This is a genomic window from Nonomuraea salmonea (assembly GCF_042428605.1).
Lineage (GTDB): Bacteria > Actinomycetota > Actinomycetes > Streptosporangiales > Streptosporangiaceae > Nonomuraea > Nonomuraea salmonea.
Genome location: NZ_JBHMCF010000046.1, coordinates 54,785 through 111,133, shown reverse-complemented (window position 1 = coordinate 111,133; position 56,349 = coordinate 54,785). Strand labels below are relative to the sequence as shown.

General features: G+C 72.4%; 50 protein-coding genes (1 of these 50 running past the window's edge). 19 read left to right on the top strand and 31 right to left on the bottom strand.

From position 1 onward, the window contains the following. On the top strand, positions 1-458 hold the final stretch of the coding sequence (locus tag ACFFR3_RS40865; RefSeq protein ID WP_379484876.1) for a DsbA family protein. 541 nt of this gene lie to the left of the window's left edge; only the last 458 of its 999 coding nucleotides appear in the window; the start codon falls outside the window, past its left edge; the stop codon is at positions 456-458. A 269-nt stretch (positions 459-727) separates the two neighbouring features. On the opposite strand, the gene ACFFR3_RS40860 is transcribed toward ACFFR3_RS40865, so the two are convergent. After that, positions 728-1,195 carry a hypothetical protein gene (locus tag ACFFR3_RS40860; protein ID WP_345404009.1) on the bottom strand — a complete coding sequence of 156 codons (468 nt, stop codon included), beginning with the start codon at positions 1,193-1,195 and terminating at the stop codon, positions 728-730. Positions 1,196-1,269: 74 nt separating this feature from the next. Then, complete coding sequence (locus ACFFR3_RS40855) at positions 1,270-1,830, bottom strand: GNAT family N-acetyltransferase (RefSeq protein WP_379484875.1); 561 nt, start codon at positions 1,828-1,830, stop codon at positions 1,270-1,272. Positions 1,831-2,234: 404 nt separating this feature from the next. On the opposite strand from ACFFR3_RS40855, the gene ACFFR3_RS40850 reads away from it, so the two are divergent. Both ACFFR3_RS40850 and ACFFR3_RS40845 read left to right on the top strand, forming a co-directional pair. Then, positions 2,235-2,504: a hypothetical protein gene (locus ACFFR3_RS40850; RefSeq protein WP_345404004.1), complete on the top strand. Its 270-nt coding sequence runs from the start codon at positions 2,235-2,237 to the stop codon at positions 2,502-2,504. Between the two features lie 87 nt (positions 2,505-2,591). Then, a complete protein-coding gene (locus ACFFR3_RS40845) occupies positions 2,592-3,431 on the top strand; it encodes an LLM class flavin-dependent oxidoreductase (RefSeq protein ID WP_364376302.1) in 840 nt (279 codons plus the stop codon). A gap of 58 nt (positions 3,432-3,489) precedes the next feature. Here ACFFR3_RS40845 and ACFFR3_RS40840 read toward each other — a convergent pair whose 3' ends face one another. Continuing rightward, a complete protein-coding gene (locus ACFFR3_RS40840; protein WP_345404001.1) occupies positions 3,490-3,921 on the bottom strand; it encodes a MarR family winged helix-turn-helix transcriptional regulator in 432 nt (143 codons plus the stop codon). Between the two features lie 99 nt (positions 3,922-4,020). Between ACFFR3_RS40840 and ACFFR3_RS40835 the strand changes: the two genes are divergently transcribed. Genes ACFFR3_RS40835 through ACFFR3_RS40825 form a run of 3 tightly spaced genes read left to right on the top strand, consistent with a single transcriptional unit; the run spans position 4,021 to position 5,561 of the window. Further along, positions 4,021-4,350, top strand: coding sequence for a DMT family transporter (locus ACFFR3_RS40835; RefSeq protein ID WP_345403998.1), 330 nt, complete (start codon positions 4,021-4,023; stop codon positions 4,348-4,350). Between the two features lie 35 nt (positions 4,351-4,385). Then, positions 4,386-4,706: a DMT family transporter gene (locus ACFFR3_RS40830; protein ID WP_345403995.1), complete on the top strand. Its 321-nt coding sequence runs from the start codon at positions 4,386-4,388 to the stop codon at positions 4,704-4,706. Between the two features lie 60 nt (positions 4,707-4,766). Then, positions 4,767-5,561 carry a TetR/AcrR family transcriptional regulator gene (locus ACFFR3_RS40825; RefSeq protein ID WP_345403992.1) on the top strand — a complete coding sequence of 265 codons (795 nt, stop codon included), beginning with the start codon at positions 4,767-4,769 and terminating at the stop codon, positions 5,559-5,561. 62 nt (positions 5,562-5,623) lie between these two features. On the opposite strand, the gene ACFFR3_RS40820 is transcribed toward ACFFR3_RS40825, so the two are convergent. The 5 genes from ACFFR3_RS40820 to ACFFR3_RS40800 all read right to left on the bottom strand — a co-directional run bounded on the left by ACFFR3_RS40820 (position 5,624) and on the right by ACFFR3_RS40800 (position 9,419). Then, entirely contained in the window at positions 5,624-5,983 is a 360-nt protein-coding gene (locus ACFFR3_RS40820; protein ID WP_345403989.1) for a DUF4180 domain-containing protein, read from the bottom strand. Further along, complete coding sequence (locus ACFFR3_RS40815; protein WP_345403986.1) at positions 5,980-6,381, bottom strand: helix-turn-helix domain-containing protein; 402 nt, start codon at positions 6,379-6,381, stop codon at positions 5,980-5,982. Before ACFFR3_RS40815 ends, ACFFR3_RS40820 begins: the two co-directional genes overlap by 4 nt. Before the next feature lie 44 nt (positions 6,382-6,425). After that, the gene (locus tag ACFFR3_RS40810) at positions 6,426-7,544 is read right to left on the bottom strand and encodes a winged helix DNA-binding domain-containing protein (RefSeq protein WP_364376291.1); all 1,119 of its coding nucleotides are present in this window, start codon (positions 7,542-7,544) and stop codon (positions 6,426-6,428) included. 73 nt (positions 7,545-7,617) lie between these two features. After that, positions 7,618-8,469, bottom strand: coding sequence for an ABC transporter ATP-binding protein (locus tag ACFFR3_RS40805; protein WP_364376288.1), 852 nt, complete (start codon positions 8,467-8,469; stop codon positions 7,618-7,620). A gap of 98 nt (positions 8,470-8,567) precedes the next feature. After that, positions 8,568-9,419 (bottom strand): nucleotidyltransferase domain-containing protein, encoded by an 852-nt coding sequence (locus tag ACFFR3_RS40800; protein ID WP_345403975.1) that lies wholly within the window; start codon positions 9,417-9,419, stop codon positions 8,568-8,570. Positions 9,420-9,464: 45 nt separating this feature from the next. On the opposite strand from ACFFR3_RS40800, the gene ACFFR3_RS40795 reads away from it, so the two are divergent. From ACFFR3_RS40795 to ACFFR3_RS40785, 3 genes are all read left to right on the top strand, one after another. Beyond that, entirely contained in the window at positions 9,465-10,697 is a 1,233-nt protein-coding gene (locus ACFFR3_RS40795; RefSeq protein WP_379485011.1) for an RNA polymerase sigma factor, read from the top strand. A 31-nt stretch (positions 10,698-10,728) separates the two neighbouring features. Further along, positions 10,729-11,211 (top strand): metallophosphoesterase family protein, encoded by a 483-nt coding sequence (locus ACFFR3_RS40790; RefSeq protein WP_364376285.1) that lies wholly within the window; start codon positions 10,729-10,731, stop codon positions 11,209-11,211. Positions 11,212-11,572: 361 nt separating this feature from the next. Further along, positions 11,573-12,877, top strand: a complete 1,305-nt coding sequence (locus ACFFR3_RS40785; protein ID WP_364376282.1) for an FAD-binding oxidoreductase — start codon at positions 11,573-11,575, stop codon at positions 12,875-12,877. A gap of 104 nt (positions 12,878-12,981) precedes the next feature. Here ACFFR3_RS40785 and ACFFR3_RS40780 read toward each other — a convergent pair whose 3' ends face one another. Next, positions 12,982-13,248: a WGxxGxxG family protein gene (locus tag ACFFR3_RS40780; RefSeq protein ID WP_345403963.1), complete on the bottom strand. Its 267-nt coding sequence runs from the start codon at positions 13,246-13,248 to the stop codon at positions 12,982-12,984. Positions 13,249-13,721: 473 nt separating this feature from the next. Between ACFFR3_RS40780 and fusA the strand changes: the two genes are divergently transcribed. Beyond that, complete coding sequence (fusA, locus tag ACFFR3_RS40775; protein ID WP_364376279.1) at positions 13,722-15,710, top strand: elongation factor G; 1,989 nt, start codon at positions 13,722-13,724, stop codon at positions 15,708-15,710. Between the two features lie 40 nt (positions 15,711-15,750). Here fusA and ACFFR3_RS40770 read toward each other — a convergent pair whose 3' ends face one another. From ACFFR3_RS40770 to ACFFR3_RS40745, 6 genes are all read right to left on the bottom strand, one after another. Next, entirely contained in the window at positions 15,751-16,251 is a 501-nt protein-coding gene (locus ACFFR3_RS40770) for a GNAT family N-acetyltransferase (protein ID WP_345403960.1), read from the bottom strand. Positions 16,252-16,316: 65 nt separating this feature from the next. Beyond that, positions 16,317-18,875, bottom strand: a complete 2,559-nt coding sequence (locus tag ACFFR3_RS40765; protein ID WP_379484874.1) for a M14 family zinc carboxypeptidase — start codon at positions 18,873-18,875, stop codon at positions 16,317-16,319. A 79-nt stretch (positions 18,876-18,954) separates the two neighbouring features. Then, positions 18,955-20,994, bottom strand: coding sequence for a M14 family zinc carboxypeptidase (locus ACFFR3_RS40760; RefSeq protein ID WP_379484873.1), 2,040 nt, complete (start codon positions 20,992-20,994; stop codon positions 18,955-18,957). 165 nt (positions 20,995-21,159) lie between these two features. Beyond that, positions 21,160-21,828 carry an aspartate/glutamate racemase family protein gene (locus tag ACFFR3_RS40755; RefSeq protein ID WP_379484872.1) on the bottom strand — a complete coding sequence of 223 codons (669 nt, stop codon included), beginning with the start codon at positions 21,826-21,828 and terminating at the stop codon, positions 21,160-21,162. Positions 21,829-21,896: 68 nt separating this feature from the next. After that, on the bottom strand, positions 21,897-22,781 hold the full coding sequence (locus ACFFR3_RS40750) for a hypothetical protein (RefSeq protein WP_345403945.1): 885 nt from the start codon (positions 22,779-22,781) through the stop codon (positions 21,897-21,899). Then, complete coding sequence (locus tag ACFFR3_RS40745) at positions 22,778-24,214, bottom strand: FGGY-family carbohydrate kinase (RefSeq protein ID WP_345403943.1); 1,437 nt, start codon at positions 24,212-24,214, stop codon at positions 22,778-22,780. The genes ACFFR3_RS40750 and ACFFR3_RS40745 overlap by 4 nt, the downstream gene beginning before the upstream one ends. Positions 24,215-24,351: 137 nt before the next feature. On the opposite strand from ACFFR3_RS40745, the gene ACFFR3_RS40740 reads away from it, so the two are divergent. Further along, a complete protein-coding gene (locus ACFFR3_RS40740; RefSeq protein WP_364376264.1) occupies positions 24,352-25,179 on the top strand; it encodes a DeoR/GlpR family DNA-binding transcription regulator in 828 nt (275 codons plus the stop codon). 169 nt (positions 25,180-25,348) lie between these two features. Here the strand turns inward: ACFFR3_RS40740 and ACFFR3_RS40735 are convergent, their stop codons facing one another. Then, entirely contained in the window at positions 25,349-26,512 is a 1,164-nt protein-coding gene (locus ACFFR3_RS40735) for a hypothetical protein (protein WP_379484871.1), read from the bottom strand. Positions 26,513-26,852: 340 nt separating this feature from the next. Between ACFFR3_RS40735 and ACFFR3_RS40730 the strand changes: the two genes are divergently transcribed. Next, complete coding sequence (locus ACFFR3_RS40730; RefSeq protein ID WP_379484870.1) at positions 26,853-29,171, top strand: rhamnogalacturonan lyase; 2,319 nt, start codon at positions 26,853-26,855, stop codon at positions 29,169-29,171. Between the two features lie 483 nt (positions 29,172-29,654). Here the strand turns inward: ACFFR3_RS40730 and ACFFR3_RS40725 are convergent, their stop codons facing one another. The 3 genes from ACFFR3_RS40725 to ACFFR3_RS40715 all read right to left on the bottom strand — a co-directional run bounded on the left by ACFFR3_RS40725 (position 29,655) and on the right by ACFFR3_RS40715 (position 32,738). Further along, entirely contained in the window at positions 29,655-30,221 is a 567-nt protein-coding gene (locus ACFFR3_RS40725) for a hypothetical protein (protein WP_364376257.1), read from the bottom strand. A gap of 260 nt (positions 30,222-30,481) precedes the next feature. Further along, positions 30,482-31,243, bottom strand: coding sequence for an ABC-2 transporter permease (locus ACFFR3_RS40720; protein WP_379484869.1), 762 nt, complete (start codon positions 31,241-31,243; stop codon positions 30,482-30,484). Between the two features lie 781 nt (positions 31,244-32,024). Continuing rightward, the gene (locus ACFFR3_RS40715) at positions 32,025-32,738 is read right to left on the bottom strand and encodes an ABC transporter ATP-binding protein (RefSeq protein ID WP_379484868.1); all 714 of its coding nucleotides are present in this window, start codon (positions 32,736-32,738) and stop codon (positions 32,025-32,027) included. Positions 32,739-33,373: 635 nt separating this feature from the next. Here ACFFR3_RS40715 and ACFFR3_RS40710 point away from each other — a divergent pair. Together ACFFR3_RS40710 and ACFFR3_RS40705 are read left to right on the top strand one after the other, a co-directional pair. Beyond that, positions 33,374-34,549, top strand: coding sequence for a sensor histidine kinase (locus ACFFR3_RS40710; protein ID WP_379484867.1), 1,176 nt, complete (start codon positions 33,374-33,376; stop codon positions 34,547-34,549). Between the two features lie 21 nt (positions 34,550-34,570). Then, positions 34,571-35,200 (top strand): response regulator, encoded by a 630-nt coding sequence (locus ACFFR3_RS40705; protein WP_379484866.1) that lies wholly within the window; start codon positions 34,571-34,573, stop codon positions 35,198-35,200. A 109-nt stretch (positions 35,201-35,309) separates the two neighbouring features. Here ACFFR3_RS40705 and ACFFR3_RS40700 read toward each other — a convergent pair whose 3' ends face one another. Together ACFFR3_RS40700 and ACFFR3_RS40695 are read right to left on the bottom strand one after the other, a co-directional pair. Further along, positions 35,310-36,656 carry a PP2C family protein-serine/threonine phosphatase gene (locus ACFFR3_RS40700; RefSeq protein WP_364376243.1) on the bottom strand — a complete coding sequence of 449 codons (1,347 nt, stop codon included), beginning with the start codon at positions 36,654-36,656 and terminating at the stop codon, positions 35,310-35,312. Between the two features lie 173 nt (positions 36,657-36,829). Then, positions 36,830-37,840, bottom strand: a complete 1,011-nt coding sequence (locus ACFFR3_RS40695) for a LacI family DNA-binding transcriptional regulator (protein WP_364376240.1) — start codon at positions 37,838-37,840, stop codon at positions 36,830-36,832. A 231-nt stretch (positions 37,841-38,071) separates the two neighbouring features. Between ACFFR3_RS40695 and ACFFR3_RS40690 the strand changes: the two genes are divergently transcribed. Then, complete coding sequence (locus tag ACFFR3_RS40690) at positions 38,072-40,393, top strand: beta-xylosidase/alpha-l-arabinosidase (protein ID WP_379484865.1); 2,322 nt, start codon at positions 38,072-38,074, stop codon at positions 40,391-40,393. A gap of 11 nt (positions 40,394-40,404) precedes the next feature. Continuing rightward, the gene (locus tag ACFFR3_RS40685) at positions 40,405-42,417 is read left to right on the top strand and encodes a beta-galactosidase (protein WP_379485010.1); all 2,013 of its coding nucleotides are present in this window, start codon (positions 40,405-40,407) and stop codon (positions 42,415-42,417) included. Here the strand turns inward: ACFFR3_RS40685 and ACFFR3_RS40680 are convergent. From ACFFR3_RS40680 to ACFFR3_RS40665, 4 genes are all read right to left on the bottom strand, one after another. Continuing rightward, on the bottom strand, positions 42,414-43,277 hold the full coding sequence (locus tag ACFFR3_RS40680; protein WP_379484864.1) for a TIGR02569 family protein: 864 nt from the start codon (positions 43,275-43,277) through the stop codon (positions 42,414-42,416). The two genes, ACFFR3_RS40685 and ACFFR3_RS40680, sit on opposite strands and share 4 nt — an antisense overlap. Next, positions 43,274-44,224, bottom strand: a complete 951-nt coding sequence (add, locus tag ACFFR3_RS40675; RefSeq protein ID WP_379484863.1) for an adenosine deaminase — start codon at positions 44,222-44,224, stop codon at positions 43,274-43,276. Before add ends, ACFFR3_RS40680 begins: the two co-directional genes overlap by 4 nt. A 53-nt stretch (positions 44,225-44,277) precedes the next feature. Next, a complete protein-coding gene (locus tag ACFFR3_RS40670; RefSeq protein WP_364376229.1) occupies positions 44,278-45,045 on the bottom strand; it encodes a class I SAM-dependent DNA methyltransferase in 768 nt (255 codons plus the stop codon). A 120-nt stretch (positions 45,046-45,165) separates the two neighbouring features. Further along, complete coding sequence (locus ACFFR3_RS40665) at positions 45,166-46,134, bottom strand: RNA polymerase sigma factor (protein WP_364376226.1); 969 nt, start codon at positions 46,132-46,134, stop codon at positions 45,166-45,168. A gap of 130 nt (positions 46,135-46,264) precedes the next feature. On the opposite strand from ACFFR3_RS40665, the gene ACFFR3_RS40660 reads away from it, so the two are divergent. Next, positions 46,265-46,903 (top strand): TetR/AcrR family transcriptional regulator, encoded by a 639-nt coding sequence (locus ACFFR3_RS40660; protein WP_364376223.1) that lies wholly within the window; start codon positions 46,265-46,267, stop codon positions 46,901-46,903. Positions 46,904-46,965: 62 nt separating this feature from the next. Here ACFFR3_RS40660 and ACFFR3_RS40655 read toward each other — a convergent pair whose 3' ends face one another. The 3 genes from ACFFR3_RS40655 to ACFFR3_RS40645 form a co-directional block, all read right to left on the bottom strand. Beyond that, positions 46,966-47,289 (bottom strand): hypothetical protein, encoded by a 324-nt coding sequence (locus ACFFR3_RS40655; protein WP_345403895.1) that lies wholly within the window; start codon positions 47,287-47,289, stop codon positions 46,966-46,968. Positions 47,290-47,392: 103 nt separating this feature from the next. After that, entirely contained in the window at positions 47,393-48,874 is a 1,482-nt protein-coding gene (locus tag ACFFR3_RS40650; protein WP_379484862.1) for a WS/DGAT/MGAT family O-acyltransferase, read from the bottom strand. Positions 48,875-48,899: 25 nt separating this feature from the next. Beyond that, complete coding sequence (locus ACFFR3_RS40645) at positions 48,900-49,949, bottom strand: winged helix DNA-binding domain-containing protein (protein WP_364376217.1); 1,050 nt, start codon at positions 49,947-49,949, stop codon at positions 48,900-48,902. 9 nt (positions 49,950-49,958) lie between these two features. On the opposite strand from ACFFR3_RS40645, the gene ACFFR3_RS40640 reads away from it, so the two are divergent. Next, the gene (locus tag ACFFR3_RS40640) at positions 49,959-51,137 is read left to right on the top strand and encodes a cysteine desulfurase-like protein (protein WP_364376214.1); all 1,179 of its coding nucleotides are present in this window, start codon (positions 49,959-49,961) and stop codon (positions 51,135-51,137) included. A 7-nt stretch (positions 51,138-51,144) separates the two neighbouring features. Here the strand turns inward: ACFFR3_RS40640 and ACFFR3_RS40635 are convergent, their stop codons facing one another. After that, a complete protein-coding gene (locus ACFFR3_RS40635; protein ID WP_364376211.1) occupies positions 51,145-51,693 on the bottom strand; it encodes an alpha/beta hydrolase in 549 nt (182 codons plus the stop codon). A gap of 319 nt (positions 51,694-52,012) precedes the next feature. Here ACFFR3_RS40635 and ACFFR3_RS40630 point away from each other — a divergent pair, with 319 nt between their 5' ends. Further along, the gene (locus tag ACFFR3_RS40630) at positions 52,013-52,582 is read left to right on the top strand and encodes a PadR family transcriptional regulator (protein ID WP_345403880.1); all 570 of its coding nucleotides are present in this window, start codon (positions 52,013-52,015) and stop codon (positions 52,580-52,582) included. Between the two features lie 6 nt (positions 52,583-52,588). Here the strand turns inward: ACFFR3_RS40630 and ACFFR3_RS40625 are convergent, their stop codons facing one another. Together ACFFR3_RS40625 and ACFFR3_RS40620 are read right to left on the bottom strand one after the other, a co-directional pair. Then, a complete protein-coding gene (locus ACFFR3_RS40625) occupies positions 52,589-53,992 on the bottom strand; it encodes a sensor histidine kinase (RefSeq protein WP_345403877.1) in 1,404 nt (467 codons plus the stop codon). Positions 53,993-54,063: 71 nt separating this feature from the next. Beyond that, positions 54,064-56,232 carry a SpoIIE family protein phosphatase gene (locus ACFFR3_RS40620; protein WP_379484861.1) on the bottom strand — a complete coding sequence of 723 codons (2,169 nt, stop codon included), beginning with the start codon at positions 56,230-56,232 and terminating at the stop codon, positions 54,064-54,066. Positions 56,233-56,349: the final 117 nt, after the last annotated feature.

Here is a 56,349-nt window from a genome sequence, read left to right as displayed (position 1 = left end):
TGCTCACCGGCAAGGCCAAGGGCGTGCGTACGTCGCCGACCATCGTCGCCAACGGGCTCGCCCTGGAGGGTGCGCAGCCGCCCGAGACGATCGCCGCGTTCCTGCGCGACGCCGCCGGGCACGCGCCGCGCCGCCTGCCCGCCGAGGTCGAGCGGCTGCGGCACGCCGAGTCGCTGCTCGACCAGCGCGACCCGTTCGGGGCGCTGACGCTGCTGCGCCCCCTCATGGACGCACACGGCGACGACCGTGGCGTCCGCCTGCTGGCCGCGCGAGCCTACTTCGGGTCGGCGCAGCTCAACAGGGCGCGTACGGCACTGGAGTCGCTGGTCGCCGAATCCCCCGACGACTCCTACGCCCGCCACCTGCTGGGCCGCACCCTGCAACGCCAGGGCCGCCACGAGGAGGCCACCACCCACCTCACCCTGGCCGCCACCATGACCCCGGACTACGCCGCCTAGCCCGCCCCGCCCTGGGCCGGAGACCCACCGCCTCCGGCCCAGGCCCCATCCGGCCCCGTCCGGCCCCGGACGAACCCGGACGAACCCGGCGCCGCAGCCGAGACGCCCCGCCTCGGGCATATGCCGTGTCACCCGGGCGGGCCCGGCTCCGTGACCGAGATGGCCAGGCGACTCCCCTGGCCCGCCTCTGTCCTGAAATTCGTCCGCCTCGGGCGGTTTCGCTCCGCGAGCGAGGCGGCCGTGCGGCCCCGCCTGACCCGCACCTTGGGTCAGGCGTCCTGGTTGGCGCGGCCTGCCGCGGTCGCGGCGGTGGTCTGCTCGGGCCGTCGCCGTAGGTCGCGGGCCGACAGGGCGATCAGGGCGGCCCACACTCCGCAGTAGAGCCCGAAGACCGCTCCCCCGCGGCCGGTGAAGAGCGCGCCGCCCACCATGCCGACGGCTCCGGCGGCGGCCATGAGGCCGCACAGCCAGTGACCGGTCACCACAGTCACGTGCGCCCACCTGGCCTTCGCCTGACCGAGGCGGAGTCGGCCGGCCAGCAGGATCGCCATGACGACGACGCCGAATGCGGCGTTCGCCCACTGGGCCGAAGCGACCTCGCCGGGGCCGTAGGAGAGGTTGCTCTCCGGCCGCACCACCGGGCCGCCGGTGACTCCCAGGCGGCCCTCGAGAGCGTAGGTGATCTTGGAGGCGACGTAGAGGGCGGTCCAGGCGATTCCCACATCAGCGACCTTCATGGGCATCACCCTCCCGATCGCCGCACTCCTCGCGGCTCCCCCGTGCGGGGGATTCCGCTCCCCCGCACGGACGCTCAGAGCTCAGGGGACAGCAGCACCTCGGCGCCGACGGGGAAGTATCCGGCGGCCAGGAAGGCCCGTACGCTCGCCGCATTCCCCGGCGCGACCTGGGCCCACACCGGACCAGGCGCCAGGTGCCGGGCGGCGGCGGCCAGCGACCGGCCCAGCCCCCGACCCCGATGGCCGGGCTTGACCTCGACCGCCACCTCCCACCGCCCGCCCACGCCCCGCCCGACGGTCAGCAGCCCTCCGGGGGCGGTCCACACGCGTACGTCGTCGCGGTAGCGGCGGGCCCGCTCCACCCTCGGATGCCCGCTGTCGCGCAGCTCTTCCAGCGGGAGCGGCGCGGGCCCCGGCAGCGGAGTGGCGGCGGCGAGCAGGTCGTGGCTACCGGCGGCCCGGCCGGTCAGGGCGGCCAGCTCCTGCAGGAACGGCGGCCCGAGCGGCGCGGACAGGTCACCAGGGCGCAGCCGCTCCCGGATCCAGGCATGATCGACGTCGGCGAAGACCACGGCGTGCGCCGTGAAGGAGATCACTCCGAGGTCGCGCGCCGACGGCTGCGCCACAATGGTCACGCCGCCGTCCGCAGCGGGAAAACGGCCACCCTCAGCATCGCGAAGCACCTCTACCAGCGTCATCATGAGCCGCCATGATGACACGCACCCCCGCCCACCCCACCGCCGCCCCTCAACCCACCCTCTCAACCCGGCCCTCACCGGCGGAGCCGACCACGGCCGGGCTGGGCAGCTGCGAGATCGGCCGGACGGCGGGGCGTGAAGGCGCGCTCGGTTCCGGCGCCCCGCCCGGGGCCGGCGGTTTCGCTGGGGTTCGGACGTGGGGCGGGGTTTGGATCCAGGGCGGGGGTTTTGCCGGGGGGCGGGGTCCTGTTGATCAATTACGGGGTGTGGCGGGCCCTCCTACCACAAGATCGCTACGTATAGTGATGGCCGATGTCACTTCGTGATTAGAGGGGGAGATCATGAGAAGTAGCCTCGTGGCCGCCGGCGGCGCGCTGCTCATCACGGCAGCGGTGTTCGGAACGGCCGGCTCTGCGGCCGCCGACATCTGGTCCGACCACAGCTGGAACGAGCACCCGAGGGCGTGCGGGCTCGTCCTGAACGACGACAGCACCTACCACCACATCACCAAGCACGGCGTCTTCGCCGGTACGCGCGACGCCGACGCCTGCAAGAACAGCCACAAGCACCACTGGGGCTGGGACGACGACGACGCGGACGACGACGACTGAGTCCACCTGATGGCCGCCGCCGCCCGGGACGCCCCGAGCGGCGGCGCGCCGTTTCCCGCCCCCGCGGAACGCCGATAGCCTGTGCCGATGCGACTGGGTGTGAACGTCCCGAACTTCGGCCCCGGCACCGACCCCGAGGTCCTGCGCCGCTGGGCGCTGACCGTCGAAGGGCTCGGCTACGACCTGCTCATGGTCTCCGACCACGTGGTGATCACCCCTGACGTGGCCGAGCAATACCCGGCGCCGTTCTACGACCCGTTCACCACCCTGGCCTGGCTGGCGGGCAGCACGACCCGGCTCACGTTCGGCACCACGGTCCTGATCGTCCCCTACCGCCACCCACTGCTGATCGCCCGCATGGCGGCCAACCTCAACGACCTGAGCGGCGGCCGGTTCGTGCTGGGCGTGGGCGCCGGGTGGGCGCGGCAGGAGTTCGAGGCGCTCGGGGTGGCGTACGAGCGGCGCGGCCGGCTGACCGACGAGCACCTGGGGGCGATCAGGGCGGCCTGGGCCGACGAGGCCGACTACCGGTCCGGCGGGGTGCCGATCTGGGTGGGCGGCGGCAGCGGGGCGGCCCTGCGAAGGACGGTGCGGTTCGGCCAGGCGTGGCATCCGCTGCGGATGACGCTGCCGTGGCTGCGCGAGCGGTGGGCCACCCTCCAGGAGGTCGCCGCCGCCGAGGAGTTGCCGGTGCCGGCCCTGGCGCCGCGCATCCTGCTGCGCGTGACGGGCACGCCGGTCACGGGCGACGAGCGGCTCCTGGGCGAGGGCACGATCGAGCAGGTCACCGAGGACCTCGAGCAGCTCAGGGAGATGGGCGCGGAGACGGTGGTGTTCGACCCGTTCTTCGAGGACCCGGCCGAGACCTCGCGCCCCGAGGCGGCCTGGGAGATGCTGGCCGCCGTCGCCGCCAGGATCCAGAAGTAGGGGCCGTCAGCGGCAGGCGAGCGCCTGGGTGCGATCGCCGGCGACCCCGACTTCAAGGTCAGATATTCGCGGCGAGAGTCGTGAGCGCGGTGGCCAGTTGGGGGTCCGCCTCCGCCAGGGCGGCTCGCAGGGTCTGCTCGTACGTGCGGCTCGCCTCGGCGTGGCGGGTCTTGCCGGCCTCGGTGACGACGGCGTAGACGCCGCGCTTGTCGTCGGGGCAGAGGTCGCGGTAGGCGAGGTCGGCCGCGTTCAGCCGGGCCACCAGGCGGGTCACCGAGCTCTGGTTGAGCCCCAGCTTGTCGGCGAGCTCCTGCATGCGCAGCTCACTGCTCGGCGAGGCGGCGAGATGACCGAGCGCGCGGAACTCGGACAGGCCGACCCCGTGCCTGCGCTGCAGCGCGGTGGCGAGCCTGCTTTCGATGTGGGAGTGCAGCAGGAGGACCTGCTGCCAGGTGTCGGTGATGGACGGCTCGGTCGCCGTGTCGGTCATGCGGGAGCCCCTTCGTCCGGGACATCGGCTTGACATGAGAATACATGTACATGCAACATACTACTCGTTATTTGCACGTACATACATGTAGGAGGAGCCGTGGCGTGGGTCTATCTGCTCATCGCGTCCATCTTCGAAATCGTCTTCGCCCTGGCCACCAACGCCACCGAGGGGTTCACCCAGCTGTGGCCATCGCTGCTCACGGCCGGCGCGGCGGCCGGCGGGATCTTCTTCCTGAGCCTGGCGCTGAAGACCCTGGACGTCGGCGTCGGCTACACCGTCTGGACCGGCATCGGCTCGGTCGGCACCGTCGTGCTCGGCACCCTGATCTTCGGTGAGGAGATGAGCGCCTGGAAGGCCCTCGCCTTCGTCCTGATCATCGGCGGCGTGCTCGGGCTCAAGCTGTCCGACCGCCTGACCACCGCCTGACCACCCGCCTGATCTCATCCCTCAGGAGCTGCACCATGGCCTGGATCTATCTGTCCATCGCGATCGTCTTCGAGATCGCCTTCGCCCTCGGCACCAACGCCACCAAGGGCTTCACCCGGCTCTGGCCGTCGGTCTTCACGCTGCTGGCCGCGGCCGGCGGCATCTTCACGCTCAGCCTGGCGCTCAAGACGCTGGACGTCGGCGTCGGCTACACGATCTGGACCGGCCTCGGCTCGGTCGGCACGGTGATCCTCGGCGCCCTCATCTACAAGGAGAAGATCACTCCTGCCAAGCTGGGCTCGTTCGTCGCCATCATCGGCGGCGTCGCGCTGCTCAAGCTCACCTCGGGGATCTGAACGGTTGCGGCCGCTGTTAGCCTTATGCCGTAAAGAATTGTCCGTACGGGGAGTTCCGCGTTGGTCGTCTACGCAGGCCAGGGTGACGCGCGACGGTCGATGGCGCTGCTGTGGCGCAGCGGCGAACCCGGCGAGGCGCGGCCGGGCCCCAAACCGGGGCTGAGCGTCGACGCGATCGTGGACGCCGCGATCGAGGTGGCCGACGGCGAGGGCATGGCGGCGCTGTCGATGCGCAAGGTGGGCGAGCGGCTGGGCCGCACGGGCATGGCGCTCTACACGTACGTGCCGAGCAAGGGCGAGCTGGTCGACCTCATGTACGACCGCGCCCTGGCCGAGTTGCCCGCGTCCTACGACCTCGACGCCGGCTGGCGCGCGGCCCTGACGGCGTGGGCCGAGCAGACGCTCGCCTTCTACCTGCGTCACCCCTGGATGTTGCAGGTGTCGCAGGCGCGTCCTGTGCTGGGGCCGAACGAGTTCGCACTGCTGGAGAGCCTGGTGTCGATCCTGCGCGGCACCGGCCTCGGGCCGCGCAGGGTGCGCGGGATGGTGGCGCTGCTGTTCGACTTCGTCAGGGGCGCCGCCGCGACGGTCGCCGAGTCGCGCCAGGCGGCGACGGCGACCGGGGTGTCCGACGAGGAGTGGTGGCAGGCGCGCGCGTCGCTGCTCGAGGAGGTCGCGCCGGGGTTCGCGGGCCGGTTCCCGCAGGTGCGCTGGGTCGAGTCCGACGACTCCGAGCCCGTCGGGGACGAGCCTTACCTGGAGCATCGGGTGAGCGAGACGTTCTCGATCGGGCTGACGGTCCTGCTCGACGGCATCGAGACGGCGGCGAAGGCCGCGAGCCGTCAGCCACTGTGAAGCAGCCCGGCGGCGAATGGGCGACGGGCCCGGACCCATCGTCAACGCGGGCTGCCGGTTCGTCAGCGTGGAGTCAGGCGGGAGGGGAGTTCGGTGGTGTCGGGGACGAACCAGATGTGGTGGCCGCTGTTGCACTCCTCGACCCAGGCGCGCAGCGCGGAGCTGGTCTCCAGGTGGCGGGAGATGTCGCCGACGATCGACAGGCCAATGCGGTAGTTGACGAACTTCTGCGCGATCTCCCCCGCAACGCCGGTGCTGAGCGTGAAGAAGGCGGCGGGCAGCCGGTCGGCGGGGACGGCGACCCAGCTGGCGCCGCTCGACCACGCCTCGCCGATGAGGTCGAGCACGTCGCGGACCTCGGCCAGGGGCGGGCCGTCGTAGGAGTGGACGTCGGGCATGGGGATCCTTTCGCGGGTGGTCATGGGCGGACGAGGGCGTCGACGATCCGCAGCACCTGGGCGGTCTCCTCCAGCCCGCCGAGTACGACGACCTTGAGCTGCCGCCGCCGCTCGTCGTAGGCGAACTCGACGCGCAGCCCGCTCCGCTCGGCCGACAGGGCGCCGAGGACCATGGTGCTGACGCGGTCCATCGCGGCCCGGTCGATGCCGTCGATCTGGACGATGCTGGTCGCCTCCGCGTGGCGAGGGCTCGCGGGTGGTTCGGCGGGGAGCCCGGTGAAGGCCGCCAGGTCGTCTTTGGCGATGCGGTATTGCTTGCCGATGCGTACGGCGGGCAGGCGGCCGTCGCGGATGTAGCCGCGCACGGTCTTGACGTGCAGACCGAGGAGGTCGGCCACCTGGTCCACGGTGTAGTGCTCCATATCGTTCCCTATTATGCAGGATGATAGGGAGTGATAGGGGATTGTCAGGCGTGTGCGCCGACCGTGACGGTGCCGATGGTCAGGCGGGGCGCGGCCTCCATGACGACCCCCAGGCGCTGCACCTGCTCGTCCAGCTCGCGGGCCTGGGCCGGGGTGAGGTCGCGCAGCGGCTCGACCGTGACGTCCATCGTGCGGCCCTTGCGCCGCTGGTGCCAGACGCCGCTCACCTGCCCGTCCACCAGCAGCACGGGGAAGTTGCCGGCCTGCCCGCCGGCCAGCGCCCGCTCCGCCGCGGCCCCGGCGTAGAGCAGCTCGCGGGGGCGGCCGGCGACCACGTACGCGTCGAAGTACGGCAGCAGCCGCACCCCGCGCGGCGGCTCGTCGGGCAGCTCGGTGTCGCCCGCGAGCAGCCAGGCCCGCTGCCCCTCCAGCCGCACCTCGGCCGGCTCGACCCTTCTGAACGCCTCCGCCGCCCACGTCACGGGACCGCCCGCCCACTGGGCGAACTGCGCGGGCGTGGCCGGCCCGTACGCCCTCAAATAGGCCCTGACCAGCCAGGCGGCCCCGTCAGCCGCAGGGCCGGTGGCGAGTGGGGCGGCGGTGTAGGTGACCTTGCGGCCACGGCCCGCGCCGAAGACGAACGCGCCCCGGTGCGCCGCCGGCCCCATCACCTGCCGCCAGCGCGGCCACCACCCCTGGAACGCCGGCATGACCAGCTCGCCCGCCCACGGCCCTGTCGCGGCGACGACGGCCTCGCTCAGCTCGTCGATGGTCAGCTCGGCCCCGGCCACCGCGTCGCGGATGGCGGCGATGACCTGCTCGATCTGCTCGGGCGTCATCCTGATGGAGGCGGGCGCCCGGTCCGCGTACGGGATCGACGACATGGCCGCGACCCAGAGCGGCAGGTCGCGGGCAGGCAGCAGGTGCACGGTGCCGCGCGGCCCGTGCGTCTTGACGAGGCCCTCCCCCACCGCCGCCCGCACGCCGGTCCGTGTGACGCCGTCGAGCCGCAGCCCGATCGAGGCCTCGGCGGCGGACATCACCTGGGCGTGCGCCCCGCACATGGCGGCCACCGCCTCGGCGGGCTCCGCCCGCATGGGAGCGGTGAGCCCGGCGCGGGCCAGGCGGCGGGCGCTCACCTGCGGCCAGGTCAGTTCGATCATGCGCTCCTCCTCGGTCAGGCGACCACCATAGGAGGAATTGCGGAAGGGATCGTGCCGCGTTACAAGCGTTCGGTCAGGCGGCGGGGACGGGCTCGCCGGGCATGGCGACCGGGACCCGGGCGGCGCGCGCGGCCCAGCGGCCGTCGTCGCTGCGCACGAGGCGTACCGGATGGTCGAAGCAGGCGCTCACCAGCTCACTGGTGAGGACGTCGGCGACCGGGCCGCTCGCCAGGCAGCGGCCGTCGCGCAGCAGCATGGCGTGCGTGGTGGTGGCGGGCAGCTCCTCGAGGTGGTGCGTCACCAGGACGGTGGCCAGCGAGGCGTGCCGGGCGCGCAGGGCGTCGATGCTGGCGAGGAGTTGTTCGCGGGCGGCCAGGTCGAGGCCGGTGGCGGGCTCGTCGAGGAGCAGCAGGCGCGGCCGCGGCATGAGGGCGCGGGCGATCAGCGTGCGGCCGCGCTCGCCCTGCGACAGCGTGGGCCACCTGGACTCCGCCTTGTCGCCCATCCCGAGCATGGCGAGGAGCTGGTCGGCGCGGGCCGCCTCCTCCCGCGCAGGCTGCCAGCGGGGCACGAGCGCGGCGGTGTTGGTCAGGCCGGTGAGCACGACGTCGCGCACCCGCATCGGCCCGTCGGGGGCGTGGCGCGGGTTGACGTGCCCCAGGTACGAGCGCAGCTCCCGGACGTCCACCCGCCCGAGCGTGCGCCCGAGCACCTCGACCACGCCGCGGCTCGGATGGTTGACGGCCCCCAGCAGGGCGAGCAGCGTGCTCTTGCCGGCGCCGTTGGCTCCGAGCAGCGCCCAGTGCTCGCCGGGGTGCACGGTGAGCGAGATGTCGCTCAGCAGGTGGCGCCCGTCACGGATGAACGCGACCTCGCCGGCCCGCAGCACGGGACCGCTGTCGGCGGGGCGGGAGAGCACGGTCATCGGGCCCCCTCGTCGCCGCTCGCCGCCCCGGACCTGGACGCTTCCGCCACCACATGTCTCCCTTCGTCCGGTCGTACCCGAGTCAAGCTATCAGGTTCTCAGACATCTGACCTTTGGGCGTCCTCGCAGGCGGCGCGGACCTCGGCGACGAGATCGGCCGCGGCGTCCAGGGTGCGGCCGATCTCCTCAGGGGTGCCGCCCACGTGGGCCAGCAGCGCTTGGGCCCGCTCGCCGAAGCGCTCGGGCGCCGACGGCAGCCGGGCGGCGGAGGTGATCATGCCCTTCTCGTTGATCAGCCAGGCGCCGTCGGCGGCGTGCAGCGCGTGGCAGGCCACGCCGATCGCGCGGAACAGGGCGCCCGCCGCGTACGCGGGGTCGCGGCCGACGGCGCCGTACCGGGCGATGGTCAGGGCGAAGTCGCACTCCCACAGGCCGCTGATCAGCGCCTCCCGCAGCGCGGGCGGGTAGTGGACGGTCTCGCGCAGCTTGGTCAGCTCCCCACCGGGGTCGGCGAGCACCCGGCACAGGGCGACCTCCCCCGCGTACGCGTGCGAGAAGAAGCCGAGCGGATGCCCCGTCTGGAAGCCCACTTCGTAGCGGCCGGCCTGGCAGTCGCGCCAGACCTGCTGGACGCGGTCGAGGTCGCGGTAGATCCAGTCCACCTGCCGCCCGTCCACGATCAGCCAGCCGCCGCCGTCGACCCACGGGCCCCAGCCGCCCGGCTCGGTCACGTCGGTGTCATCGCCGGTGACCTCGCGGGCCAGCGCGCGCAGATCGTGGACGGCGAGCGAGCCACGGTAGTAGAGCCCGAGGTCGATGTCGGAGTCGGGACGGTGGGTGCCGCGGGCGCGGCTGCCGCCCAGCGTCACCGCCACCACCCCGGGCACCGCCACCAGCCGCCGGGCGATGCCCTCCAGATCCAGTCCCGCGTACGGGTCGATGTCGTGCATCCGACCGAGCATAGTCAGCCCCCGCCCTAGGATGGCGGGGTGGAAGTGCGTGAGGTCGAGACGTTGCTGCGCGAGCTGGCCCCGCAGGTCCTCGGCGCCCTCGTACGCCGCTACGAGCAGTTCGACACCTGCGAGGACGCCGTGCAGGAGGCACTGCTCGACGCCTCCGTGCAATGGCCGGAGCAGGGGCTGCCGGACAACCCGCGGGCCTGGCTGACGACCGTGGCGGCGCGCCGGGTCATCGACCACATCCGCAGCGAGCACGCCCGCCGCCGCAGGGAGGAGAGCGTGGCGGTCAGCGTCCCCGCCGACGCGTTCCTGATCGCGCCGCCCGGCGAGGAGCGGGCCGCCGACTCCGACGACACGCTGACGCTGCTGTTCCTGTGCTGCCATCCGTCGCTGTCGGCGCCGTCGCAGCTCGCGCTGACGCTGCGGGCGGTGGGCGGGCTGACGACGGCGCAGATCGCGAGCGCGTTCCTGGTGCCCGAGGCGACGATGGCGCAGCGCATCAGCCGGGCCAAGCAGCGCATCAAGGCGAGCGGCCTGGAGTTCCGGATGCCGCCGCAGGACGAGCGGGCCGAGCGGCTGCGGGTCGTGCTGCACGTCCTCTACCTGATCTTCAACGAGGGCTACGCCGCCACCTCGGGCCCCGCGCTGCTCAGGGCCGACCTGACGGCCGAGGCGATCCGGCTGGCCAGGGCGGTGCGCCGGCTGCTGCCCGATGACGGCGAGGTGGCCGGGCTGCTGGCGCTGATGCTGCTCACCGAGGCGCGCAGGCCGGCGCGCACGGACCGCGACGGGCGGCTGATCCCGCTTGCCGAGCAGGACCGGAGCCTGTGGAGCCGGCCGCTCATCGAGGAGGGCGTGGAGCTGGTCAGCAAGGCGCTGGCGACCTCGCCGGTGGGCCCCTACCAGCTGCAGGCGGCCATCGCGGCGGTGCACGACGAGGCGCCGGCCGCCGACGAGACGGACTGGCCGCAGATCCTGGCCCTGTACGACGTGCTGCTCGGCATCGAGGACAACCCCATGGCCAGGCTCAACCACGCGGTGGCCGTGGCCATGGTGCGCGGGCCGCGGGCCGGGCTGGCGCTGCTCGACGAGCTGGCCGCCGACGAGCGCGTGGCGGGGCACCATCGGCCGGTCGCCGTCCGCGCCCACCTGCTGGAGCTGGCGGGCGACGCGGCGGGGGCGGTGGCGGCGTACCGGGAGGCGGCGCGGCTGACCACGAGCCTGCCCGAGCGGCGTTACCTGGAGGAGCGGGCGGCGGCGCTGGCGTGAGGCGCTCGTCGCGGTGGGCAGGGGTGACGGGGTGAAGGTGGTCGCGCTGTCCGACACGCACGCGCCGAGGCGCTGGCGCTCGTGCCCGCCTCGCGTGGCCGAGCACCTGCGCGGCGCGGACGCCATCCTGCACGCGGGCGACGTGTGCGTGCCGTCGGTGCTGGCCGAGCTGGCGGCGTACGCGCCCGTCCACGTCGTGCAGGGCAACAACGACGGCCCCGACGTGGACGCGCCGGAGACCCTCGATCTCACCCTGGACGGGCTGCGGATCGGCATGATCCACGACAGCGGCCCGGCCAAGGGGCGCCTGGCCCGGATGCGGCGCCGCTTCCCCGAGGCCGATCTGGTGGTCTTCGGTCACTCGCACATCCCGCTCGACGAGTCGGGCGACGGCCTGCGGATCTTCAACCCGGGCTCCCCCACCGACCGCCGCCGCCAGCCGCACGGCACGGTGGGGCTGCTCACCATCGAGGACGGCGCCCTGGTGCGAGCGGAGATCGTCCCCGTCACCTGAGGCGAGCGGGGCGTCAGGCGACCACGTCGTCGCGGGCTCTCCAGCTCGGTCACCAGCTCCTCCATGACCTTGGCCGCAGCCGAGGTGGCTGTGGCGTTCGGCGGCGTGCCAGGGGTGGAGCTGGCCGGCCTTGACGGCGGGCAGCTTGGCCCTTGCCCGTCCTGATGTACGCCCCGCCCCCCGCGCTACACCTCCTGGCGTAGCCCCGGCGGCGACGCGGGGCCGATTCGCGGGCCGCCCGCGCGGCCGATTCTGGAGCTCTCGAAGGGCTTAAGGGCGGCGGTAAGAAGAGCGGAACGCCGCCGTAAGCGCCCTCCAGCACAGTGATCCCAGATCGCGAAAAAGAGAAGGGCCGACGACGATGAGCCAGCCGTACCGCATCCAGGACGACATCCGCCTCCCCGGCTTCACCGGGCCCGTGCACCGGCCGGGCGAGCCGGGCTACGACACCGGGCGCCGCGCGCTGAACCCGGCGCTCGACCCGCGCCCCGCCGTGGTGGCCGAGGCGTACGGCGTCTCCGACCTCCGCTCGGCCCTGCTGGCCGCGCGGGCCCACGGGGTGCCGTTCGCGGTGCAGGCCACCGGGCACGGCACGCACGTCGCCTGCGACGGCGGCGTCCTGGTGAAGACCGCGCCCATGGCGTCGGTGCTGGTGGATCCCGTCCGCCGGATCGCGAAGGTCGGGCCCGGCGCGCGGTGGTCCGAGGTGCTGGCCGCCGCCGCGCCGTTCGGGCTGGCGCCGCTGTGCGGCTCGTCGCCCTCGGTCGGCGTCGTCGGCTACACGCTCGGCGGCGGGCTGGGCTGGCTGGGCCGCAGGCACGGGTTCGCGGCCGACGGCGTACTGCGGGCCGAGGTGCTGCTGGCCGACGGGCGGCACGTGACGGCGAGCCGGGACAGCCACCCCGAGCTGTTCTGGGCGCTGCGGGGCGGCGGTGGCGGGTTCGGCGTGGTGACCTCGCTGGAGTTCCGGCTGTACCCGGTGGCGGAGGTGTGCTCGGGGTTCGCGTACTTCCCGATCGAGGCGGCGGCGGACACGCTGACGGCCTACCGGACCTGGATCGAGGACGCGCCCGACGCGATCAGCACGGCGGTCGTGCTCAGGCGCATGCCGGACGACGAGGGCACGCCCGCCGCGGTGCGCGGCCGGCACGTCGTGATGATCAAAGTGCTGCACGCGGGCCCCGCCGGCGAGGCCAGGCGGCTGCTCGCGCCGCTGTGGCGGGCCGCGAGCGCGCACGGCGGGCCGCTGCTGGACGAGCTGCGCGCCACCACGTTCGCGGCCAGCTCGATGGGCGGTACGCCGGCCCGTCACCTGGACCTGTTCGACAGCGTCGGCGACGAGGTGATCGGCGCCCTGCTGCGGGCCGCCGAGCAGGCGCAGACCGTGGAGGTGCGGCATTGGGGCGGCGCGCTGGGGCGGCCCGGCCCTGACGCGGGGCCGGTCAGCCGGCGCTCCACGCGGCTGTCGGTGATCGTCGACACCGTGGTGCCGGGGCTGGCCGGGGAGTTGCGGCCGTACGCCAACGGCGGGTCGTTCCTGAACTTCATGGCGGACACGTCGCGGACGGCGGCGGCGTACGCGGAGGCCGACTACGAGCGCCTGCGCCGCGTCAAGCGCGCCTACGACCAGGACGGCTTCTTCCGCATCGGGCACGTGACCCGATGATCCGGGTGATGATGACGGCGCACCCGCGTGACACGGCTGACATGGGACGGCAGCCGTGTCACCGTCGGGACGTCACCCCGGCCGGCGGCCGGGGCAGGGCCTGTTTACGGCCTGTTGCCGCGGTGGGTGACGTGCTCCGCGCTGCCGACGTGATTGCGCTGCTTGCGCATGCCGGCGAAGCCCAGCAGTCCCAGGAGGCCGAGCAGGCCCCAAAGGCCGGCGTTGCCGCCTCCCTCGTCCCTGTTCTGCTGCGGTGCGGGTGTCACCTGACTCTGTGCCACCGGCGCGGCCGGTGCCTCAGCCGTGGCTGCGGTGGCCGGTGCCAGCGTGAGAAAGAACGCCAGGCCCAGCCCGGTGAGGGTCTTGCGCATTGGGTTCCCCCGATCCGGCGGTCTCAACAACCGCGGAGACCGCCTATCACGCCTTCTCTCTTGAAGGCTCCCGATAGCGGGGCGATCTCCTAATCCCCTGCTACCTGTGCCTCTACCATCGACGCCACCCCATCAAACGCCTTCTCATCCCGCCTGACCGGCGGCGACGGCCCCGCTTCCCCTGCCACGCACGGAATTCCGTTGCCCCCGGACTTCCTGGATCACTACACTCGCCACCGACATCACCACGCGACGAAGGAAGGGAGCCGGCCGTGCGCCACAGCACCGCTGCCGTCGTCCCCCCGTCGCGTCACGAGGTGATCCTGGTGTCTTCGCCGCCCCGGCGCCCGCTGCGCGGCCGGCGCCGGCCGCTGCCCTGACGAAGACCCCGTTCGCCGGGCTCAATCGCGCAGTCCTGTTCGGAAACATCCCCGAAAGGCTGTAGAGCCGTGCGTGCTCACCTTTCCTCTCCTTTGACCACCGTCCGCAACCTCGGCATCCTCGCGCACGTCGACGCCGGCAAGACCACCGTCACCGAACGCATGCTGTACGTCACCGGCGCCACCTACAAGCGCGGCGAGGTGCACGACGGCACCACCGTCACCGACTTCGACCCGCAGGAGCGCGACCGCGGCATCACGATCTTCGCCGCCGCGGTGAGCTGCGTGTGGGACGGCCACCGGATCAACCTCATCGACACGCCTGGCCACGTGGACTTCTCCGACGAGGTCGAGCGCTCGCTGCGGGTGCTGGACGGCGCGATCGCCGTGTTCGACGGCGTGGCCGGGGTCGAGCCGCAGAGCGAGTCGGTGTGGCGGCGGGCCGACCGGTACGGCGTGCCGCGCGTCGCGTTCGTCAACAAGCTGGACCGGCCAGGCGCCGACCTGGACGCGGCCGTCGCCTCGATCCGGGCGCGGCTGCACCCCGCGCCGCTGGTCGTGCAGCTGCCGATCGGGCGCGAGGACGGCTTCACCGGCGTGGTCGACCTGGTCGGCATGCGGGCGCTGGTCTGGCCGGGCGACGGCTGCGAGGCGCAGCCGGTGCCGGACGAGCTGCTGGCCGAGGCGCGGCGGCGGCGCAGGCTGCTGGAGGAGGCGGTGGCCGAGCTGCACGCCGGGGCGCTGGAGGAGTTCTGCGCCGAGCCGTCGCTGTCCGAGGCGACGCTGGCCGGCGCGCTGCGCGACCTGACCCGTACGGGTGCGGGCGTGGTCGTGCTGTGCGGCTCGGCGTACCGGAACCGGGGTATCGAGCCGCTGCTCGACGCGGTCGTCCGGTATCTGCCGTCGCCGCTGGACGTGCCCGCCGTGCACGGCCAGGGCGGCGAGGAACGGCCGGCCGACCCGGCGGCTCCGCTGGCCGCGCTGGTGTTCAAGGTGACCTCGACCGCGTCGGGGCGGCTGACGTACCTGCGGGTCTACTCCGGCACGCTGCGCAAGGGCGACACGGTGCTCGACGCGGGCACCGGCGGGACCGAGCGGATCGCCCGCATCCTGCGGGTGCAGGCCGACCGGCACGCCGAGGCGGCGGCCGCGGTGGCCGGCGACATCGTCGCGGTCGTCGGGCCGAAGTCGGCCCGCACCGGCACGACGCTGTGCGCGCGGGAATCGCCGCTGCTGCTGGAGCCGCCGAACGCGACGGAGCCGGTGGTGTCGGTGGCCGTGGAGCCGCGCAGGAGCATCGACGGCGACCGGCTGGCGGCGGCCCTGGCCCGGCTGGCCGAGGAGGACCCGTCGCTGTCGGTACGCACGGACGCCGAGACCGGGCAGACCGTGCTGTCCGGCATGGGCGAGCTGCACCTGGAGGTGGCGGCGGAGAAGCTGCGCCGCGACCACCGGCTGGAGGTCACCGTCGGCCGGCCGCAGGTCGCCTGCCGGGAGGCCGTCACGCGCGGGGTGCCGGGGCTGGTCTACCGGCACGTCAAGCAGGACGGAGGCGCCGGGCAGTTCGCGCACGTCGTGCTGGACGTGGAGCCGCTGGAGGAGGGCTTCGCGTTCGCGTCCACGGTCACCGGCGGTCGCGTGCCGCGCGAGTACGTGCGCGCGGTCGAGGCCGGCTGCCGCGACGCGCTGGCCGCGGGGCCGCTCGGCGGGCACCCGGTGACCGGGCTGCGGGTGACGCTGACCGACGGGGCCACGCACGTGAAGGACTCCTCGGAGATGGCGTTCCGCACGGCGGGCAGGCTCGCGCTCCGCGAGGCGCTGCGGGCCTGCACGATGGTGCTGCTCGAGCCGGTGGCCGAGGTGACGGTGACGGTGCCGGACGCCATGGCGGGCGCGGTGCTGGGCGACCTGTCGGCGCGGCGCGGGCGCGTGTCGGGCTCGCAGGCGCGCGGCGGCGCCGTGGTCATCACCGCGGTGGTGCCGCTGGCCGAGGTGTTCGGGTACGCGACCCGGCTGCGCAGCCGTACGCAGGGGCGGGGCACGTTCACCACCCGCCCGGCCGGCTACGCCCCTGCGGGCTGAACCGCGTCCCCGCCCCCGCTCGCCGGGGGCGGGGACCCGCTCAGGCGGCCGTGAAGGCGATCCAGGTGTCCGGCGGCGCCTCGGGCCTGCCGGGCACGGGGCGGCGCTCCTCGGTCCAGGCGTCACCGGCGAGGTCGGCGGCGACGCGCCGCCAGAACGCCACCGCGCCGGCGTTGGCGTCCTGGAACGCGATCTCCCACCGTCCCGGGTGCCGGGCGACGACCTCCTTGACGGCCCGCAGGCCGAGGCCGGAGCGGCGGGCGGCGCGTACCACGAAGAAGCTGTTGAGCACCCGGACCGGCCCGTCGAGCCCGCGCACGAACGCGAAACCGGCGGGCCGGTCGCCACGGCTCAGCAGATAGGCCGTCCAGCCGGGGTCGGCGAAGGCGGACTCGAGGCGGTCGCTGCGGAAGGTGGCGTCGGGGCGGGGCAGGCCGCCCTGGAACTCGGACATGTCGTGGCGGAACATCAGCCACAGGCGTTCCACGACGGGCCGGTCGGCGGCGGTGGCGGGGCGTACCGCGAAATCGTCGAAGGTCATGAAACGCAGCTTCCGGCCGGAACCAGATCCGGCCGGAAGGGATGGAGTGCGTGAAGACTACCAGATCACGGGGTGGTGACCGCGGCCCCGGTGACCGAGGACGCCCAGTACAACGCCCTCGCCACCTGCGGGAACAGGCCCTTCGGGTGGTTGCGGAACAGGGGCTCGGTGCCGAACATGACGACCGCGGCGCCGCGCTCGTCCCTGCCGCTGATCACCGCCGCCTGGCCCCTGGCCGACTCGGGTCCGCCGGCGCCGGCCGCGGTGGCCCGCCAGTGACCCGAGACGAGCGGGCCGTCGGCCGCGTACGACTGCTCGACCGCCACCTCGGGCCCGAGCCCGGTGAACCAGAGCGGCGAGTACACGAACGCGTGACCCGTCGCGGCGCCGCCGACCTGGCCGCCGTCCGCGACCGTGCGGACCACGCCGTTGGCGTCCGAGCGGCCCTCCACCGTGGTGGCGGTGAGCAGCCCGGCTGCGGTGTTGAACGCGGCGCCCGTACGGCCTCGCGTGATGACGCCGCCCGACCCGAGGAACGCCTCCAGGTCCGCCCGCGCCTGCGGCGTGAGCGCGGCGTGGCTGAGCCCGCTGGAGACCCACAGGACGTCGGTGCCGCTCCAGTCGAAGCCCTGGTTGAGCAGGGCGGTCGAGACGGGCGTGACGTCGAAGCCCAGCTCGCGCAGCGTGAACAGCTCGTCGGCGGACGCCGCGGCGGCCACCCGCACCTGGGCGAGCGGGACCCCGCCCGGCTCGCGGGCCGGGGTGAAGGCGACGCCGTAGCGGTCGGCGACGACCCTGGCCGCCTGCCGGGCCGAGGACGGAATCACCGCCGCGCCGCCGTCCCAGCGCACGGCCACGCCCTGGGCGAGCAGGTCGTTGAGCGCCCGCACGTCCTGGGCGTCGGCCACCTTCAGGGCGAGCGGCCCTGACGTGCGCGGCACCGAGCCGGTGGGCGCGGCGACCTTGACCGGCGTGGTGTGGGCGCGCAGCGAGGTCAGCGGCTCCACCTGGGCGCCCCAGAGCAGGGCGTGGCTCCAGCCCGAGATGTCGTACATGGCATCGACGCGGGGTGAGATGTCCTCGCCCGGCTCCAGCATGACGTTCGCCAGGCCGCGCTTGGGCTGGCGCATGTCCACGACGTACGTGCCCGCCGGGTACGTCTTCCCGCCCTGGCGGAACGCCGTCTTCGCCCGCTCCACCCGGACGTCGTTGGCGATCAGGTGGTCCACCAGCCGGGCGGCGGCAGGAGTGCCGGCCGGGATGGCGTAGGCGCGGGGGAAGGTGGTCGTGTAGACGTCCTCGGGGCCGAAGCCGGGCACGATGCCGAGCGGCACCGTCCTGGCCGGCTCGCCCGCCGTGCCCCGCCTGAACACCTCGATCTGGTCGGCGATCAGCCGGTCGTGGCGGTCCTGGACGAAGCGGTAGGTGGCGCGGATGGCCGCCGCGGCCACGTCGGTGTTGATCGCCGAGCGCCGCCGCAGCTCCTCGACCGGCAGGTTGGCGTAGTCGGCGTTGTTGACCCGCAGCGGGATCTCCACCGTGTGCGCGGCGACGGCCCCGTGGAAGGGCGCGTACTGCGGGGTGAAGATCGGCGGCCAGTCGTCCCAGCCCTCCGCCGAGTCGCGGAACGGGATCTGCGCCGGCTGCACGCCGTCCTTCTCCGGCGTGTAGCCGAGCCCGTTGACCGCGGCCTCCATGCCGAGGCCGTTGGCGTAGGTGTTGGTGATGAACAGGTCGTACTCGTAGTTCGCGCCGTGCGGCGGCGTGGTCGGCTCGATGAGCGTGCCGTTGACGTAGCCGTGCAGGTCGATCATGGCGACCGGCTGGGCGTCCATCATCACCTGCCGCATCGCCCTGACCTCGGGTTGGGAGGCGGTGACGAAGTCGCGGTTGAGGTCGAAGCCGGCCGCGTTCTGCCGCGAGTTCGCGATGCGGCCGTCGGGGTTGGCGGTCACGTTGAAGTAGAGGCGGGTGCGCTTGAGCAGCGCGGTGATCGCCGGGTCCCTGCTGGTCGCCAGCTCCTCGATGGTACGCAGCGCCGCGTCGGTGCCCTCCCACTCGTTGCCGTGGATGTTGGCGTTGACGTACAGCGGCGCCTTGTACTTCTTGGCCAGGCCGCGGTCCCTGGCGGCGGCGGCCGGGTCGTTCTCGATGCGCTCGCGCAGGCGGGCCTGCTCGCGCGCCTGCGCCGCGCTCTCCGGCGCGGTGACGGTGACGAGGTAGAGGTCGTGGCCACCGGCGGAGCGGCCGATGATCTCCGCGCTCACCCGGTCGCTGCGCCACTGCAGCTCGTTGAGCTTGGGCGCGATGCCGTGGTACGGCACCAGCCCCAGCTTGATCGCGGCGTCGGCCGGGTTCTCCTGCGGCGGCGGCAGCTTCGTGCGCCTCGGGTAGCCGCGGTCGTGCGGGATGCCGGACGAGCGCTCCTCGCCCTGCGCGGCGGCGCGGGCGGCGGCGGCCTGCTCGGGGAGGCCGGCCGCGACCTCGTTGCGCTCGGGGCCGTTGCCGAAGTCGCGGACGGCCGGCGGTGGCGGCTGCGCGGGCTCGGCCATGGACACGTTCTGGGGGACGGTGAGCAGGGCGGCCGCGACGGCGGCGCCGAGCAGGGCTTGGGGTAAGCGCACGGAAGAGCCTCCGGGGTTCCGGCTTGCGGGACGTCGGCGCGAAAGGGCGGCCGGGCGGGGACCCGGCCGCCGCGGTTCATCAGTGTTCGCGGTAGTCGGCGGCGATGCCGACCAGGGAGATCAGGCCGGCGGCGAACTCCATCGCCTCCTTGTGGCCCTCGTCGAACGGCGGCTGGAAGCCCACGCCCTGCCACGTGCGGGTCCCGGCGTTCCACAGGTCGGCGCCGACCTCGAAGTCCCAGCCGTAGATGCCGTGGTCGTACCAGAGCTCGTCGGCCGAGTTGCCGGCCGCCGAGTACAGCACGTCCGTCACGGGCCCGGTCTGCTGCGGCCAGATGACGGTGCCCCGCTCGGCGGCGATGGCCTCCAGGATCGTCTCGGACGAGCGCTCGAAGAACGCCTCCTCCTTCTTCGTCGGCCTGGGCAGGGTGACGCGGCCCTCGGCCTTGTACGCGCCGGGCGGCCACATGAAGTAGCCGCCGTAGCTGTGCACGTTCATGGCGAACTTGATGTTGCGGAAGCGCTGCGCCAGCCAGATGACGTTGCGGCTCTCGGGCTCGGAGTGCTCGGCCGGGCCCGCGTACGTGCCGCTCTGGCAGTTGGCGGAGGCGCCGAAGTAGCCGTCGTCGTGCGAGCCGACGGCGTAGTTGCGGTTGACGTCCACGCCCCACTGGTTGCGCAGCGCCGGGTCGGACTGCTGCGGCGGGCAGTGGTTGGTCATGTTCTTCCGCTGGGAGTTGAAGTCGTAGAAGCTGTAGTTCGCGCCGTCGGGGTTGACGGTCGGGACGATGAAGATGTCCGTACGCTCCAGCAGCCGCCTGGTCGCCTTGTCGCGCCCGTAGTTGCGCAGCAGCCGCTCCGCGGCCTCGATCGTGACCAGCGGCGTCACCCATTCGCGCGCGTGCTCCTGGGCGTAGGCGAGCACGCCGGTGCGCGAGCCGTCGCGGCGGGTGCCGATGCGCAGGGCCAGCACCTCGGCCGGCTTCCTGGAGACGTCGGCGGGGGCGTTCAGGAAGTCGTCGAGCTGGACGGGCTGCGCGGGCGCCATGACGCCGGCCCCCGGGTCCGTACGGTAGAGCGCCGCCTTGAGCGGCAACCCCGGCGTCGCGTTGATCGCGGCGACCACGTCGGCGGCGGTGCTGACGGGCGCGCCCGCCTCATCGGTGCCCAGGCTGACCGTGACGAGCTTGCCGTCGAGCTTGACGCTCAGCGCGCTGCCCGGCGTGCCGGGATCGACCAGCTCGACGGACAGGTCGTCGCCGCCCTCCGAGCCGTAGGCGTTCGAGGTGATCACGACGGCGGCGCCCGGCGGGGTGCCGATGACGGCCTGGGCGTGGCGGCGGTAGCCGTTCGTCCGGTACGGCAGCGTGATCAGGTCGGTGAGCTTCGGGAACTGCCGGTGCAGCGTCTTGACGCGCTCGTTGAGCTGGGCCGGCGGCATGTACTGGGTGATGAAGTCCTTCTGGTAGCCGCGGTCGTGCTTGTCGGGGCGTTCACCGTCGGGCCACTCCCGTACGTGCGCGTCGGCGCTGCCGCCGCCGGTCGAGGTGACGGTGATCTTCTGCGGCCGGTCGTCGGCCGGGACCGGGGTGCTGAACTGGTGCCCGAGGTACGCGCCCGCGTCCACGTACGCGACCATCTCGGCCCGCCCTGTCGTGCCGCGCTTGCCGCGCCACTCGACGGTGAGCGTGGCCGCCTGGGCGGCGCTGCTCGACGCCTCGACGGACAGGAAGTAGCCGTCACGCGACTTGTACCAGAGCGCCCGCTCCACCACGATCTGGTCGCCCGAGGGCGGTTTCTTGCGGGCGTCCGCTCGTGTCCCGGCCGGCGCCTCGGACGCGAGCGCGGCGCCGAGCGCGCGGATTTCGGTCAGCTGGGTCGGGGTGACGACGGCGTCGACCTGGACGCTGCCGTCGAGCTGGGGACGTACGCGTTCTGTGAGGTCGGCGCCGGACGCCACCAGCCGCTCCATGACCGTCCGGTCCGGCACGGACAGCGTGACCAGCGACGCCGTTTCGGGGTCCGCCGGTCCGGCGACCGCGGAAACGGATGGCGCCGCCCCCGGCAACGCCGTGGCGGCGATCAGCAGAGCGACTACGGACGCCCGTAAACCACGCATATGGACCCTCCTGGATCTTGCCGTATGGGGCTCATTGAAAGCCGACAAACCACATCAAGCAAGACCCAGGACGACTTCTTCCGGCGATCAGGTGGGCGTCGCCTCCGTGAGGACGGCGACTTCCGGCGATCAGGTGCGCGCGTCGCCTCCGTGAGGACGGCGGCTTCAGGCCGTCATATGCGCGAGCTGGGCCACCCCCGAGCGCGGCGACGACAGCACCGGCACCGCGCCCGCCGGGGCGTCCCCGACGATGCGCGCCATGGACGCCTGCGCCAGCACCACCACGTCCACCTGCGCCGCGAGCTTGCCGAAGCCGTCGAGGACCAGCGCGTCGTGGCGGGCCGGGTCGCCGCCGCGCAGCGCCTCGAACGCGCCCTCGCACAGGTACGGCACCACCTCCCGGGCCGGCCCCTGCCTGGCCGCCGCCCGCTCGACCACCCGCGTGGTGGGGCCCAGCGTGGACGCGAGGGTGGCCAGCACGCCGATCCTGACGCCCGTACGCACCGCCTCCTCCGCCATCGGCTCGTCGATGCGCAGCACCGGCAGCTCGGCGTACGGGCGGGCCCGCTCGGCCGCCTCCCCGATGGACGAGCACGTCACCAGCAGCACGCCAGCGCCCGACTCCTTGGCGTAGGTGGCGTAGGCGATCAGCCGGCGCAGCACGTGCGGCGGCGGGTCGCCGGCCGCGATGGTGTCCTGCAGCAGGCTCTCGTCCACGAAGTTCAGCACCTTGGCACCGGGGCGCGCCTCCTTGGCCAGCTCGGTGAGCGAGGCGGCGAGCGCGGGCACGGTGTGCAACATCGCGACGGTCTCCTGCACGCCCTCCTGACGCATGTGCCCGGCTTCCGTGCCTCGAACGGCTTCCCCGCGCCCCTGCGCGCCTTCCCGGCGCGCCCCGCCGGTCATCGGGCGGTCCAGGGGCGGGCGTGCTCGTCCACGATCGCGGCCAGCCGCTGCACTCTCGGCACCGACGTGCCGCGCAGCTCGGCCGCGAGGTCCGCCGTACCGACCAGGTCGCTCCAGACGGCCCGCCCGGCCAGCATGCCGGACGCGCCCGCGCGGCAGGCGGCGCGTACGGCGGCGGGGAAGTCGTCCCGCTCGACGCCCTGCGACAGCACCACCCACGGCACGGGGATCACCTCGTCCAGCGCCGTGCACTCCTCGACCAGCCGCTCCTCGGGCGCGGCGCCGCCGAGCGGGACCTGCGCCTTGTAGAGGTCGGGCCGCAGCCCGGCCAGCTCACGGGCCGCCTCCCTGATCGCGGCGGGCCCGTCGAACCCGGCGGCGTCCCCGGCCGGCTTCGCCACTCCCTCCAGCACGGACAGCAGCCCGGCCGCGGCGCACCTCCTGACGAACTCGGCCGCCGTCTCCAGCCGCCGGCCCCGCTCCTCGTCGTCCCGCCAGATGAGCAGCAGCTTGGCCGCCACCGCCCCCGCCTTGCGGGCCGCCTCGAGATCGATCCGGTCGTCGATGCCGGTGTCCTCGACGGGGCCGTCCGGGTCCTGCTGGAGGCTGTCCACCGCCACGATCAGCCCGCCGGACACCGCGCCCTCCGCGGCCACCTGCTCGAACCCGTAGTCCTGGTCGATGAGGAACCCCGAGGCGTACGGGCCGACCTCCCGCGCCACCGTCAGCTTGAACTCCCGCAGCGTGTCATCGCCGACGCGCTCCCCCGTCGCGGCCGTGAACATCTGCCTGAGGCTCTCCCGCTGGTCCATGGCGACCATGGCGAACCCGCCGGAGGGGCGTGCGAGCAGGTCGAGGGTGGGTCGGTCTGGGGTGGTCATGCGTGCTCCCGTTCGGGTGATGGGTTCGTCGAATGCGTGGCTCGCGCCAGGAAGGCGTCGTATCCGGGGAGGTAGGCGGCGCGCAGGGCCGAATCCTCGGGGTGACGTTCGAGGGGCAGCACAGGAACGTCGGCCGGCGAGCCACCGGCCTGGCCCGCGATGAGCGCGGCACCGGCGCAGACCGCGTCGCCGGACCGGACGATCTCGACCGGCACCGGCGAGACGGCGGCCTTGATCCGCATCCACGCCGGGATCCTGACCTGCCCGCCGAAGACCGCCAGCCGTTCGGGAACGACACCGGCCACCGCGGCAAGCTCGTCGAGCATCCAGCGCGCGTGCAGGCAGGTGCCCTCGACGACGGCGGCCAGCAGCTCGCCGGGCCCGTGGGCGGCGTCCAGCCCCGCCAGCACCGCCCGCCGCTCCCGGTCGGGCGCCGGAGCCACTCTCCCCCTCAGGTACGGCTCGACCACGATGCCGGTCGGCAGCCGCACCTCTTCGAGCAGCTCCGGCAGGTCGTCGTACCCCTTGCCGCCGACCAGGCGCAGCACCCAGTCGAGCATCGCCCCGCTGGTGGGCAGCCCGCCGACGAGCACCGTGCGCGCGCCGTCCAGCGACGGGTCCGCCGTGACGCCCAGCGCGATCCCGGTGCGCGGGCCGGGCGCCGTTTCCGCGGGCACCATGAGGGCCTCGGCGGTGCCGAGCGAGTCGGCCACGTCACCCGGCCGCCGCACGCCCGCCGCCCACGCACCTACCGCGTGGTCGTGCCCGGCGATCACGACCGGCACCCCGCGCCGTACGCCGTTCACGTCCACGTTCAGCCCGCCGACCGGTTCGGTCGCGCCGATCACGGGCGGCAGGCGGTCGGGGCCGATTCCGGCGTGCGCGGTCAGGTCCGGGTCGTAGCGCCCGGTCCGTACGTCGTAGGCGAGCGTGCGGGCCGCCAGGGTCGCGTTCGAGCGCAGGACGCCGGTCAGCGCGTACGCCACCGCCTCCGGCACCCCGGCCCACCAGCGCATCGCCTTGAGCAGCGGCGGCTCGTGGCGGCCCAGCCACATCCACTTGGCGAGCGGCGCCTTGGCGTCGGCCCAGCGGCCGGTGGCGGCGTAGAGCGCGGCGTCGTCCGGCTTCAGCCCGGCGATCTCCGCGGCGCCGCGCGGGTCGTTCCACCAGATGAGCGGGGTGAGCGGCCTTCCTTGTACGTCGAGCGGCACCCCGGTCTCGGCCATGCCCGCGATCCCGATGGCCTCCGGCCCCCGCCCGGCCCGCTCCGCGCACTCCCCGAGCGCCTCCGTCACGGCCGTGACGAGGGCCGGCAGGTCGGGGGGCGTCCTGCGCCGGACGGTGGCCGCCTCGCCGCCCCGTTCGTCGAAGAAGCCCACCTTGACGTGGGTGGTGCCCACATCGATCCCGGCCAGCAGCCCGTTCGGCGTCATGTTGTCACTATAAATCCATAAGTTGGCGGAAAAGTGCCAACTCATGGTGCATCATGGCCATACGCCCAGCGTACGAGCGACGGGCAGCACCGAAACGATCTACGCTACGTCCCAGCGATCCACGGAACGAGCAGGAGGTGAGAAGGCTGCGCTCCGAGCAGAACCCCGGCGACCCGCACGCCGGACACGAGCCCGGCGCCGCGCAGGAGGCCGGAAGCCTGCGTTACGGATCCGCGCCCGGCCGGCGGGCCGCCATCCTGCGCCGGGTCTCCCAGGACGGCTACGTCTCCGCCGCCACCCTCGTCGACGAGCTCGCGGTCTCCCCCAACACCATCCGCCGCGACCTGCGGAAACTCGCTCAGGACGGCTTGATCAGAGCGGTGCGCGGCGGAGCCACCCCGGCGGATGCCGGCGCCCTGCCGTTCTCCGACCGCTCGACGCAGGCCGCCGGCGCGAAACACGCCATCGCCGCCGCGGCCGTACGCCTCATCGAACCCGGCACCACGGTGGCGCTCGACTCGGGCACCACCACGCTGGAGATCGCCAAGCTGCTCCCCGCCGACGCCGGCCTCACGGTCGTCACCCACTCACTGCCGGCCATCGCCGCCCTCGCCCCCCGGCCGGACATCACCCTCATCGGCATCGGCGGCCAGTACAGCCGCGACACCCGCTCCTTCGGCGGCCCGGAGACCGTCGCGGCGCTGGAACACCTCGGCGTACGCACACTCTTCCTGGCCGCCACCGCCCTCGACGAGGCCGGCGTGTACGGCGCGACCCCCTACGAGGCCGAGACCAAACGCCGCCTGATCTCCATCGCCCGCGACACGGTCGTGGTGAGCGACGCCCGCAAGTTCGAGCTGAGCGCCCCGATCAGGGTCTGCCCCTGGTCCGCCGTCACCCACCTCATCACCGACGCCCTCCCCGAGCCGCTCACCCTCCCCACCCCCACGACCGTCGCCCCGTGACTCCCAGGCAGGGTGGGAAACGGTTGGAGGGGCGGCGGTCCCGCCGTCCAGGCGGTGGGCGCACGGAGTGACCGGTGAGAAGACAGCGCGGGAAAGGCCGGCGAAACGCCAGAGACGAGGCCGGTTCGGCATTGCGGCGGGCCCGCATCCCCGGATCAGGCACTACTCCCTAGCCGTAGTACTCCTCGGCCTTCCCGTAGGCGTCTTTCCTGCGCTCCAAGAGCCGCATCCACGGGTCATCCCAGTTGCTGCGAGGCATCTTCAGTTTGCTCTCGTGAATGTCCTTGACCCTCCACCTGAGTTCGAGGTGGTTCTGGTCGTTGACGAGCAGCCCGGGCAGGTTCTCCTCGATCCGCTTGGGCATCAGCTCGTAGACCTCCATGAACGCCTTGTTCGCCTGGGTGAGGAAGTCCCGGGCACGGCTGTCCGCCGTGCCGCCGAAGTCCCAGAACTCGTCCCAGCCGCTGCGGTCGGGGTCGGCCATCGCCTCGAAGTTCTGGGCGCACCACGTGATGACCTCAAGGAAGCGGCTGCTGGCCCTGCTCATCGCGCCGGTGACGGCGGCCAGCGCCGTCACGCTGCCGTAGGTCTGCCGCAGCGCCCACTGCGCCTTGACGGCGGCATCGCCATGCCACGGGCTGTCACGCAGGTCCTGCGCCCTTAGCCGCAGCGTGTGGGTCAGATCGACCAGGGACTCGGCCATCTGCGCGTAGCTTTGCGGGTCGCGGTGACCGCCGTTCATCACCAGGATCTCGATGTCCCGCCTCGCCTGCTCCGCGGTCATGTCGTCGACGCCGTAGTCGATCGCTCTCGACAGCGTCAGCGGCACGATGCCGTTGGGGTAGATGTCGCTCGGTCCCCTCAGCCTGCGGTTCCCCAGGCCATCGACCCGCTCCTGCAACTCCTCGATCGGCGCGTCGCCGAGCAGAGGATGGTCGGCGAGCTTGTAGTTGGCCGCGGCCCGCTCGATCAGGATCCCCGCCATGCCCGTCTCGGCGTACACATCGTTCCAGAAGCCTGCGACCGCTCTGTCGGCCTCGGCCATCATCCGGTGCAGCTCGCGCGGCAGATCCCAGCTCATCCCCGAAACGCCGATGCCGTCGGCCCTGCTGTAGTTGAAGTCGCCTGCCGCGGCGGCCAGCGCGACGAGCTTGCCCCCCACGGATTTCACGGGGCCGCGAGAGATCTCGAATCCCTCCGGACGGTCCAGATCGAGCCCCGGCCAGGTGTCGGGGATGGTCGGTTCCGTATCCCATGTGGACCACTGGTCGGCAGGCGTCGGCTCAGGCTCGCGCATCGAGACTCCGATCAACACATCGGGGGGTCGCCACACCCTACGAAGATCGTCATCACCTTCGCAACCGCAGACCTGTTGGCGAGGACCGCCGAAGCCCGCCGATGCCGCGCTCAGCAGCTGAGCGGGCGCGGTGGCAGGGGGAGCCGAAAGCGGGCGCCCGGACCCGGAGCAGGGCCGCTCGGATCGCGTCCATGACGGCGCTGCCGTCAGTGGCTTCCTCCGTCCGTCGCTGAACGCCTTCAAGGTCGTTCGCAGCCCCCACCTGCGCTCCCCCGCCCCCGACGCCACCTGGCGAAACGGACCCTTGACAAACCTCACAACCCCACATAATCTCCAGCCAAAAATTTAATCGATTCAACGAGCGGAGCTCGTCACGATGAGACCCCCCAGCAGCATCCGCCGCACCCTGGCCGCAGGGTTAACCGCCCTGCTGTGCCTGCCACTCACCGCCGCCCCGGCAGAGGCCACCACGGCGACAGGCGGCAAGCACCGTCCGAGCCCCCGTCTGGAGCACCTCGACAGGGGCCTGGTGGCCGCCTCCACCAGCGAGGGCGTGTTCCTGAGCTGGCGGCTGCTCGGTGACGAGGTCACCGGGCACGGCGCGAAGGGCATGACGGGCACCGACTTCCGCGTCTACCGCGACGGCCGCGCCATCGCCACGGTGACCGACAGCACCAACTACCGCGACCCCTCGGGCACGTCCCGCTCCAGGTACCAGGTGGCGCCGATCGCCAAGGGCCGCGAGGGGCGGAAGAGCCCTGTGGCCACGCCTTGGCTTAAAACGTTTTATGATCTTCGGCTGAGCAAGCCGGCCGACGGCGTGACCCCGGCGGGCGAGGCGTACACGTACGCGGCCAACGACCTGAGCGTGGGCGACGTGGACGGGGACGGCCAGTACGAGTACGTGGTCAAGTGGGACCCCTCGAACTCCAAGGACGTCTCGCAGCGCGGCTACACCGGCAACTCGTACGTGGACACGTACGAGCTGGACGGCACCCTGCGCTGGCGCCTCGACCTCGGCGTGAACATCCGCTCGGGCGCCCACTACACGCAGTTCCTGGTGTACGACTTCGACGGTGACGGCCGTTCGGAGATGATGCTCAAGACCGCCCCCGGCACGAAGATCCTTCGCTACGACGCCAACGGCAAGGTCGTCTCCGAGCGCTACGTCACGATGCCGCGCGAGGACCGCCGCGCCGGCTACTCCGACACCGACGACTACCGGCTGAGCGCCGCCGGCTACTTCGACCATCTCACGGGGATGTTCGCGAAGTGGCACAAGCACCCCGAGGTCGTCGCCGGGCACTGGCCGAAGACGATCGAGGAGGCGCTGGGCATCGAGCCGAAGTACCGCTACCCGCTCTCCCAGGCCGACGCGGCCGAGCTGGCGACGTACTTCATCGACGTCTACGCCCCCGCCCGCAGCGGCAACAACCGGCTGCGCGAGTTCGCCGGCTACATCCTGACCGGCCCCGAGTACCTGTCGGTGCTCGACGGCGCGACCGGCCGCGAGCTGCAGACCGTCCACTACAAGCCGGGACGCGGCGACGACGGCCTCCTGTGGGGCGACTACGCGATGGGCAGGATCGAGCCGGGCAACCGGGTGGACCGCTTCCTGTCGTCGGTCGCCTATCTCGACGGCAAGCGCCCGTCGGCGATCTTCGCGCGCGGCTACTACACCCGCAGCACGCTGGTGGCCTACGACTGGGACGGCAGGCGGCTCAAGGAGCGCTGGTACGTCGACAGCGGCCACGCCCCGATGGCGAACCCGTTCAACGCCGCGCCGCACGGCGTCCCCGGCAGCAACCCGAAATATGCCGACCTGACCACGCAGGGCTTCCACGCGATGGGCGTGGCCGACGTGGACGGCGACGGCAGGCAGGAGATCGTGTACGGCTCCGCCACCATCGACGACGACGGTGACCTGCTGTACTCCTCCTTCGACGTCGCCCCGCCGCAGAGCAACGTGCCGGGACAGAACGTCCGGCTCGGCCACGGCGACGCCATGCACGTGGGCGACTTCGACCCCGACCGGCCCGGCCTGGAGATCTGGACCGTGCACGAGGGCGGCGCGTGGGCCCCGTACGGCTGGGCGCTGCGCGACGCCGCCACCGGCGCGGTGATCCACGGCGGCTACAGCGGCGTGGACACCGGCCGCGGCATGGTCGGCGACATCGACCCGGACGTCCGCGGCGTCGAGACCTGGTCCTCCATGCCGCCCGACCAGGCCATCGAGGCCGGCCTGTGGTCGGCGCGCGGCGACTACCTGGGCAGGAACGCCCCCGGCACGAACATGAGCATCCGCTGGGCCGCCGACATGACCACGCAGCTCGTCAACGGCACCGCCACCGACGTCCTGCAGACACCGACCATCGACGACCACCGGCGCGGAACGCTGCTGACCGCCGAGGGCACGCTGACCAACAACTGGACGAAGGGCAACCCGGGCCTGGTGGCCGACGTCTTCGGCGACTGGCGCGAGGAGCTCCTGGTCCGTACGACCGACAGCACCGCGATCCGCATCTACCTGAGCACCGAGGTGACCGACAGGAAGCTGTACACGCTCATGCACGACCCGCAGTACCGCGTGGACGTGGCCAGGCAGCAGACCGGCTACAACCAGCCCGCCTACCCGAGCTTCTACTTCGGCTCGGACACCGACTGGTCAAAGGTCCCCGTCCCAAACCAGCGCTGACCACCACCCCAACACGAAACACCCGCCCCCGGACCTGAGACCTCCGGCTCCGGGCTCCGGGCTCCGGGCTCCGGGCTCCGGGCTCCGGGCTCCGGGCTCCGGGCTCCGGGCTCCGGGCTCCGGGCTCCGACAACAGCAAAGCACCGGCCCTGCCTGGCGGCAGCAGAACTTGCGGCCAGCACGTCGGGGCTTGCGCTCAGAGCACGGGCGCTGCGGTGACGGTTTCGTCCAGGGGCCCAGGAACGGCGAAGAGGGCGCTCCTCACTACGGGAGCGCCCTCTTCGAGGGGGATTTCGGGGGTTGCGGGGGTTGCGGGGGCTACGGGGGCTACGGGGGTTCTCCGGCCGAACCCGCCAGGCCGTTCACCTGGCCGGTTCATCCGGCCGCTTGACGGGGCGCCACCCCGCTGGGGTCGGAGGGCCGCTCAGCTAGGGCCGGGGCGGCGCTCAGCTGGAGCCGGGGTCCCGCTCAGCTGGAGCCGCTTCACTTGGCAGGGAGCTTGACCGACACCTGCTGGATGACCGGGTTCTGGTCCTTCTCGGACCAGGCGCCGGTGGAGAACGCCACGGGGTAGCTCTTCTTGCCGACCCCATCGCCCCACTTGGTGATGATGTAGTCGACCTTGATGTGGCCCTGGCCCTTGACGCCGTCGACACCCAGCGTGCGGGAGTTGAACGTGCCGCCGGTGAGCTCGGCGAAGGTCTTGGCGTCGAGGTCGAGCATCACGCCACGGTTGGAGGGGTCGCCGGGGCCGCGGTCACCCACGAAGAAGGGCAGCTTCTTGCCCTGGTAGAGCACGTAGCCCTCGGTCATGAGGGGCCAGCTCGGGCTGGCGACCAGACCCTTCTGCATGGGCTTGCCCGCGGCGGGCAGGCCGGTGTCGCCGGCTCGGCCGGAGGCGTCGTCCCAGAAGTAGGACGCGGTCGTCGAGCCCTTCAGCACACCACGCTGCTCGACGCCGGTCTCGGCGTGAGCGGTGGTCGCGCCGACGGTCATGGCCGCGACGGCGGAGGCTGCGAGCATGGCGACGGAACGCAGGCGAGCAGACATAGGAAAATTCAGGTCCTTTGTTAGGGGACGGGAACTTTGCGCTCGTCAGGACGAACGTAGCCGGGCAGCACGCCGTACAGACGCTACGTAGAGCGCGAGAATCCACGGGAACGGGATCCAGGGAAACCGGGGCAGGCCCCGCCTCTCTTGGTCAGGCGCGGGTCACTGCTCGGTAACGTCTACGACAGTACCCTCCTAAACCGGACATTGGCAAACATATCACCACGAAACCGGCATAGATCTACCTTGCCGGTAAAGCGTCAGGTCACATCCCGCTTAAGCACCCGCAGGGTGCCCACCGCGGCGGGGACGGCGATCCAGAACGCCACCGACGCCGCCAGCCGGGCCAGACCGCCCGCCGTCACGTCGTCGCTCATCAGGACGTCGCTGGTGGAATTGAGGTCCAGCCACTGTGCCACGGCTTTACCTCCCGCGCCAAGTTGGGCGGCGAAGCTCCCCACCATGGGGCTGACCAGGTAGATCACGATGGCGGCCGGGGCGTTGAGCAGCAACAACCCGAGGGCGAGGCCCTCAGCGGTCAGCAGCACGGTGGTGGCGATCCAGCCCACCAGCACGTGCGCCTCCAGCCCCCATGTCGCCTCCACGCCCCCCACGGACGCCACCACCGCCGTCGTCGGGACCGCGACCAGCACCGCCAGCAGGCACGCCAGCACGGCCGCCACCAGCACCGACACGCACTTGGCCACCAGCACCCGCGCTCTCCTGGGCTCCAGGGTGAACGTGGTCAGCGCCGTACGGTGCTGCCATTCGCCGGTGATCGACAGAATGCCCAGCACGGGCAGCAGGATCCCGAACACCGTCCCTGCCGTCCCCGCCAGCATGAACAGATCCGCCGTCTCCGTCACGACCCCCCGCCCGGCGACGAGCGCCACCGCCACGACGACGAGGACCGCGGTCATGATCAGGCTGGTACGGGTATCGAGCAACTTCCGCGCCTCAACCCGCAACAACCTCCCGAACGTGACGCGCTGCGGAAGCTGGATGGCGGTTTGGGTGGTCATGATGCCAAAGTCCAATCACTGAGTGAGGAAAGGGGTGTTATGGGCCCGCCTCACGACCACTGCTCAAGTCGAGGCGGTGGCCGTTGGTGAAGGCAGGGCCCGCTGGTCGAAGCAGGGCCGCTGTTGAGGCAGTGCCGCGGACGGTGGGCAGGTCGCAGGTGCGGCCAGCGGTCAGGCTCAGATGCAGGTAGGGACGGTGGTCAGGCTCAGTCGCGGATGGTGGCCGGACCGAGGGCTTCGAGGAGATCAGGTCGAGGGCGAGGTTGCGGTCGCGGCCGCTGGTCAGGCCGGGCCGCGGCGGTCACAGCGGTGGTCGGTCACCGATCGCTGCCCATGGTCGATGCGATCGCGAGCGCGGTGTGCAGAGGTTGTGGTCAGCGGTCACCGCGAAGCGGCGGATGGTGAGCAGCAGCAGGAGACCCATGCGTGGTCGGGACAGGAAGCAGGCACGCTGGGTGCCGCAGGTGAGAAGGCGAAGTCACGGGTGGTGGGTGGTCGGCGGTACGGCGGTGATTGGCGGCTGCTGAGCGCGGATCGAACAGGGGTGCGATGGTGAGTGGCGGGTTCCGGACGCAAGTCAGTCGATGGTGAGTGGCGGGTCCGAACGCGATTCAGACAGGGGCGCGACGGTGCTTCTCGACTTCTGAGCGCGAGTCAGACGTCGACGCGATGGTGCGTCTCGAGTTCCGAAGGCGAGTCAGATGCGGGTGCGGTGGTGAGTCTCGAGTTCTGAGCGCAAGTCAGACCCGAGTGCGGTGGTGGGTGGTGGGTTGTGAGTGGGTCAGGCGGGGGTGCGGAAGGTTTGGGAAGTGAGGGCGAGGAAGGTTTGTTCGAGGGTGCGGCCTTGGCTGAGCTCGGCGAGGGTGCCGTCGGCCAGGACGCGTCCTGCGCCGATCATCACGATGCGGTCGGCGACCTGCTCCACCTCGTACAGCAGGTGGGAGCTGAGCAGAACGGCGCAGCCGGAGGCGGCCAGGCCGCGCAGGAGCTCGCGCATCCACTGGATGCCCTGGGGGTCGAGGCCGTTGGCGGGTTCGTCGAGGATGAGGGCTCTCGGGCGGCCCAGCAGGGCGTGGCCGATGCCGAGTCGTTGCCGCATGCCCAGGGAGTAGCCGCGTATCGGGCGTCCGGCTTCCTTGCCGGTCAGGCCCACCAGGTCGAGCACCTCGTCGACGCGTGACTTGGGCAGGCCGAGCATGAGGGCGCCCAGGGTGAGCACCTCGCGGCCGGTGCGGCCCGGGTGCTGGGCGCCGGCGTCGAGGAGGGTGCCCACGTCGTAGCCGGGGCGGGCCAGCTCGGCGTAGGGCTTGCCGAGCACGGTGGCGCGGCCGGAGGTGGGTCTGGCCAGGCCGGCCAGGATGCGCATGGCCGTCGACTTGCCGGCGCCGTTGGGGCCGAGGAAGCCCGTGACGGAGCCGGGGTGGACGGTGAAGGACACGTCGTCGAGCGCCTTCACGCCGTTGTACGTCTTGGTGACGCGGTGGAGTTCGATCACGTGCCCCAGTTCATCGAAAACGCGGCCCGGCCTCATCGGACCAGGGTCGAGAGTCGCCGTCGCCAGGGCTACAACCACCGGCCGGGTTATGGCCAAGGGTCTATACGTGGATCGACCCAGGGTGCTAATGCGCAGGCCAAGCGATGTTTAGGCTTGGTGCCGTGCACGACCACCCCGGCCCTCCGCACCAGTCCTCAGGCGACGCCCCCTGGCCCCCGGCCTCTTCCCCCGGCGACCGCCCGGTTTCACCGACCCCCGCTCCGGACGAGCGTCACGGCGTGGCGGCCCCGTCCTCGGACGAACCGCGTCGCATCCCAGGTGCGCCCTCGGACGAACCGCGTCGTGTGCCAGGTGCGGCCTCAAATGAGCCCCACGACATCCCAGGTCCGGCCTCAAATGAGCCCCACGACATCCCAGGTCCGGCCTCGAACGCGCCGCACGACATCCCAGGTCCGGCCTCCAACGCGCCGCACGACATCCCGGATCCGGCCTCCAACGCGCCGCACCACGTTCCGGGGTCGGCCTCGGGTGAGCCGGGTCCGGGCTGGGAGCAGGCGTCAGGCGTGCCTGTTCCTCGGGACAGGCCGCGTCCCCTCCCCCACGGGCTGCCGGGTTCCTCTTCCGGTGAGCGGCCTGTGGAGTGGCTGGGGGTCGCGCTCTTCTACCTGTTCGCCTCGGCGCCGCTGCTGCTCCTCGTTCTGGTGCTCATCAGTGGCAGCCTCGGCCGGCCGGTGGCCGACGTGGGCATCCTGCTGACCGACATGGCCACGGGGGCGGTGGGCATCGCGTTGCTACCGTTGCGGCGCCGGTGGCCGTGGCAGGTCGCGACGGTGCTGGCGGCGGCGTCGGCGTTCTCGTTCGCGGCGAACGGGCCGGCGATCGCGGCGTTCACCTCGCTCGCCACGCATCGCCGGTGGCGGCAGGTGGTGCCGGTGGGTGTGGTGTTCTGGGTGTGCGTGGCGATCTCCACCCGGTGGAAGGGCGACTGGCGGCTGACGGCGGTCTACGCGGTCGTCTCGGGCACGATCCTGGCCGGGCTGACCGTGTTCGGGCTCTATCTGCGGGGGCGGCGGGAGCTCGAGGCGGAGCGGCGGGCGGCGGAGCTGCGCGGGCAGGCGCAGCGGGTGGAGCAGGCGAAGCTGGCCGAGCGGCTGAAGATCGCGCAGGAGATGCACGACGTCCTGGCGCACCGCATCTCCCTGCTGGCGATGCTGGCGGGCGGATTGGCGTACCGGAAGGATCTGACGCCCGAGCAGACGCGGGAGACGGCGCTGGCCATCCAGGAGAACGCGCACCACTCCTTGACCGAGCTGCGCGCCGTGCTCGGCACGCTGCGGCGCGGCGACCTCGCCGGCCAGGACGGACCGGCCGACCAGGACAGGCCGGCCGGGCAGGGCGGCACGGCGGAGGGCGGGCCCGCGCCGCCACAACCGACGCTGGCGCATCTCGGCGCGCTCTTCGCGGAGGTACGCGCCGCCGGTCAGCAGGTCGAAGTGGACGACAGCGTCACCGACAGGGAGCTGCTGCCGGCGCAGACGGGGCGGCACGCGTACCGGATCGTGCAGGAGGCCCTGACCAACGCGCGCAAGCACGCGCCCGGGAGCGTGGTGCGGGCCGAGATCGGCGGGCGGCCCGGTGACGGCCTGCGCATCCGGGTCAGCAACGCGGCGGTGCCCGGCAGGTCAGGGCCTGGCGGGCGGCTTGGGCTGGTAGGGCTGGCCGAGCGGACGCGGATGGCCGGAGGAAGGATCACTCATGACGTACGCGACGGGCGCTTCGTCCTCGACGCGACACTGCCGTGGGAGGCTTGAGCCGTGGTGAGAGTCGTGATCGTGGATGACGATCCCATGGTGCGTACGGGGCTGCGGCTCATCCTGGGCGGCGAGGCCGACCTCGACCTCGTGGGTGAAGCGGCCGACGGCAAGGAGGCCATGACGGTGATCCGCGACCTGCGGCCCGACGTCGTGCTGATGGACATCCGGATGCCTGAGCAGGATGGGCTGACCACCACCGAGCTGCTGCTGCGGCAGGCGTCGCCGCCCCGGATCCTGGTGCTGACCACGTTCGACGCCGACGACATGGTGCTGCGGGCGTTGCAGCTCGGCGCCAACGGGTTTCTGCTGAAGGACACGCCGCCGCCGAAGATGATCGAGGCGGTGCGTGCGGTGGCCAAGGGCGAGCCGGTGCTGTCGCCGACCGTGGCCCAGCAGGTGATCGCCGCCGCCACCGGCCGCTACGAGCCGCGCCGCCCCGACGCCGCCCGCGAGCTGGCCGAGCTGACCGAACGCGAGCGAGAGGTCGCCGTCGAGGTGGCCAGGGGCAGCTCGAACGCGGAGATCGCCCGTGATCTGTCGGTGAGCGTGGCCACCGTCAAGGCCAACATCACCCGCATCTTCGCCAAGCTGGGCACTGACAACCGTGTCCACGTGGCCATGAAGGTCCGCGACGCCGGCCTCCTCTGACCGCCTGCCAGCTCCTGGGGCAGGACGAGCCCCGAGATCCATAAGGCATGCGGTGAATTGGGCTGTCAGTGAAGTGGGCTATGCGGGGGTGTGTGGGCGTTGGTGGCCCTTAGCGGGCTTTGGCTAGTAGGAGGGCTATGTCGTCGCGGTCGGTGCTGGGGCGTTGGGCGCGGACGATCATGTCGCAGATGCGGTCGATGCCCAGAGGCGGGCCGGTCAGGAGACCGCGGAGCTTGGCCAGGCCCTCGTCGATGTTCCACTCGCGGCCTTCCACCAGGCCGTCGGTGTAGAGGGCGAGGAGGCCGCCGGGCGGGAGGGCGAACGTGGCCAGGTCGAAGGTGTCGGTGCCGACGCCGAGCGGCGGGCCGGGGGTGACGGCGAGGATGTCGGCGGTGCCGTCGGGCTGGACGAGCATGGGCGGGAGGTGCCCGGCGCTGGCGATCTCGACGGTGCCGGTGGTGCGGTCGTGGCGGGCGTACGCGCAGGTCGCGATCTGGTCGAGGTCGAGCTGCTGGGCTACCCGGTTGAGGCGGTAGAGCAGCTCGGCGGGGTCGAGGTCGAGGCTGGCGAGGGTCTGGGTGGCGGTACGGAGCTGGCCCATGGTGGCGGCGGCGCGTACGCCGTGGCCCATGACGTCCCCGACGACGAGGGCGGTGCGGTCGGCGGCGAGCGGGATGACGTCGAACCAGTCGCCGCCCACGCCGGCCAGGTCGCCGGCGGGCAGGTAGCGGTAGGCGACCTCCAGGCCGGGCGGGGCGTTGAGCCCGGTGGGCAGCAGGCTGCTCTGCAGGGTGAGGGCGGTGCGGCGTTCCCTGGCGTACAGGCGGGCGTTGTCGATGCAGATGGCGGTGCGCGCGGCCAGCTCCTCGACCAGCGCCACGTCACCGTCCTGGAAAGGCTCGCTGCACGGCTGCCGCACGAGGACGAAGAAGCCGAGCACGTTGCCGCGCGCCAGCAGCGGGGCGACGAGGAACGAGCAGCCGGCCAGCGACCTGGCGATGACGTCGCGGCCGAACGCCTTGGCGATCTCGTCGGCGACGCTCTCGTCGAGGCGGGGCACGAGGACGGTCCTGGCGGTCGCCATGGCCTGGCCCTGCGGGAGGAACGGCGGGTAGACGGCGACCTCGTCCACGGGGAAGGCGGTGTCCCAGTCCCACGGGTTGTCGACGGCTACGGCCGTGGCGACGCGGCGGACCAGGGCAGAGCCGTCGGTGGGGCGTACGGGGAACTCGCCTTCGGTGATGAGGCGTTCCTGCACCATGATGCCGCCGGTGTCGGCGCAGCGGGGCACGGCCACGTCGAGCACTTCACGGCAGGTCTGTGCCAGGTCGAGGGTGCTGCCGATGCGGGTGCTGGCGTCGTTGAGGAACGCCAGGCGTTCCTGGGAGCCGGCGGCGGCGTCCAGGCGTAAGCCGGCGCGCGTGCGCGGATCTTTGATCAGGAACCCCGATGTCACCGACGTAGGCCCTCCGTGTGATGTGGATCACTTCCCTGCCGGTTCGATCAGGATAAAGGGTGATCTGCGGATTGCCTACTGACATGGGGTTTCGGGCATGACGACGCCCCGGCGACGGGCGGGACGAATCAGATCGCAGCGGAGCCGGGGGACGACTCACGCAGAGGGTCGAGTCAGGTTGCCAGGGGGGCGGTGCTGCGGCGGATGATCAGGTTCGTGGCCAGTTCGATGCGGGTGCCCGAAGGGCCCCTTGGGTGGGTGAGCTCCTCGTGGACGAGGCGGACGGCCTCGTTCGCCATGTCGTCGAGCGGCTGACGGACGGTCGTGAGCGGCGGTGAGAGCATCTCGCACAGGGTCGAGTCGTCGAAGCCGACCACGGACAGGCCGTCGGGCACGCGCAGGCCGCGCTCCGTGGCGGCCTGGTAGACGCCGGCCGCCTGGAGGTCGTTGCCGGCGAAGACGGCGGTGGGCGGGTCGTCGCGGTCGAGCAGTTCGCCGCCGAGGCTCTTGCCGCCGTGGACCATGAAGTCGCCGTAGCGGGTGAGCGTGGGGTCGGGTTCGATGCCGAAGGTCCGGTGGGCGGCCAGGTAGCCCTCGTACCGGTCGAGCGTGCACTGCGTGTCGAGTGGCCCGCCGATGAAGCCGATCCTGGTGTGCCCGAGCTCCAGCAGGTGGGTGGTGGCCATGACGCCGCCCAGCCAGTTGGTGGCGCCGACGGTGGACAGGCGCGGGTCGCGCTGGCCGACGGGGTCGAGCAGGACGAGCGGCACGTGCAGCAGCTCTTCGATGGCGGCGATCTCGCGCTGGTCGGCCCGCGAGAGCACGAGCACGATGCCGTCGGTGTTGCGCTTGCGCACCATGCCGATCCAGCGGCGCAGGTCGAAGTCGGCGCGGTAGGAGGAGGTGACGACGAGGGAGAAGCCCCAGCGGGCGGCGGCCTGCTCGGCGCCGCTGATGAGCACCTGCGCCCAGGGCGAGCCGAGGCCGTCGATGAGCAGGTCGATGACGCCGACGCGGGGCTTGGTCGGCGGGCGCGGCGCCTCGTAGCCGGAGGCTCTGACCGCTTCGAGCACCTTGTCCCTGGTGGCGGCGGAGACGTGTTTCTTGCCGCTGAGCACTTTGGAGACCGTCGGTACGGACACTCCGGCGGCCGCGGCGACGTCGGCCAGCGTGGCTCGAGGCACAGGACCTCCCGTTTGCCGTGGCGCCGCCGTTGGGCGGCACCGGCGAAGTTACAAACTTTCGGAAAACCGCCGGACCCGAGGCGGCCCGCTGACCAGGCGAGATTCCGCCATGTGAGCGGGTTATTGACAGGGCCGCGAGCCGGACCCTACCGTAACAGCTCGGCAATGTCACGAGAGTTTTTCGGTAACTTGCCCAGAAAATTTCCGCCGCTAGGGAAGTCGCGAGGGGTCATGCCAGCACTTGTTGATCCGCCGGAGCCGGAGATCGCCCGCGAGCGGGCGCGGCGGGTCGAGGAACTACTCGCCGGCATGTCACTGCGGGAGAAACTCGCGCAGCTCGTCGGCGTGTGGCTGAACGTCAACAGGAAGAAGGGCGTGGTCGCGCCGCTGCAGGACTCGATGCAGGGCGAGGACCTCGGGTTCGAGGAGTTCGCCCGCGACGGCGTCGGCCACATCACCCGCCACTTCGGCACCACGCCGGTCGAGCCGGAGGCCGCGCGCAAGACGCTGGCCGAGCGGCAGCGGTGGCTGCGCGCGAACACCCGGCTCGGCATTCCGGCGATCGCGCACGAGGAGTGCCTCACGGGCCTTGCGGCGTGGCGGGCCACGACCTATCCGGCGCCGCCGGCGTGGGGCGCGTCCTTCCACCCGGAGCTGGTGGAGGAGATGGGCCGGGCCATTGGGTCCGGCATGCGGTCGCTCGGCGTGCACCAGGGGCTGGCCCCCGTCCTCGACGTGATCCGCGACCAGCGCTGGGGGCGGGTCGAGGAGTGCGTGTCGGAGGACCCGTACGAGGTGGCCACGGTGTGCGCGGCGTACGTACGCGGGCTGCAGTCGGCCGGCGTGATCGCCACGCTCAAGCACTTCGTCGGCTACTCCAACTCCCGCGCCGGCCGCAACCTGGCTCCTGTGCACGCGGGCGCCCGCGAGGTGGCCGACACGCTGCTGTTCCCGTTCGAGGTCGCGGTACGCGACGCCGGCGCCGGCTCGGTGATGAACTCCTACGCCGAGATCGACGGCATCCCGATCGCCGCCGACGACCACTACCTGACCGGCGTGCTGCGCGACACGTGGGGCTTCGACGGCACGGTGGTGGCCGACTACTTCGCGGTCGCGTTCCTGCACACCCTGCACGCCGTGGCCGAGGACGCCGGTGACGCCGCCGCGCAGGCGCTGACCGCGGGCATCGACATCGAGCTGCCGACCGGGGTGACGTACCTGGACCCGCTGCAGGAGGCGGTGACGGCGGGCCGCGTCGACGAGGCGCTGGTCGATCGGGCGCTGCGGCGAGTGCTGCGGCAGAAGGCCGAGCTCGGCCTGCTGGACGACGACTACGACCCGGAGCCGCAGGGCGAGGTGGACCTCGACGACCCGGTCTCGCGGGACGTCGCGCGCCGCCTGGCCGAGGAGTCGGTGGTGCTGCTGACCAACGACGGCGTGCTGCCGCTGGGCGACGCCGCGGGCCGCAAGGTCGCGGTCGTCGGGCCGAACGCGGACGAGGTGGCGGCGCTGTTCGGCTGCTACTCGTTCGTCAACCACGTGCTGCCGCACTTCCCCGACGCCGAGACCGGCATCAACGCGCCGACCCTGCTGGAGGCGCTGCGCGAGGAGCTGCCGCAGGCGCACATCGCGACCGAGCGCGGCACGGGGGTGGACGACGGCGATCGCTCGGGGATCGCCGCCGCCGCCCGTCTGGCCGCCGAGTCGGACGTCGCGATTGTCGTGCTGGGCGACCGTTCAGGTCTGTTCGGGCGGGGCACCTCGGGCGAGGGCTGCGACGTGGAGTCGCTCGACCTGCCGGGCGCGCAGCAGGAGCTGGCCGACGCGGTGCTCGCGACCGGCACGCCGACCGTGGTGGTGCTGATGACCGGCCGCGCGTACGCGGTGCCGGGCATCGTCGAGCGTGCCGCGGCCGTCGTGCAGGCGTACTTCCCCGGTCAGGAGGGCGCGGGCGCGCTCGCGCGGGTGCTCAGCGGTGCGGTCAACCCGTCCGGGCGGCTGCCGATGAGCCTGCCGCGCGGCACGGCCGGCCAGCCGTACAGCTATCTGCATCCCAAGCTCGGCGGGGCGGGCTCGGTGAGCAATCTCGACCCGGCGCCGGTGCTGCCGTTCGGCCACGGGCTGAGCTACACGAGCTTCGGCTACTCCGCCTTCACCGCCGACGGCGAGGTGCCGGCCGGTGAGGAGATCCGCTGCGCGGTGACGGTGACCAACACCGGTGACCGCGCCGGCGCCGACGTCGTGCAGGTGTACGCCTCCGACCGGATCGCCTCGGTCACCCGGCCGCTGGCCCAGCTCGTCGGCTACGCCCGGGTCGAGCTGGCGCCGGGGCAGTCGGCGCGGGTGGAGTTCGCGGTGCCGGCCCGGCTGCTGTCGTTCACCGGCCGCGACGGGCGGCGCGTGGTCGAGCCGGGCGAGGTCGGCCTGTCCGTCCGCCGCTCGGTCACCGACGTGGTGGAGGAGCGCACGGTGCTGCTGACCGGCCCGGTCCACGCGTGCACCGGCGAAGAGCCGCGGCTGACCACCGTCGCCGTGATGGCCGAGGAGCGCTGAGCGTGGACCGCATGGAGGCGTTCAGGCGGCGCGTCGGCGGTTTCGCCTTCGGCGGCGACTACAACCCCGAGCAGTGGGACCGCACGGTGTGGAAGGAGGACGTCCGGCTCATGCGGCAGGCCGGCGTCAACACCGTCAGCCTGGGCGTCTTCGCGTGGGCGTCGCTGGAGCCCGAGCCGGGCAGGTACGACTTCGGCTGGCTCGACGAGGTCATGGACCTCCTGCACGACAACGGCATCAGCGTCAACCTGGCCACGCCCACGGCGGCGCCGCCCGTCTGGCTCACCCACCTGCACCCCGAGGTGTTCCCGATCAGGGAGGACGGCCAGCCGTTCGGCTTCGGCAACCGGCTGCACTACGACCCTTCGTCGCCGGTCTACCGCGAGTACGCCGCGCGGATCACGACCAAGCTGGCCGAGCGCTACTCCTTCCACCCGGCGCTGGCGATGTGGCACATCAGCAACGAGTACGGGCCCACGTCGTACGGCGAGGCCGCCTCGGTGAACTTCCGCCACTGGCTGCGCCGCAAGTACGGCTCCCTCGACGCGCTCAACGAGGCGTGGACCACCCGCTTCTGGGGCCAGGTCTACACCGACTGGGAGCAGGTCGACGTGCCGCACATCCCCCGTACGTGGATGAACCCCACCCGCCGTCTCGACTTCAAGCGCTTCACCTCCGACGCGCTGCTGGAGTGCTACATCGCCGAGCGGGACATCGTGCGCTCCTTCCGCGACGACATCCCGGTCATGACGAACTTCATGCGCTTCTTCCGCCACGCCGACTACTGGAAGTGGGCGCGGGAGGAGGACGCCGCGGCGCTCGACATCTACCCCAACCCGGCCGAGGCGCACTCGCACGTGTCGGCGGCGTTCAACTACGACCTGTTCCGCTCGCTCAAGGGCGGGCAGCCGTGGATGCTGATGGAGCAGGCGGCCAGCGCGGTCAGCCAGTGGAAGCTCAACATCGTCAAGGAGCCTGGACGCATGCGGCTCGGCTCGCTGCAGGCCGTCTCGCGGGCCGCCGACTCGGTGATGTACTTCCAGTGGCGGGCCGCCAGGGGCGGGCAGGAGCGCTTCCACTCGGCGATGCTGCCCCACTCCGGCCCTGAGTCGCGCACGTTCAAGGAGGTCACCGACCTCGGGCGGGAGATGAAGCTGCTCGCGCCCGTGGCCGGCACCCGCTCCTCGGCGGACATCGCGATCCTGTTCGACTGGGACGGCTGGTGGGGCCTTGAGGAGGTCTTCGGCCTGCCGCGCAACGACTGGAGCTACACCGAGACGGTGATGCGGCACTACACGCCGCTGTGGGAGCGGCACCACGCGGTGGACGTGGTGTCGGCGTCGTCCTCGCTGGACGGGTACAAGGTGCTGGTGGTGCCGAACGCGTACCTGATCGACGACGCGGGCGCGGCCCGCATCGAGGCGTTCGCGCGCGACGGCGGCACCGTCATCATGTCGTTCTTCTCCGGGGTCGTGGACGCCGACAACCGGGTCAGGCCGGACGGCTACCCGGGCGCGTTCCGGCGGCTCATCGGCGCGAAGATCGACGAGTACTGGCCGGCGCGGCCGGACGAGTCGTTCACCGTCGCGTTCGCCGACGGCCGGCGGGCCACCTCCACCTGGTGGCGCGACGACCTGCACCTGGAGAGCGGCACTGCGCTGGCCACGTACGCCGACGGGCTGCTCGCGGGGCGGGCGGCCGTGGTCGAGAACCGGTTCGGGGCCGGGCGGGTGGTCTACTTCGCGACGCTGCTGGAGCAGGAGGCGTTCGACGAGACGGTGGCGCGGGTCGTCGCCGAGTCGGGGGTGCGCTCCCGCTTCGAGGGCGTGCCCGCGCACGTGGAGTGCTCGGTACGCGGGGACGCCTCGCACGAGTACGTGTTCCTGCTCAACCACAGCGCCGAGTCGGGCGTGTCCGTGCCTGTGGGAGGGGAGGGCACGGATCTGCTGACCGGGCGGCCGGTGTCCGGCGAGGTGTCCCTTGACCCGCTGGGCGCGGCGGTCGTCCAGCTCGCCCGCGGCTAGGACCGCCGGGCGTAGGTGACGGCGAGGTCCACGACCGGGTGGTAGGCGGCCACCCGGTCCTGGGTCCAGCCGTCCTCGCCCAGGGTGAGGTCGTCGGTGACGATGCGGTAGATCAGCGCCCTGACCAGGAGCTGTCCCCACTGCGGCAGGTGGGCCCAGCGGGCGGCCAGGCCGGGGGTGGCGCCGTACCAGCACAGGGCGTCGGCGACCGCGACGGCCGACGCCCAGGGGGCGGGCCGCCAGTAGACCGGCCAGTCGATGATCGCGGGTGGCAGAGCGGGGGCGAACAGCACGTTGCCCGGCAGGTCGCCGTGCACCGCCTGGGACGGCAGCCCGACCGGGCGGCGGGCGCGGACGAGCGGCGCGAGCAGGCCGGCCGCGTCCGAGGTCACCGGCCGTTCCCCCCACGCCACCCGGTCCCCGTGCGCCCAGGGGTCGTCGCGTACGTCGAGGAAGTCGGGCCTCGGCAGGTGCGCGATCGCCGCGTGGAACGCCGCGCCGGCCCGCAGCACGTCGTCCTGCCTGCGCACGTCCGGCTCCCCCGCCACCAGCCGCGCCGCCTCCCACCCGTCCACCACCCAGCCGCCGCCGGCCCGGACGGGGCGGGCGAGCCGGAACTCCGGCGGCTCGGGCAGGGACGCCAGCACCTCGGCCCGCCAGAGCGTCTCCGGCAGGAACGTGACCCGCTTGAGCACCACGGGCCCCGCCCGCCACGCTCCGCCCAGCCACACCGGCTCCCCCGCCCCGCCGAACGCGGCCACCACCTCGCCGGACGGCACCTCCCCACTCTCCGGAGGGGCCGCGCCCTGAGGCGAGGGGTCGGGGCCGGTGGGGGCCGAGGTGTCGTGGTCGCTGGTCATGCGGGCTGCTCCAGCCAGGCGTCGACGCCGGCTCGGAGGGCCGACTTGAGGGGGCCGGGGGCGAAGGAGGCGTCGATGCCGGCGCGGGCCAGGGCGGCGAGGTCGGCGTCGGTGAAGCCGTGGACGTCGCGCAGGCGGGCGTACTCGTCGGCCAGCGCCGTCTCCCCGTCCGTGTTGACGGTGACGGCGAGCCCGGCGGCGCGCAGCCGGGGCAGCGGGTGGTCGGCCAGCGACGGCACGAGCCCGAGCAGCACGTTGGAGGTGGGGCACACCTCCAGCGGGATGCCGCGCTCGCGTACCTCCGCCACCAGCAGGTCGTCGTCGAGCACCCGGATGCCGTGCCCGAGCCGCTCGGCATGTCCCACGTCGAGCGCCTCACGGATGCTCGCCGCCCCCGCCGACTCCCCCGCGTGGTGCACGAGGTGCAGCCCCGCGTGCCTGGCCTCGTCCAGCACGCCGGCGAACGGGGCGAGCGGGTGGCTCTCGTCGCCGGCCAGCCCGATGCCGATCACCTCGTCGTGCCGCAGGGCCAGCTCGTACGTCCGCCGCAGCCGCTCGACCGGCCGCCGCCTGGAGTGGTCGAGCAGCACCCGGCATTCGATGCCGTAACGGGCCCGCCCTTCGGCCAGCCCGTCGAGCACGGCCTGCAACGGCATCTCGGGCTGCCCCACCCGCTCGCCGTGGGCGGCGGCGGTGAACGTCACTTCGGCGTAGCGGGTGCCCTGGGCGGCCTCGTCGGCGCAGAACTCCAGCGCGATCCGGCGGAAGTGATCGGCCGTGCGGAGCAGCCCCCGCACCTGGGCCCGCTGGTCGGCGAACTCCCTGAAGGTGCGGAACACCCCCTCAGGCGCGGGCTCACCACCCAGCTCGCGCACGGTCCCGGGACGGACGGTGCTCTCGAGGTGCACGTGCAGGTGGGCCTTGGGCAGGGCGCGAAGATCTCTCACGTGCCCCCACGATAGACAGGCGCGGGCACCGGCCGCACCGCATTATCGCCAGATCAGACGGCCAGTCGCTTGGTCAGGCGCATCTTCGACTGCTTGTGCGGCGAGCGTTCCCAGTCCTCCATGAACGTGGCGGTGAAGCCGTAGGAGGCGGCCAGGGCGGCCAGCGTCTCGGTGCGGTAGTAGAAGTCCTCGCGCAGCACGTGGTGCTCCTTGCCCTCGGTGCGGTCGAAGGTGAAGTCGAACCATCCGCCCGGCTTCATCACCCGTCCCACGTGGGCGAAGCACTCCTCGATGACGTGCAGCGGCGAGTGCGAGAACACGCTGTGGGCGTGCACCACGTCGAAGTGCGCGTCGGGCAGGAACGCGAAGCGCAGGTCGCGTACGGGGGTCAGGTGGGGCAGCTTGTCGGCCAGCCCGTGCCGGACGAGGGTGTCCTGGGCGGCCATGAGGATGTCGGGCGAGATGTCGATGCCGTAGTAGTTGCCGGTGTGCAGGTAGTCGATGAACAGGTGGCCGGCCCGCAGGTTGCCGCAGCCGATCTCCAGCATCCGGCACTCGGGCTTGAGCCCGTGCTCGACGAGGTAGTCGAACTGCATGCGGCCGAGCGCCAGCCAGCGCTTGTGGGTGTGGGAGCCTACGGCGCCCTCGGGGTCGCGGGCGGTGTCGGAGCGCATGACGGCCCGGTAGTAGGCGACGTGGTCCCGCGTACGCAGCCTGAACCACGTGTCGCGGGCCAATCGCCGCAGATGGGGCACGACCTTGTGCGGATGCTTGATCGCGTACGTCGCCTGGTGGACGAGGCTCGAACGGGAGCGTTTCACGCCTTGGAATCTAGGCCGACGGCCCCTGCCCTCATAGGGCTGTGGCGACACTCTTGATGAGCCTTTGGCGCAGCCTTTCTCCGCGGCCTGGCCGTGTGGACCTGACCGTGTGGCGGCGGCTCAGCTCAGGTAGTCGCGCAGGGCCAGGGAGCGGGACGGGTGGCGGAGCTTCGACATGGTCTTGGCCTCGATCTGGCGGATGCGCTCGCGGGTGACGCCGTAGACGCGGCCGATCTCGTCGAGCGTCATCGGCTTGCCGTCGTTGAGGCCGTAGCGCATGCTGATCACCCCGGCCTCGCGCTCGGAGAGCTGGTCGAGCAGGGCGCGCAGCTGCTGCTGGAGCAGCGTGAACGAGACCGCGTCGGCCGGCGAGACGGCCTCGGTGTCCTCGATGAGGTCGCCGAACTCGCTGTCGCCCTCCTCGCCGAGCGGCGTGTGCAGGGAGATGGGCTCGCGGCCGTAGCCCTGGATCTCGATGACGCGGTCGACCTCGAGCTCGCACTCCTGGGCGATCTCCTCGGGCGTGGGCTCGCGGCCGAGGTCGCTCTGCAGGCGGCGCTGCACCCGCGCGACCTTGTTGATCAGCTCGACCATGTGGACGGGGATGCGGATCGTGCGGGCCTGGTCGGCCATCGCCCGGGTGATCGCCTGCTTGATCCACCACGTGGCGTACGTGGAGAACTTGAAGCCCAGCCGGTAGTCGAACTTCTCGATCGTCCTGATCAGGCCCAGGTTGCCCTCCTGGATGAGGTCGAGGAAGAGCATGCCGCGGCCGGTGTAGCGCTTGGCGATGGAGACCACCAGGCGCAGGTTGGCCTCCAGCATGCGCTGCTTGGCCCGCGTGCCGTCCTCGGCGATCCACTCCAGGTCGGCCCGCAGGTCGTCGGGCAGGCCCGGTTCGGTGTCGAGCCGTTCCCTGGCGAACAGCCCGGCCTCGATCCGCTTGGCCAGCTCGATCTCCTGCTCGGCGGTGAGCAGCGGCACGCGGCCGATCTCCTTGAGATAGGCCTTGACCGAGTCGGCGCCGACGGTGGTGACACCCTCGGCGGTGCTGTCGTCGAGTTCGAGAACCTCTGCTGCTTGGGACAAAACCTTCTCCTCGCTCACGTGCGGCACGAACGGCGTCCTAAACTTAGGTCGCGCCTAACTTTAGGCTTCCTCGATAGAAGAGTCAACCTAAAATAAGGTCGAACCTAAGTTTTTGTGTAAGACTGGAGCTATGAGCATCGACACCTTGGGCTTGAGGGAACAGAAGAAGCGAGAGACCAGGCAGGCCATCTCTGACCACGCTACCCAACTGTTCCTGCAACGTGGCTTCGACCGCACGACGATCGCCGACATCGCGGCCGCCGCACGAGTCGCGAAGATGACCGTGACCAACTACTTCCCCCGTAAGGAGGACCTGGCACTCGACCACCACGAGGAGTTCGTGGCGGGGCCGGCCGCGACCCTCGCCCGCCGGCCCGAGGGTGAGTCCGCGCTGGCGGCGATGCGGCGGGAGTACATGGCCGCGCTCGAGCGCCACGACCCGGTGATCGGCTTCACCGGGCCCGCGTTCGCCCGCATGATCGCTGAGAGCCCGACCCTGGTCGCTCGCCTGCGCGAGCTGCACGACCTGAGGGAGGAGGCCCTGGCCGAGCGCCTCACCGCCGAGACGCCTGACGACCCGATCGGCGCGCGCGCGATAGCGGCCCAGCTCGCCGCCGCCGACCGCCTGCTCTTCCGCGAGCTGCAGTCCCGCATGCTGACCGCCCCGGACGGCGACCCCCTCGACAGCATCGCCGCCGAACTCGCAGAGATGGCCCACCGCGTCTTCGACCTCCTGGAACCCTCGCTCGGCACCGCGGCCATCCGCTGACCGCCCCGCGCACGGCGGTGTGGTGGGGGCCTGAGGACGGGGGCTGCTCGGGCAGCGGCCGGTCAGCCGGCCAGCTCTTCGCCGTAGGCGGCGGCCTCGCCGAGGAGGTGGCGCCAGGTCTCCTCGTCGGGCTGGGCGAGGCCGACCCACTCGCGCATGCGGCGGCCGCCCATGCGCATCTCCTCGGCCGTGCCGTCCTCGACCAGGGCGGCCGCCCGCGGAGCCGGGAGCTTGACCACCACCCGCCCTCGCGATCTGGCGTAGAAGGCGTAGACGCGTCCCCTCACCTGCAGCCCCTCGGAGTTGAACATGCGCCCCATCCGCACCCCCGGCCGGGCGAGGTGTTCGGAGACGAGGTCCTCGTAGAGCTCCTCGGCGGTGGCCATGCGATCTCCCCTTCGTATGGGCGCCGGCCGGCCCCCGGCCGTGTGCACGCCGAGGTCCAAGATTTCACATGCCACCGACAAAAGCCCGCGCGGGCCGGGGCTTTCAGTGCGGCAGGCCGGACTCGGCCGCGCGCAGCTCCCGCAGGGCCGCGCGCAGGTCGGTGACCAGCTCCCAGGCGTCGGGCACCATCTCCCTGTCGGTGACGACGCCGACGTCCAGCGAGCCGTCGTAGGAGAAGGCGGTGATGTTGACGCCGCCGCTGACGTCGGTGATCACCGAGACGGGGTAGTGGGCGAGCAGCCGGACGCCGCACACGTACAGGGGGAACTGGGGTCCCGGCACGTTGGAGACGATCAGGTTGATCGGCGGCGCGGCCTGTCCGACCAGGTCGAACGCCGAGCGTGAGGCCAGCCCCATGAGCGCGGCCGGCATCGACTCGCTGAACTCGCGCAGCCACCGCGCCGACGCCGGCGCGAAGCGGTCCTTGATGCGCCGCATGGAGTGCCGTACGTGGTACAGCCGCTCCACCGGGTCGGCGAGGTGCACGGCCAGCGGCGCGGTCATGATGGCCACCTGGTTGCCCGCCTCCCCGCCGCCTTCGCCGCCGCCTTCGCCGCCGCCTTCCCCGCCGCCCTCCCCGCGTCCCTCCTCTGCTCGCACCGAGAACGGCACCCCGGCCACCAGCGGCCGGCCCGGCACTCCGCCGTGGGCGGCCAGCCACCGGCGCAGCGCCCCCGCGCACACGGACATGACGACGTCGTTGACCGTGACCCCGAACGCCTTGCGCACCTGCTTGATCTCATCGAGCGGCAGCGAGACGAACGCGAAGCGGCGGTGCGCGGAGACGGGACCGCTGAACGGCGTGCGTGGCGGGGGCAGCGCAGGCAGATCGGGCGCATGGCCCGCACCGGCCAGGCGGCGGGCGACGGCGGAGACGGCGCCCGCGCCGGGCAACTGGGACAGGACGGGGATCTCGTCGAGGTGCGGGACGGCCTGGGCGGCGAAGCGTACGGCGTGGGCGGGGTTGGCGGCCAGGCGGGCCAGGCCGCGCGCCACCATCTCGGCGGTGCCGGGCGGCGGTGCGTCGTGCTCGGGCTCGTCGCGGGGCGGCGGCGCCGGCTCGGGGCCGACGTCGAGCAGGGCGGCCAGCACATCGGCGCCGCCGATGCCGTCCACCGCCGCGTGGTGGATCTTGGTGTAGAGGGCCGTGCGGCCGCCGGGCAGGCCGTGGATCAGGTAGATCTCCCACAGCGGGCGGTTCCTGTCGAGGCGGCGGGGGTGCAGGCGGGCGACCTGCTCGGCGAGCTGCCGGTCGTCGCCGGGCGGGGGCAGCCCGATCTCGCGTACGTGGTAGTCGAGGTCGAGCTCGTCCTCCTGCCGCCAGTACGGGTGGTCGAGCCCGAACGGCACGGCGGCGAGCCTGCGCCGCAGGGCGGGCACGTACGGCAGCCGCCGTTCGAGCAGATCCTGCAGGTCGGCGCGGTGCAGGTGGCCGTCGAGCACGGCGAGCCCGGCGATGTTGGCGACGTTGGTGGCGGTCTCGAAGTGGAGGAACTGCGCGTCCAGTGCGGAAAGCTGCGGCATCGTCACACCTCCGCCCCGAACGCAATCACTGTGCGCCGGTCACTTCAAGAGCGGTCGTCGTCGCGTCCGGCTCGGCGAAGGCCAGCAGCCGGAGCCCCTCCTCCTCCACCTGCCCCAGGTCGGTGGCGACGAACGGGCTGATGAGCAGCTTGGCCTTCTTGCCCGAGCGTTTGATCTGCCAGGTGCCGGCGGCGAACCCGTCCACCAGGTAGACGGCCTTGATGCGCAGGTTCTTGGTGGCCACCAAGCCCTTGTGCTCGTCGGCGAGCACGCGCCTGCGGTCGGCGTGGCCGAGGAGCAGGGTGTCGAAGTCGGGCAGGAAGCGTACGGGGGCGGGCACGTCGCCGCCCGGCCTGGGCGCGCCGGGCAGGTCGTACAGCTCGCGGCCGGTGTCGTCGGCCAGCCGTTCCAGCTCCATGCCGGACATGACCTCGCGGATGCCGCGCAGCCCGCTCCAGGTCGCGACGTCGGCGGGGGTGGCGGGGCCGAAGCCGGCCAGGTAGCGCTCGACCAGGGCGGGCACGCTTGCGGGCGCCGGCTCGATGCCGGGCAGCCCGAACGCGGCGTCGCGGGGGAAGCTCCAGCGGTCGTCGGTGGGCTCCATGATGAGCGGGGTGAGCATGCGGACGACATAGCCGAGCGCGCGGTCGTACCCGCCGGGGAACTCCTCCAGCAGCTTCGGCCGCAGCTCGTTGAAGGTCATCGGCCCGCCGGCGAGCAGCCGTTCGGCGGCGGCGACGACCGCGCCGGTGTCGATGCCGTCGAAGCGGCGCGCGGCGGCGGCCAGCACGGGCTCGGCGACCGGACGGAACGCGGCGAAGTCGGCGGCCGTCACCAGGTGCAGCGTGGCCCGCCACATGGTGGCCCGCACCAGCGTGCGGGCGTGCAGCGCCGCGTGCAGGTCGTCGCGCTCGAACCCGGCGAGCCTGCTCCACACCCCGAGGTACGGCGGGCGCGGCTCCTGCGCCTGGAGGCCCACCAGCCGGTGCACGACGTCGGCCACGGCACCCTCGTGACGGGACAAAAGATGCTGGCGAGCCAGGGTGGCACGGTTGAGGTCGCGCAGGCTGAGCATCTACATATCATGCCCTTCCCCATCAAAGAGGTACGCGCCGCGTACCCCGCTCTCTCCGACGGTCACGCCTATCTCGACGGCGCCGCCGGCACTCAGGTCCCTCAGCCCGTGATCGACGCCATCGCCACCGCCTACCGGACGGGGATCGGCAACGTGGGCGGCACGTTCCCGGCCAGTCACCGCTCCGACGCGATCGTGGCCGCCTGCCGCGCCGCCGTCGCCGACCTGGTGGGCGGCCGGCCGGACGGCGTCATCCTCGGCCCCAACATGACGACGCTCACCTACCGCCTGTCCAGGGCGATCGCGGGGCCGGGCGACGAGGTGGTGGTCTCGCGGCTCGACCACGACGCCAACGTACGGCCGTGGACGCAGACCGGCGCCACCGTACGGTGGGCCGAGGTCGATCCGGTCACCGGGGAGCTGCCGGTCGAGCAGTACGCCGGCCTGATCAACGAGCGGACCAGGGTGGTCGCGGTCAGCGCGGCGAGCAACATCCTCGGCACCCGTCCCGACGTGGCCGCCATCGCCGAGCTGGCGCACCGGGCCGGGGCCCTGATGTACGTGGACGGCGTGCACGCCACCCCGCACGGACCGGTGGACATGGGGGCGATGGGCGCCGACTTCTACGCGACGAGCGCGTACAAGTGGGGCGGGCCGCACATCGGCGCGGTCGTCGCCGATCCCGGGCTGCTGGAGACACTGCGTCCTGACAAGCTGACGCCCTCGCCCGACACGGTGCCGCAGCGGTTCGAGACGGGCACGGCGGCCTTCGCCGACCTGGACGGCGTGACGGCCGCCGTGGACCACCTGGCCGCGATGGTGCCCGGCGCCGGCACCCGCCGCGAACGCCTGCTCGCCTCCATGGCCGCGGCCGAGGAGCACGAGCTGGGGCTGTTCGCCGAGCTGGTGGCCGAGCTGGAGTCGATGCCGCACGTGACGCTGTACGGCAAGCCCGCCCGGCGCACCGCGACGGCCTACTTCAACGTGGCCGGGCACGAGCCGCGCCGGGTCGCCGAGCACCTGGCGAAGCTGGGGGTCAACGTGTGGAGCGGGCACAGTTACGCCTGGGAGCTGACCGGGGCGCTGGGCATCCGCGACTCGGGCGGCGCGGTGCGGGCGGGCCTGGTGCACTACAACGACCGTACGGACGTGGAACGCCTCCTCGACGGCCTGACCCGCCTCCGCTGACCGGTGCTCAGCCCTTGTGTCGGTCCAGGAACGTGACGACGCGGTCGAGGACCGCGGGGCCGTGCGGGCTGCCGAACAGGGCGGAGGCGTGCAGGCTCTCCCCCGGGATGACCATGGTCTCGTTGGCGGCCGCCTTCGTGGCGGCGGCCTGGGCGGCGGCGAGGTCGTCCGCGCCGCCGTAGCCGTCGTTCTCCGAGCCGATCTGCAGGAGCGGGACGGTCAGCCGGGCGGCCAGCTCCGGCTTGATCTGCCCGGACAGCGCCACCACCCCCGCCGCCCTCGAACCGAGCTTCAGCGCGGCGGGGACGGCGGTGGTGGCGCCGATCGAGCCGCCGACGAGGAACACCCGCTCGACGCCCTTCTCCTTGGCCAGCCTGCGGGCGAGGGCGATCGTGGTGTCCTCGGGCAGCATGGTCGAGTCCCTGACGTACAGCAGGACGCGGTAGCCGGCCGCGACCAGCCGGTCGGACAGCGAGCGCCAGCTGCAGACGGTGCCGCGCCGCTCGTACGTGATGACCACGCCGACTGGGCCGTCGCCGGCGATCACGGCGGGCATGTCGTGGGCGTGCTTGATGATCTTCCCGTCCGCCTCGGTGAAGCACCCCGAGACGTTGGGCCCGGAGGGGACCGGCGACGCGCTCGTGACGGCACCGGCCGAAGGGCCCGGTGAAGCTGACGGTGAAGCTGACGGTGGAGCTGACGGTGAAGCAGACGGTGCCGCGCCGGTGCCGACCGCGCCCCCGCAGGCCGTCAGCACCAGCACCAGCACCCCTAAGACCGCCGATGAACCCGTCCACCTGCGCATGGCCGCCTCCTCCCGTCAAACTATGTCAAAACTGACATAGAAGCAACGGCACCTTATCCTTGGTCGGACCATGACCTCAACGACCTCGCCGGCCTCGACGCCCTCGACGCTCGGCTTCGCCATCCTCGCCGTGCTCGCCCGGGGCAACCGCACGGGATACGACCTCGCCGCCGCCATGCGCAGGCCGGTCGGCTACTTCTGGACGGCCCGCCACAGCCAGATCCACGCCGAGCTGCAGAAGCTCAGGGCCGCCGAGCTCGTCGCGTACGAGTCGGAGCACGGGCCGGGCCCGCAGGACAAGAAGGTCTACCACCTGACGCCCGAGGGCCGGCGGGCGCTGCGCGAGTGGGTCACCGAGCCGCCGCGCGAGCGGCCCGAGCGTGACGAGCTGGTGCTGAAGGCGTACGCGTCGTGGCTGGCCGAGCCGGGGATGGTGCGGCGGATGTTCGCCGAGCAGCTGGCCGCGCACGAGGAGCGGCTGGCCGAGTACGAGCGCCACGAGGCCTCCTTCGGCGGCCCGCCCGCCCTCGGCGACCCGCGCTTCGGCAACTACGCGACCCTGCTGTGCGGCCTCGGCTACGAACGGCACCGCATCGAGTGGTGCCGCTGGATGCTCTCCCGCCTCGGCGAAGACGCGTGACCCAGGTCAGGCGGGTTCGATGGCGGGGATGTCCTCGCAGGCCGGGAGGCGGACGACGAAACGGGCGCCGGACGGGCCGTCCTCGACCGTCAGCGTGCCCCCGTGCGCGATGCACGTCTCCCGGCTGACCGCCAGGCCGAGCCCGCTGCCGCCGGGGTCGAGCCGCTGCCCCTCGGCCAGCCGGACGAACGGCTCGAAGACCCGCTCGCGGTCACCGGGCGCGATGCCCTGGCCGTCGTCCTGCACGACCAGCACGGCGTGCCCGTTCCGGCGCGCGATGGAGACGTCGATCCTGGACCGGGCGTGCCGGCGCGCGTTGGCGAGGAGGTTGTCGAGCACGCGCGAGAGCTGCACGCGCGAGCCCAGCACGACCGGGCGTCCGGCCCGGTGCAGCTGGATGCAGGCGCCGGCGCGCGGCTGGGCCGCCAGCTCCTCCTCCACCAGCGCGGTGAGGTCGATCGGCTGGTACGCGATCGGCCCCGAGTCCTTGACCTTGGTGTAGGCGAGCAGGTCGTCGATGATCGCCTGGAGGCGCTCGGTGGTGCGCAGCGTCAGCCGCAGCGCGGAGTGCGAGTCCACCTCGTCGGGGTACATGAGGGCCTCCTCCAGTTGCACGTGCAGGCCGGCGACCGGCGCGCGCAGCTCGTGGGAGACCAGGGAGGCGAAGCGGCGCTGCGCGCTCACCGCCTTCTCCAGCCGGTCGAGGTAGAGGTTGGAGGTGCGGGCGAACCTGGCGATCTCGTCGTCGCCGGGCGGGGTGGGGACCCGCAGGCTGAGGTCGCCGGCGGTGGCCTCGCGCATGGTGGCGCTGATCTTGCGCACGGGGCAGAGCATGCGTCCCACGACCACCCAGGTGACCCAGGCCGCGGCGGCTGAGCCGATCAGCACCGCGGCCGCGAAGCCGATCAGCATGTACGGCATGGTCAGCGCGGGCGGGGAGACCTCGCCGGCGATGATGTAGTACTCCTGGCCGCCGAACAACGTCTGGGCCACCGGCCCGTCGAACCGCAGCACCGCCACCAGAAGGCACGGGCTCTGCTCGGGCCAGGTCACGACGTCCTCGAGGCGCTCGCCGAGCGCGGGCCGTACGTCGGTCAGCGGCGGCAGGCCGGACGCGGCGTCATTGCCCGCCACCACCCGCCCCTCCTGGTCCACGAGCTGCAGGTAGTCGCTGCGCAGCTGTGGCTGGGGCGGCGGGTAGTCGCCTGGCGCCATCTGGTTCGCCCAGCTCAGGATGTCCTGGCGCAGGCCCTCTTCGATGTCCTTGGTGATGCTGTTGCGGATGCCGAGGACGGCGAGCGTGGCGACGGTCGACAGGACGACCAGGAACAGCGAGCCGACCCAGCAGGTGTAGCGCGCGCGGATCGACCGCAGGAACGGCCCTCGCCGTCCCGCTCGGCTCAGCCCCATGCCACCACCTCCTCGAGTGGCCGCGATCGGCCGGCCCGGCCCCGGGCGAATCGTTCGGTACGCTCCCCCCGTCATGGCCTCGGCAGGTGTTTGAGCAGCAGCAGCGCGATGTCGTCGCCGCGCTGCTCGGTGGCGGGCGCCTGGTCGAGCATGGCCTCTCCCAGGCTGTGCAACGGTTGCGGGCCCGCCTTGGTCAGGTGGGCGGCCAGGCGGGCGATGGCGTCACCGAGGTAGACGCCGGGCGCCTCGATCAGGCCGTCGGTGTAGAGGGCGAGCACGGCGCCGGGCGAGAACGGCACCTGCATCGTCGGATACTCCGCGTCGGGGTCGATGCCGAGCAGCGGCCCAGGCGGCACGTCCACGGGCTCCGCGACGCCGCCGGGTGCGCGCAGCAGGGGCGGCGGGTGCCCGGCGTTGGCCACGGAGAAGGCGCGCAGCCGCAGGTCGAGGTGGAGCAGCAGGCAGCTGGTGAAAAGGTCGGTGTCCAGGTCGAGCAGCAGCCGGTTGGCGTTGCGCAGCACCGTGCCGGGGTCGGCGTCGGGGTCGGTGGCGGTGGCGTGGATGGCGGTGCGCACCTGCCCCATGAGGGCGGCGGCGGCCAGGTTGTGGCCCTGCACGTCGCCGATGACCGCCACGGCGGCGTGGTCGTGCAGGCGGATGAGGTCGTAGAAGTCGCCGCCGATGCCGACGCCGCGGGTGGCGGGCACGTAGCGGGCGGCCGTCTCCAGGCCGTCGATCTCGGGCAGGCGGCGCGGCAGCAGGCTGGTCTGCAGGCAGTGGGCGGCGTTGTCCTTCGCCTCGTACAGCAGGGCCCGGTCGAGCGCCTGCGCCATCATGCCGGACAGGGACGTGAGAGTGGCCCGTTCCGCGCAGGTGAAGCGATGCGGCTGCTGGAAGGCCACGATGCAGGTGCCGGTCAACCGGTCCGACAGCGACAGCGGCAGGAACGCCCACGCCTGCATGTCGTCCGGGTCCAGTGCGGGCTGGTAGCGGTCGCCCATCTCCTGCCGGTCGCCGAAGTATCTGGCCTCGCCGGTCCGCGCGACCTGGCCGGTCACCGTGCTGAAGTCCGCCGGCAGCCCGTCGAACCGGTCGAGGAGCTCGCGGCTGAACCCGTGCGAGCCGAGTGCCCGCAGCCTGCCGGCCTCGGCGAGGAAGACCGCCATGGACTGCACGCCGCAGGCGGCCATCATGTGGTCGCTGACCAGCTCCACGACCTGGCGCACGGTGAGCGCCCTGGTCAGGGTGGCGGCCAGGTGCAGGAGCTCGTGCAGGTGGTGCGGCTGCGGGTGCGCCGAGCCGTCGCCGAGCGCCGTCTGGCCGGTGGTCACGAGGTGCAGGCTGACGCCCGAGGGGTCGGGGTGCAGGCGGGCCTCGACGGTGGTGCCGCCCGACGTGCCGAGCCGGCAGAAGGTGGGCTGCTGGCCGACCACGGCGTGCCTGAAGCGCTCCTTGAAGGTGGGGCCGCGCAGCCAGTCCACCGCCTCCCACACCACGCGGCCGAGCAGCGCGGTGGGTGCGCCGCCGAGCAGCGCGGCGGCCGGGTCGTTGAGGTAGGTGATGTGGCCGTTCAGGTCGAGCGAGACGCAGCCGTCGCGCAGCCGGTCGGCGAAGCCGAAGGCGGCGAGCGAGCGCCCCACGTCGGAGGGAGGCGACGGAAGGGGGGTCAGCGTGCGGGGCTGCGGGGTGACGGAAGGCCGCTGCCCTTCCTCCGCCGCCTCGGTGAGCAGCTCCTGCATGCGGCGGGTGGCCTCGTCGACCACCCCCAGCTCGTACGCCCCCAGCCGCGGCGCCTGCGACGACGACCACATGAGCACCCAGGATCCGGCGACCCGGCCGCCGACTCTGAGCGGCGTGGCCAGCACGGAGAAGTGGTACGGCACGAGGAAGGCCATCGCGGGGAAGCGGCGGGCCAGCTCCTCCAGATCGGGCACCCAGACGCGCTCGCCCTTGCGGACGGCGACGGTCGCGGGGACGCCCGCCTCGGCCCGCAGCCGGCCCCACTGCCCGATCATCGGGCCCGGCAGTCCGAGCTGGGCCTGCATGAGGAGCACCTCGTCGTCGGCGTCCAGCAGATAGAGCATGCCGATGTGGGCGCCGGTCGCGCGCGCCGCGCGTACGAGCGTCTCGTCCAATGCCGAGGTGGCCGGGGGCCCGGCCGGCCGGAGCCGGTGAGACGCGCTGAGCCACTCGGTCCCGCGCGACAGCATCGGCTCCTCACGCCTCCCTACGCGAGCCATACGGTCACGGTATCTACCGCTTTGTCCCGATAGGGGAATGCTTGTCGTAATCTGAACTGTTTCCGGGGCGCGGATGGCGGTCTCCAAACCCTCCCATGGCGTGCCCGCCCGCCGTCG

Excerpts from the sequence above, each read along its gene's own strand:
- ACFFR3_RS40745 (WP_345403943.1), bottom strand. The coding sequence starts at position 24,214 with ATGACGCCGAACGGGCTGCTGGCCGGGATCGATGTGGGCACCACCCAC.
- ACFFR3_RS40685 (WP_379485010.1), top strand. The coding sequence starts at position 40,405 with ATGGAGGCGTTCAGGCGGCGCGTCGGCGGTTTCGCCTTCGGCGGCGAC.
- ACFFR3_RS40820 (WP_345403989.1), bottom strand. The coding sequence starts at position 5,983 with ATGACCACCCGCGAAAGGATCCCCATGCCCGACGTCCACTCCTACGAC.
- ACFFR3_RS40850 (WP_345404004.1), top strand. The coding sequence starts at position 2,235 with ATGAGAAGTAGCCTCGTGGCCGCCGGCGGCGCGCTGCTCATCACGGCA.
- ACFFR3_RS40760 (WP_379484873.1), bottom strand. The coding sequence starts at position 20,994 with ATGCGTGGTTTACGGGCGTCCGTAGTCGCTCTGCTGATCGCCGCCACG.
- ACFFR3_RS40660 (WP_364376223.1), top strand. The coding sequence starts at position 46,265 with ATGAGCATCGACACCTTGGGCTTGAGGGAACAGAAGAAGCGAGAGACC.
- ACFFR3_RS40635 (WP_364376211.1), bottom strand. The coding sequence starts at position 51,693 with ATGCCCGCCGTGATCGCCGGCGACGGCCCAGTCGGCGTGGTCATCACG.
- ACFFR3_RS40755 (WP_379484872.1), bottom strand. The coding sequence starts at position 21,828 with ATGCGTCAGGAGGGCGTGCAGGAGACCGTCGCGATGTTGCACACCGTG.
- ACFFR3_RS40630 (WP_345403880.1), top strand. The coding sequence starts at position 52,013 with ATGACCTCAACGACCTCGCCGGCCTCGACGCCCTCGACGCTCGGCTTC.
- ACFFR3_RS40845 (WP_364376302.1), top strand. The coding sequence starts at position 2,592 with ATGCGACTGGGTGTGAACGTCCCGAACTTCGGCCCCGGCACCGACCCC.
- ACFFR3_RS40810 (WP_364376291.1), bottom strand. The coding sequence starts at position 7,544 with ATGATCGAACTGACCTGGCCGCAGGTGAGCGCCCGCCGCCTGGCCCGC.
- ACFFR3_RS40655 (WP_345403895.1), bottom strand. The coding sequence starts at position 47,289 with ATGGCCACCGCCGAGGAGCTCTACGAGGACCTCGTCTCCGAACACCTC.
- ACFFR3_RS40780 (WP_345403963.1), bottom strand. The coding sequence starts at position 13,248 with ATGCGCAAGACCCTCACCGGGCTGGGCCTGGCGTTCTTTCTCACGCTG.
- ACFFR3_RS40805 (WP_364376288.1), bottom strand. The coding sequence starts at position 8,469 with ATGACCGTGCTCTCCCGCCCCGCCGACAGCGGTCCCGTGCTGCGGGCC.
- ACFFR3_RS40720 (WP_379484869.1), bottom strand. The coding sequence starts at position 31,243 with ATGACCACCCAAACCGCCATCCAGCTTCCGCAGCGCGTCACGTTCGGG.
- ACFFR3_RS40625 (WP_345403877.1), bottom strand. The coding sequence starts at position 53,992 with ATGGGGCTGAGCCGAGCGGGACGGCGAGGGCCGTTCCTGCGGTCGATC.
- ACFFR3_RS40640 (WP_364376214.1), top strand. The coding sequence starts at position 49,959 with ATGCCCTTCCCCATCAAAGAGGTACGCGCCGCGTACCCCGCTCTCTCC.
- ACFFR3_RS40840 (WP_345404001.1), bottom strand. The coding sequence starts at position 3,921 with ATGACCGACACGGCGACCGAGCCGTCCATCACCGACACCTGGCAGCAG.
- ACFFR3_RS40800 (WP_345403975.1), bottom strand. The coding sequence starts at position 9,419 with ATGCACGACATCGACCCGTACGCGGGACTGGATCTGGAGGGCATCGCC.
- ACFFR3_RS40815 (WP_345403986.1), bottom strand. The coding sequence starts at position 6,381 with ATGGAGCACTACACCGTGGACCAGGTGGCCGACCTCCTCGGTCTGCAC.
- ACFFR3_RS40770 (WP_345403960.1), bottom strand. The coding sequence starts at position 16,251 with ATGACCTTCGACGATTTCGCGGTACGCCCCGCCACCGCCGCCGACCGG.
- ACFFR3_RS40620 (WP_379484861.1), bottom strand. The coding sequence starts at position 56,232 with ATGGCTCGCGTAGGGAGGCGTGAGGAGCCGATGCTGTCGCGCGGGACC.
- ACFFR3_RS40860 (WP_345404009.1), bottom strand. The coding sequence starts at position 1,195 with ATGAAGGTCGCTGATGTGGGAATCGCCTGGACCGCCCTCTACGTCGCC.
- ACFFR3_RS40690 (WP_379484865.1), top strand. The coding sequence starts at position 38,072 with ATGCCAGCACTTGTTGATCCGCCGGAGCCGGAGATCGCCCGCGAGCGG.
- ACFFR3_RS40650 (WP_379484862.1), bottom strand. The coding sequence starts at position 48,874 with ATGCCGCAGCTTTCCGCACTGGACGCGCAGTTCCTCCACTTCGAGACC.
- ACFFR3_RS40785 (WP_364376282.1), top strand. The coding sequence starts at position 11,573 with ATGAGCCAGCCGTACCGCATCCAGGACGACATCCGCCTCCCCGGCTTC.
- ACFFR3_RS40730 (WP_379484870.1), top strand. The coding sequence starts at position 26,853 with ATGAGACCCCCCAGCAGCATCCGCCGCACCCTGGCCGCAGGGTTAACC.
- ACFFR3_RS40830 (WP_345403995.1), top strand. The coding sequence starts at position 4,386 with ATGGCCTGGATCTATCTGTCCATCGCGATCGTCTTCGAGATCGCCTTC.
- ACFFR3_RS40645 (WP_364376217.1), bottom strand. The coding sequence starts at position 49,949 with ATGCTCAGCCTGCGCGACCTCAACCGTGCCACCCTGGCTCGCCAGCAT.
- ACFFR3_RS40725 (WP_364376257.1), bottom strand. The coding sequence starts at position 30,221 with ATGTCTGCTCGCCTGCGTTCCGTCGCCATGCTCGCAGCCTCCGCCGTC.
- ACFFR3_RS40750 (WP_345403945.1), bottom strand. The coding sequence starts at position 22,781 with ATGACCACCCCAGACCGACCCACCCTCGACCTGCTCGCACGCCCCTCC.
- ACFFR3_RS40680 (WP_379484864.1), bottom strand. The coding sequence starts at position 43,277 with ATGACCAGCGACCACGACACCTCGGCCCCCACCGGCCCCGACCCCTCG.